General features: G+C 55.1%; 56 protein-coding genes and 2 tRNA genes (2 of these 58 only partly in view). 40 read left to right on the top strand and 18 right to left on the bottom strand.

What is annotated here, in order from left to right; all coding sequences use genetic code 11:
* The 5 genes from uvrC to ABNV41_RS05915 all read left to right on the top strand — a co-directional run.
* A protein-coding gene (gene uvrC, locus ABNV41_RS05935; RefSeq protein WP_349935063.1) for an excinuclease ABC subunit UvrC crosses the window boundary here: on the top strand, nt 1-1,091 show its 3' portion. The gene continues 823 nt to the left of window position 1, outside the view; only the last 1,091 of its 1,914 coding nucleotides appear in the window; its start codon lies off the left edge, out of view; the stop codon is at nt 1,089-1,091.
* Nucleotides 1,092-1,193: 102 nt separating this feature from the next.
* A complete protein-coding gene (pgsA, locus tag ABNV41_RS05930) occupies nt 1,194-1,763 on the top strand; it encodes a CDP-diacylglycerol--glycerol-3-phosphate 3-phosphatidyltransferase (RefSeq protein WP_050819661.1) in 570 nt (189 codons plus the stop codon).
* A 185-nt stretch (nt 1,764-1,948) separates the two neighbouring features.
* Nucleotides 1,949-2,476: a hypothetical protein gene (locus ABNV41_RS05925; RefSeq protein ID WP_050819662.1), complete on the top strand. Its 528-nt coding sequence runs from the start codon at nt 1,949-1,951 to the stop codon at nt 2,474-2,476.
* Nucleotides 2,477-2,539: 63 nt separating this feature from the next.
* Nucleotides 2,540-2,803, top strand: a complete 264-nt coding sequence (gene moaD / locus ABNV41_RS05920) for a molybdopterin converting factor subunit 1 (protein ID WP_050819663.1) — start codon at nt 2,540-2,542, stop codon at nt 2,801-2,803.
* Between the two features lie 5 nt (nt 2,804-2,808).
* The gene (locus tag ABNV41_RS05915) at nt 2,809-3,279 is read left to right on the top strand and encodes a molybdenum cofactor biosynthesis protein MoaE (protein ID WP_050819664.1); all 471 of its coding nucleotides are present in this window, start codon (nt 2,809-2,811) and stop codon (nt 3,277-3,279) included.
* A gap of 12 nt (nt 3,280-3,291) precedes the next feature.
* Here the strand turns inward: ABNV41_RS05915 and ABNV41_RS05910 are convergent, their stop codons facing one another.
* Nucleotides 3,292-4,575 carry an adenosylmethionine--8-amino-7-oxononanoate transaminase gene (locus tag ABNV41_RS05910; RefSeq protein WP_050819665.1) on the bottom strand — a complete coding sequence of 428 codons (1,284 nt, stop codon included), beginning with the start codon at nt 4,573-4,575 and terminating at the stop codon, nt 3,292-3,294.
* 56 nt (nt 4,576-4,631) lie between these two features.
* Between ABNV41_RS05910 and ABNV41_RS05905 the strand changes: the two genes are divergently transcribed.
* Genes ABNV41_RS05905 through bioD form a run of 3 tightly spaced genes read left to right on the top strand, consistent with a single transcriptional unit; the run spans nt 4,632 to nt 7,896 of the window.
* Nucleotides 4,632-5,813 carry an 8-amino-7-oxononanoate synthase gene (locus ABNV41_RS05905; RefSeq protein WP_050819666.1) on the top strand — a complete coding sequence of 394 codons (1,182 nt, stop codon included), beginning with the start codon at nt 4,632-4,634 and terminating at the stop codon, nt 5,811-5,813.
* Entirely contained in the window at nt 5,813-6,505 is a 693-nt protein-coding gene (locus tag ABNV41_RS05900; protein WP_050819667.1) for an alpha/beta fold hydrolase, read from the top strand. Before ABNV41_RS05905 ends, ABNV41_RS05900 begins: the two co-directional genes overlap by 1 nt.
* Complete coding sequence (gene bioD, locus ABNV41_RS05895; protein ID WP_050819668.1) at nt 6,502-7,896, top strand: dethiobiotin synthase; 1,395 nt, start codon at nt 6,502-6,504, stop codon at nt 7,894-7,896. The genes ABNV41_RS05900 and bioD overlap by 4 nt, the downstream gene beginning before the upstream one ends.
* Nucleotides 7,897-7,945: 49 nt before the next feature.
* Here the strand turns inward: bioD and lexA are convergent, their stop codons facing one another.
* Nucleotides 7,946-8,596 carry a transcriptional repressor LexA gene (lexA, locus tag ABNV41_RS05890; RefSeq protein WP_050819669.1) on the bottom strand — a complete coding sequence of 217 codons (651 nt, stop codon included), beginning with the start codon at nt 8,594-8,596 and terminating at the stop codon, nt 7,946-7,948.
* Between the two features lie 86 nt (nt 8,597-8,682).
* Nucleotides 8,683-9,957 carry a molybdopterin molybdotransferase MoeA gene (locus tag ABNV41_RS05885; protein WP_080986782.1) on the bottom strand — a complete coding sequence of 425 codons (1,275 nt, stop codon included), beginning with the start codon at nt 9,955-9,957 and terminating at the stop codon, nt 8,683-8,685.
* Between the two features lie 69 nt (nt 9,958-10,026).
* Here ABNV41_RS05885 and rpmG point away from each other — a divergent pair, with 69 nt between their 5' ends.
* On the top strand, nt 10,027-10,194 hold the full coding sequence (gene rpmG, locus ABNV41_RS05880; protein ID WP_003623017.1) for a 50S ribosomal protein L33: 168 nt from the start codon (nt 10,027-10,029) through the stop codon (nt 10,192-10,194).
* A 114-nt stretch (nt 10,195-10,308) separates the two neighbouring features.
* Here the strand turns inward: rpmG and ABNV41_RS05875 are convergent, their stop codons facing one another.
* Complete coding sequence (locus tag ABNV41_RS05875; RefSeq protein ID WP_006115173.1) at nt 10,309-10,638, bottom strand: septum formation initiator family protein; 330 nt, start codon at nt 10,636-10,638, stop codon at nt 10,309-10,311.
* A gap of 170 nt (nt 10,639-10,808) precedes the next feature.
* Nucleotides 10,809-12,089 (bottom strand): phosphopyruvate hydratase, encoded by a 1,281-nt coding sequence (eno, locus tag ABNV41_RS05870; RefSeq protein ID WP_050820385.1) that lies wholly within the window; start codon nt 12,087-12,089, stop codon nt 10,809-10,811.
* Between the two features lie 182 nt (nt 12,090-12,271).
* Here eno and ABNV41_RS05865 point away from each other — a divergent pair, with 182 nt between their 5' ends.
* From ABNV41_RS05865 to ABNV41_RS05845, 5 genes are all read left to right on the top strand, one after another.
* Nucleotides 12,272-12,748: a DUF3429 domain-containing protein gene (locus ABNV41_RS05865; RefSeq protein WP_050819670.1), complete on the top strand. Its 477-nt coding sequence runs from the start codon at nt 12,272-12,274 to the stop codon at nt 12,746-12,748.
* A gap of 101 nt (nt 12,749-12,849) precedes the next feature.
* On the top strand, nt 12,850-13,821 hold the full coding sequence (gene thiO / locus ABNV41_RS05860; RefSeq protein ID WP_050820386.1) for a glycine oxidase ThiO: 972 nt from the start codon (nt 12,850-12,852) through the stop codon (nt 13,819-13,821).
* A gap of 13 nt (nt 13,822-13,834) precedes the next feature.
* Nucleotides 13,835-14,032, top strand: coding sequence for a sulfur carrier protein ThiS (thiS, locus tag ABNV41_RS05855; RefSeq protein ID WP_003623426.1), 198 nt, complete (start codon nt 13,835-13,837; stop codon nt 14,030-14,032).
* 4 nt (nt 14,033-14,036) lie between these two features.
* On the top strand, nt 14,037-14,813 hold the full coding sequence (locus ABNV41_RS05850; protein WP_042786617.1) for a thiazole synthase: 777 nt from the start codon (nt 14,037-14,039) through the stop codon (nt 14,811-14,813).
* Nucleotides 14,810-15,415, top strand: a complete 606-nt coding sequence (locus ABNV41_RS05845) for a thiamine phosphate synthase (protein WP_003623431.1) — start codon at nt 14,810-14,812, stop codon at nt 15,413-15,415. The genes ABNV41_RS05850 and ABNV41_RS05845 overlap by 4 nt, the downstream gene beginning before the upstream one ends.
* A gap of 12 nt (nt 15,416-15,427) precedes the next feature.
* On the opposite strand, the gene recG is transcribed toward ABNV41_RS05845, so the two are convergent.
* A complete protein-coding gene (gene recG, locus ABNV41_RS05840) occupies nt 15,428-17,575 on the bottom strand; it encodes an ATP-dependent DNA helicase RecG (protein WP_087651366.1) in 2,148 nt (715 codons plus the stop codon).
* Nucleotides 17,576-17,644: 69 nt separating this feature from the next.
* On the opposite strand from recG, the gene ABNV41_RS05835 reads away from it, so the two are divergent.
* Both ABNV41_RS05835 and mfd read left to right on the top strand, forming a co-directional pair.
* Nucleotides 17,645-17,974 carry a succinate dehydrogenase assembly factor 2 gene (locus tag ABNV41_RS05835; protein ID WP_003623435.1) on the top strand — a complete coding sequence of 110 codons (330 nt, stop codon included), beginning with the start codon at nt 17,645-17,647 and terminating at the stop codon, nt 17,972-17,974.
* Nucleotides 17,975-18,052: 78 nt separating this feature from the next.
* Complete coding sequence (gene mfd / locus ABNV41_RS05830; RefSeq protein ID WP_349935061.1) at nt 18,053-21,529, top strand: transcription-repair coupling factor; 3,477 nt, start codon at nt 18,053-18,055, stop codon at nt 21,527-21,529.
* A 52-nt stretch (nt 21,530-21,581) separates the two neighbouring features.
* On the opposite strand, the gene ABNV41_RS05825 is transcribed toward mfd, so the two are convergent.
* The gene (locus ABNV41_RS05825) at nt 21,582-22,532 is read right to left on the bottom strand and encodes a DUF945 family protein (RefSeq protein WP_050819673.1); all 951 of its coding nucleotides are present in this window, start codon (nt 22,530-22,532) and stop codon (nt 21,582-21,584) included.
* A 36-nt stretch (nt 22,533-22,568) separates the two neighbouring features.
* On the opposite strand from ABNV41_RS05825, the gene ABNV41_RS05820 reads away from it, so the two are divergent.
* Nucleotides 22,569-23,564 (top strand): bile acid:sodium symporter family protein, encoded by a 996-nt coding sequence (locus tag ABNV41_RS05820; protein ID WP_012812847.1) that lies wholly within the window; start codon nt 22,569-22,571, stop codon nt 23,562-23,564.
* Between the two features lie 24 nt (nt 23,565-23,588).
* Entirely contained in the window at nt 23,589-25,034 is a 1,446-nt protein-coding gene (locus tag ABNV41_RS05815; protein WP_087652112.1) for a pyridoxal-dependent decarboxylase, read from the top strand.
* A gap of 30 nt (nt 25,035-25,064) precedes the next feature.
* On the opposite strand, the gene cobT is transcribed toward ABNV41_RS05815, so the two are convergent.
* From cobT to ABNV41_RS05800, 3 genes are all read right to left on the bottom strand, one after another.
* A complete protein-coding gene (cobT, locus tag ABNV41_RS05810) occupies nt 25,065-26,981 on the bottom strand; it encodes a cobaltochelatase subunit CobT (RefSeq protein ID WP_050819674.1) in 1,917 nt (638 codons plus the stop codon).
* Nucleotides 26,982-26,994: 13 nt separating this feature from the next.
* Nucleotides 26,995-28,002 (bottom strand): cobaltochelatase subunit CobS, encoded by a 1,008-nt coding sequence (gene cobS / locus ABNV41_RS05805; RefSeq protein WP_349935060.1) that lies wholly within the window; start codon nt 28,000-28,002, stop codon nt 26,995-26,997.
* An 88-nt stretch (nt 28,003-28,090) separates the two neighbouring features.
* A complete protein-coding gene (locus ABNV41_RS05800; protein ID WP_080986783.1) occupies nt 28,091-28,711 on the bottom strand; it encodes a J domain-containing protein in 621 nt (206 codons plus the stop codon).
* Between the two features lie 51 nt (nt 28,712-28,762).
* On the opposite strand from ABNV41_RS05800, the gene ABNV41_RS05795 reads away from it, so the two are divergent.
* On the top strand, nt 28,763-29,101 hold the full coding sequence (locus tag ABNV41_RS05795; RefSeq protein ID WP_050819676.1) for a BolA family transcriptional regulator: 339 nt from the start codon (nt 28,763-28,765) through the stop codon (nt 29,099-29,101).
* Nucleotides 29,101-29,673, top strand: coding sequence for an outer-membrane lipoprotein carrier protein LolA (locus ABNV41_RS05790; protein ID WP_087651361.1), 573 nt, complete (start codon nt 29,101-29,103; stop codon nt 29,671-29,673). Before ABNV41_RS05795 ends, ABNV41_RS05790 begins: the two co-directional genes overlap by 1 nt.
* Here the strand turns inward: ABNV41_RS05790 and lipB are convergent.
* Nucleotides 29,654-30,355: a lipoyl(octanoyl) transferase LipB gene (lipB, locus tag ABNV41_RS05785; protein WP_050819678.1), complete on the bottom strand. Its 702-nt coding sequence runs from the start codon at nt 30,353-30,355 to the stop codon at nt 29,654-29,656. The genes ABNV41_RS05790 and lipB overlap by 20 nt on opposite strands.
* 72 nt (nt 30,356-30,427) lie before the next feature.
* On the opposite strand from lipB, the gene ABNV41_RS05780 reads away from it, so the two are divergent.
* The 4 genes from ABNV41_RS05780 to moaA all read left to right on the top strand — a co-directional run bounded on the left by ABNV41_RS05780 (nt 30,428) and on the right by moaA (nt 34,306).
* Nucleotides 30,428-30,514 (top strand) — tRNA-Leu (locus ABNV41_RS05780).
* A 339-nt stretch (nt 30,515-30,853) separates the two neighbouring features.
* Nucleotides 30,854-31,744: a UTP--glucose-1-phosphate uridylyltransferase GalU gene (gene galU, locus ABNV41_RS05775; RefSeq protein ID WP_050819679.1), complete on the top strand. Its 891-nt coding sequence runs from the start codon at nt 30,854-30,856 to the stop codon at nt 31,742-31,744.
* A complete protein-coding gene (gene pgmG / locus ABNV41_RS05770; protein WP_050819680.1) occupies nt 31,744-33,153 on the top strand; it encodes a phosphoglucomutase/phosphomannomutase PgmG in 1,410 nt (469 codons plus the stop codon). Before galU ends, pgmG begins: the two co-directional genes overlap by 1 nt.
* Nucleotides 33,154-33,289: 136 nt before the next feature.
* Nucleotides 33,290-34,306, top strand: coding sequence for a GTP 3',8-cyclase MoaA (gene moaA, locus ABNV41_RS05765; protein WP_050819681.1), 1,017 nt, complete (start codon nt 33,290-33,292; stop codon nt 34,304-34,306).
* A 12-nt stretch (nt 34,307-34,318) separates the two neighbouring features.
* On the opposite strand, the gene ABNV41_RS05760 is transcribed toward moaA, so the two are convergent.
* A complete protein-coding gene (locus tag ABNV41_RS05760) occupies nt 34,319-35,194 on the bottom strand; it encodes a methyltransferase domain-containing protein (RefSeq protein ID WP_050819682.1) in 876 nt (291 codons plus the stop codon).
* A gap of 72 nt (nt 35,195-35,266) precedes the next feature.
* On the opposite strand from ABNV41_RS05760, the gene ABNV41_RS05755 reads away from it, so the two are divergent.
* The 5 genes from ABNV41_RS05755 to ABNV41_RS05735 all read left to right on the top strand — a co-directional run bounded on the left by ABNV41_RS05755 (nt 35,267) and on the right by ABNV41_RS05735 (nt 38,794).
* On the top strand, nt 35,267-36,034 hold the full coding sequence (locus ABNV41_RS05755) for a ComF family protein (RefSeq protein ID WP_050819683.1): 768 nt from the start codon (nt 35,267-35,269) through the stop codon (nt 36,032-36,034).
* Nucleotides 36,035-36,083: 49 nt separating this feature from the next.
* A complete protein-coding gene (grxC, locus tag ABNV41_RS05750; protein ID WP_050819684.1) occupies nt 36,084-36,350 on the top strand; it encodes a glutaredoxin 3 in 267 nt (88 codons plus the stop codon).
* A gap of 19 nt (nt 36,351-36,369) precedes the next feature.
* Complete coding sequence (locus tag ABNV41_RS05745; protein WP_050819685.1) at nt 36,370-36,855, top strand: DUF1178 family protein; 486 nt, start codon at nt 36,370-36,372, stop codon at nt 36,853-36,855.
* A gap of 132 nt (nt 36,856-36,987) precedes the next feature.
* Nucleotides 36,988-37,500, top strand: coding sequence for a DUF2147 domain-containing protein (locus tag ABNV41_RS05740; RefSeq protein ID WP_050819686.1), 513 nt, complete (start codon nt 36,988-36,990; stop codon nt 37,498-37,500).
* Between the two features lie 31 nt (nt 37,501-37,531).
* Nucleotides 37,532-38,794: a lactonase family protein gene (locus ABNV41_RS05735; RefSeq protein WP_050819687.1), complete on the top strand. Its 1,263-nt coding sequence runs from the start codon at nt 37,532-37,534 to the stop codon at nt 38,792-38,794.
* Between the two features lie 53 nt (nt 38,795-38,847).
* Here ABNV41_RS05735 and ubiG read toward each other — a convergent pair whose 3' ends face one another.
* Nucleotides 38,848-39,588 carry a bifunctional 2-polyprenyl-6-hydroxyphenol methylase/3-demethylubiquinol 3-O-methyltransferase UbiG gene (gene ubiG / locus ABNV41_RS05730; RefSeq protein ID WP_050819688.1) on the bottom strand — a complete coding sequence of 247 codons (741 nt, stop codon included), beginning with the start codon at nt 39,586-39,588 and terminating at the stop codon, nt 38,848-38,850.
* A gap of 172 nt (nt 39,589-39,760) precedes the next feature.
* On the opposite strand from ubiG, the gene ABNV41_RS05725 reads away from it, so the two are divergent.
* The 6 genes from ABNV41_RS05725 (at nt 39,761) to prfA (ending at nt 47,080) form a co-directional block, all read left to right on the top strand.
* On the top strand, nt 39,761-41,014 hold the full coding sequence (locus ABNV41_RS05725; RefSeq protein WP_035362166.1) for an aspartate kinase: 1,254 nt from the start codon (nt 39,761-39,763) through the stop codon (nt 41,012-41,014).
* Nucleotides 41,007-42,089, top strand: coding sequence for a nitronate monooxygenase family protein (locus ABNV41_RS05720; protein WP_196332637.1), 1,083 nt, complete (start codon nt 41,007-41,009; stop codon nt 42,087-42,089). Before ABNV41_RS05725 ends, ABNV41_RS05720 begins: the two co-directional genes overlap by 8 nt.
* Nucleotides 42,082-43,353, top strand: coding sequence for a RodZ domain-containing protein (locus tag ABNV41_RS05715; protein ID WP_196332545.1), 1,272 nt, complete (start codon nt 42,082-42,084; stop codon nt 43,351-43,353). Before ABNV41_RS05720 ends, ABNV41_RS05715 begins: the two co-directional genes overlap by 8 nt.
* Nucleotides 43,354-43,489: 136 nt before the next feature.
* Nucleotides 43,490-44,650 carry a flavodoxin-dependent (E)-4-hydroxy-3-methylbut-2-enyl-diphosphate synthase gene (ispG, locus tag ABNV41_RS05710; protein WP_050819690.1) on the top strand — a complete coding sequence of 387 codons (1,161 nt, stop codon included), beginning with the start codon at nt 43,490-43,492 and terminating at the stop codon, nt 44,648-44,650.
* Between the two features lie 124 nt (nt 44,651-44,774).
* Nucleotides 44,775-46,025: a histidine--tRNA ligase gene (gene hisS, locus ABNV41_RS05705; protein WP_050820390.1), complete on the top strand. Its 1,251-nt coding sequence runs from the start codon at nt 44,775-44,777 to the stop codon at nt 46,023-46,025.
* Nucleotides 46,022-47,080 (top strand): peptide chain release factor 1, encoded by a 1,059-nt coding sequence (gene prfA, locus ABNV41_RS05700; protein ID WP_003628752.1) that lies wholly within the window; start codon nt 46,022-46,024, stop codon nt 47,078-47,080. Before hisS ends, prfA begins: the two co-directional genes overlap by 4 nt.
* On the opposite strand, the gene ABNV41_RS05695 is transcribed toward prfA, so the two are convergent.
* Nucleotides 47,077-47,541, bottom strand: coding sequence for a hypothetical protein (locus ABNV41_RS05695; RefSeq protein WP_050819691.1), 465 nt, complete (start codon nt 47,539-47,541; stop codon nt 47,077-47,079). The genes prfA and ABNV41_RS05695 overlap by 4 nt on opposite strands.
* Before the next feature lie 37 nt (nt 47,542-47,578).
* On the opposite strand from ABNV41_RS05695, the gene prmC reads away from it, so the two are divergent.
* Nucleotides 47,579-48,457: a peptide chain release factor N(5)-glutamine methyltransferase gene (prmC, locus tag ABNV41_RS05690; RefSeq protein WP_050819692.1), complete on the top strand. Its 879-nt coding sequence runs from the start codon at nt 47,579-47,581 to the stop codon at nt 48,455-48,457.
* A gap of 258 nt (nt 48,458-48,715) precedes the next feature.
* Nucleotides 48,716-49,147 carry a DUF4167 domain-containing protein gene (locus tag ABNV41_RS05685; protein WP_050819693.1) on the top strand — a complete coding sequence of 144 codons (432 nt, stop codon included), beginning with the start codon at nt 48,716-48,718 and terminating at the stop codon, nt 49,145-49,147.
* 163 nt (nt 49,148-49,310) lie between these two features.
* Here ABNV41_RS05685 and ABNV41_RS05680 read toward each other — a convergent pair.
* Nucleotides 49,311-49,385 (bottom strand) — tRNA-Met (locus ABNV41_RS05680).
* Between the two features lie 100 nt (nt 49,386-49,485).
* Entirely contained in the window at nt 49,486-49,944 is a 459-nt protein-coding gene (locus ABNV41_RS05675; protein ID WP_050820391.1) for an MlaD family protein, read from the bottom strand.
* 123 nt (nt 49,945-50,067) lie between these two features.
* On the opposite strand from ABNV41_RS05675, the gene ABNV41_RS05670 reads away from it, so the two are divergent.
* Complete coding sequence (locus tag ABNV41_RS05670) at nt 50,068-50,916, top strand: undecaprenyl-diphosphate phosphatase (protein ID WP_050819694.1); 849 nt, start codon at nt 50,068-50,070, stop codon at nt 50,914-50,916.
* A 15-nt stretch (nt 50,917-50,931) separates the two neighbouring features.
* The gene (locus tag ABNV41_RS05665) at nt 50,932-52,458 is read left to right on the top strand and encodes an amino acid permease (protein WP_050819695.1); all 1,527 of its coding nucleotides are present in this window, start codon (nt 50,932-50,934) and stop codon (nt 52,456-52,458) included.
* On the opposite strand, the gene ABNV41_RS05660 is transcribed toward ABNV41_RS05665, so the two are convergent.
* Nucleotides 52,459-53,523, bottom strand: a complete 1,065-nt coding sequence (locus tag ABNV41_RS05660) for an ATP-grasp domain-containing protein (protein ID WP_003623499.1) — start codon at nt 53,521-53,523, stop codon at nt 52,459-52,461. It lies immediately after the preceding gene.
* Nucleotides 53,520-54,086, bottom strand: a complete 567-nt coding sequence (locus tag ABNV41_RS05655; protein ID WP_050819696.1) for a DedA family protein — start codon at nt 54,084-54,086, stop codon at nt 53,520-53,522. The genes ABNV41_RS05660 and ABNV41_RS05655 overlap by 4 nt, the downstream gene beginning before the upstream one ends.
* 228 nt (nt 54,087-54,314) lie before the next feature.
* On the opposite strand from ABNV41_RS05655, the gene ABNV41_RS05650 reads away from it, so the two are divergent.
* Nucleotides 54,315-55,041, top strand: the 5' portion of a protein-coding gene (locus ABNV41_RS05650; protein WP_050819697.1) for a lytic transglycosylase domain-containing protein. Its footprint extends 269 nt past the window's final position; only the first 727 of its 996 coding nucleotides appear in the window; it begins with the start codon at nt 54,315-54,317; its stop codon lies off the right edge, out of view.

The following is a 55,041-nucleotide window of genomic DNA, read 5'->3' as shown; positions in this document are numbered from 1 at the left end:
CAGATGTGCTGGCATTGTGGCAGGAGGCCGGACACGCCTGTATTCAGGTGTTTTTCATTCGCGGTGGTCGCAATAATGGCAGCCGCTCATTCTTTCCGGCCCATACGCAGGATGCCGCACCCGCAGATGTGCTTTCTGCCTTTATCGCGCAGTTTTATGATGACAAGCCATGCCCGGCCCAGATTTTGGTGAATTATGAACTGCCGGAATCTTTGCTGCTGACAGAGGCGCTTTCTCTCCGGCGTGGCCGCAAGGTAGAAATTCTGACACCACAGCGGGGTGAGAAAAAGCAGGTGCTTGATCATGCGGTAACCAACGCGCGAGATGCGTTAAGCCGCAAGCTGGCAGAAACCGCAGGGCAGGCCAAATTGCTGCAAGGCGTGGCAGATGTTCTGGGGCTGGATGCGCCGCCAGAACGCATAGAAGTGTATGATAACAGCCATATTCAGGGCTCGCACGCCTATGGTGTAATGATTGTGGGTGGGCCAGAGGGCTTTAACCGCAAGGCGTATCGCAAGTTCAAGATCAAAGGCCCCGTTACACCGGGGGATGACTTTGGCATGATGCGCGAAGTGCTGGAGCGCCGCTTTGGCCGCGCTTTGAAAGAAGCGGAAGAGGGGGATACTTCCAACTGGCCCGATGTGCTGCTGATTGATGGTGGTGCCGGGCAATATTCTGCCGTGCGCAGTGTGCTGGATGATCTGGGCGTAACAGGCGTAAAGCTTGTGGGCATTGCCAAGGGGCCAGACCGTGATGCCGGGAAGGAATGGTTCTATACAGAGGACAAGGAGCCGTTCCAGCTCGATTTGCGCGACCCTGTACTGTACTATCTACAGCGGCTGCGTGATGAGGCGCACCGGTTTGCCATTACCACCCATAGGTCTGGCAGATCCAAAACGTTGGTGAAATCCGAACTGGATGATGTGCCCGGTATTGGGCCGGCGCGTAAAAAGCTGCTGTTGAACACATTTGGTTCAGCACGTGCGATCAAACAGGCCGGTTTGGCAGAACTGGAAGCCGCACCCGGTATCAGCCGAGAAACTGCACGGGCCATTTACGGCCATTTTCACCTAGACTGGACACCAGAATGAGCATTGGCATATGAGCATTGCACAAGAATTCTGGGTGCCTGACACCTTTGCGATAGCATAAGCCATTCCAGCAGTGCAGGAAATAGGTTACTATATTCCGCAATGCTGACAGATCTGCCGAATGTCCTGACAATTTCGCGTATTGTAGCCATACCCATAGTGGTCACTCTGGCTGCATGGGGAAGCCCGCGTACAGATGCCTTGGCGTGTCTGCTGTTCATTCTGGCGGGAATAACCGATTATTTTGATGGCAAGCTGGCGCGTTCACGCCATCAGATGTCAGATTTCGGGCGCATGTTTGATTCCATTGCAGATAAACTGCTGGTTGGGGCATGCCTGATGGTGCTGGCTGGTTTTGCGCGTCTGCCTTATCAGGGGCTATGGCCAGCCATTATTATTCTGTGCCGTGAAATTCTGGTTTCCGGCATGCGGGAATATCTGGCAGAGCGGCATGCGCGCCTGCCCGTAACCCGTTTGGCAAAATGGAAAACCGGCTTCCAGATGACAGCCATTGGCTTTTTGCTGGCGGGTGATGGAACTGGCGCTTTACTGGGTATGCCGTGGCTGCCAGTTGCGCTTATTGGTGCTGTATTACTTTGGATTTCTGCGGTGCTTACATTGATAACCGGCTGGGATTATTTAACAACCGGTTTGCGCCATGTTGAAATGTAAAAAACTTCGTTACTATTTTAGTAATACGCTGCATCTATTCCAGAAAAATAACTTCATTTTGCCGCATCGCCTTGTGTCTGGTGGATAAACCGTTATTTAGCATGAGGTGCGGTTCTAAAGGGCCGCAATCGCAGGCAGGAAATGATTCGCCTGCTATTGAAAGATGATGATTGCGGAGTCAGGGCATGCGAAAAGCCGCTCTTCTAGGTTTATGTATGATCGTGAGCGGATGTGCAGGCTTTGACAAGTTTGTATCGGATACAGCAACGCTTCCGGGCGAAAACCCCAATGCCCCATCGGGGGAAGACCTTAATATGCGGCGGATCAGGGGGCAATCTGCTGTAGATATTCCCATTCTGCCAGAAGGTGGCAATATGTGGCCCGGCCCTCCAACGCCACTGCCTACGCTGGAAGATGTTGAAAAAGACCGCGCAGGTACTGTGCTGGGTGGAGAGGCGGCGAATGGCCCCCAGCTTCCTGATGGTGAGGAAATGAGCATTGGCGAAAAAGAAGATATTCGCCACGGTGTTATTGGGGGTGGTACAGCGGGTAAGCTGCCAGATGTAGAGCCGGATGTTTCCAGCAAATACGGGGCGCATCGTGGTGTAGGTGCACCCATCGAAATTCCGAATGATGACGGCACCATTACCTTGATCCAGCCAGATGGATCCGTTAGCACCATCAAGGATAATCGTTCCACCGTGCATCATTAACGCTTACGCTGTTTGAGCGTAGCGGATGAAGCGGCTGAAAACTCAAACCACGGCAGGCAGGCCATGACAGGCTCCGTAAATATTCTTTATTTTGCCGCCCTGCGTGAGCAATTGGGGCGTGAAAGCCAGCGGGTTACGCTGCCATCCAATACTATGCCTGTTGCGGCGTTGGTGCAGGAGTTGCGCCAGCATGATGCAAAGCTGGATGAGGTGTTTGCCGCCACACCGCGCATTCGTGTTGCCATCAACCAAAAGTTGGGTGGGTTTGATACCTGTGTGCAAGCTGGTGATGAGCTTGCGTTTTTCCCTCCCATGACAGGCGGCTGATACGCATGTCTGTTCGTGTTTTGGTGCAGCAGGCAGCTTTTGATACAGGGGCTGAAACCGCGCGCCTTTCCAGCCTTTCTGAACAAGTTGGCGGTATGGGCCTGTTTATAGGGCAGGTGCGTGGCGGAGATGGTTTGCTGAGCCTGACGCTGGAACATTATCCGGGCATGACAGAAACAATCCTTAACCAGCTTGCGCAGGAAGCCATGCAGCGCTTCAATCTGCTTGGATGTACGCTCATACACAGGGTTGGCAGGTTAGAAGTGGGTGCGCCTATTGTGCTGGTGGGCACTGCTGCAGCACATCGGGCTGCGGCACTTTCGGCCACATCGTTCTTGATCGATCGGCTTAAAACCGGCGCGCCGTTCTGGAAAAAAGAAGAATTCGCCAACGGCCATACGGCATGGGTGGATGCGCGGGAAGAAGATGAACACGCTGCAGCTGCATGGATGCACACAGCGCCTTCATCTTCCTGATCTTACGGTTTTTCAGGATAATACTTTGTAAATGGCATCTGTTAGTTTGCGTAAATCCTGTTTTTCAATGGTAAACGCAGGTGTTAGGTAAACAATATTGCGGAAGGGGCGTATCCATACGCCCTCGGCAATAAAACGCTGCCGCAATGCATCCGGGTTATTGATCTTTTCCAGTTCCACAACGCCAATAGCTCCAAGTGTGCGTACATCCTTTACGCCGGGCAGGGTGCGGCAGGGTTCCAGCGCCTCAGTCAGAAACGTGTTGATATCTTTTACTTGCTGAAGGCGGGGCTCGGTTTCAAACAGATCAAGCGAGGCATTGGCGCAGGCGCAAGCCAGCGGGTTGGCCATAAAGGTTGGCCCGTGCATCAGCGCGTGTTCGGGGTTATCAGAAAGGAAAGCCTCGAACACATGCCGCCGCGCTACTGTAGCGGCAAGAGCCATGGTGCCGCCTGTAAGCGCTTTGGAAAGCGTGATAATATCGGGCACAATACCAGCCTGTTCGCAGGCAAACATGGTGCCGGTGCGACCAAAGCCGGTAAAGATTTCATCTAAAATCAGCAGCACATCGTGGTCATCCGCAGCTTTGCGCAAAGTGCGCAGTGTTTGCGGGGCATGAAACAGCATGCCGCCAGCACCCTGAACCAAAGGCTCGGTTATAATGGCGGCAAGTTCGTGCGCATGTTTGGCCAGCAGATTTAGAAATACAGCGGTGCTGGCTTCATCGACTGGCAGCGGAGAGATCACGTGCTCCATCAGGGCAGAACCGTACAGATGGTGCATGCCTTCTTCCGGGTCACAAACAGACATCGTGGCCAGTGTGTCCCCATGATAGCCACCACGGAAGGCCAGCATCTTGGTGCGTTTGGTCTGCCCTTTGTTCAGGCGGTACTGAATGGCCATTTTCATGGCCACTTCTACGGAAACCGAGCCTGAATCCGTAAAAAACACTCGTTCCAGATCTCCCGGCAACATGGCGCATAATCTGCTGGCCAGCCGCAAAGCGGGTTCGTGCACCATGCCGCCAAACATCACGTGTGGCATGGTTTCCATCTGCTGGCATATAGCCTGGCGAATATGAGGGTGATTATAGCCGTGGCAGGCTGTCCACCACGCGGCCACGCCATCTACCAGTTCCCGGCCATCGGTTAGGGTAATGCGTGTGTTGTGCGTGCGTACGGCGGCAAGTGGCGCCGGGGCTGTTTTCATCTGGCTATAAGGTAGCCAGATATGGGGCAGGCCCTGCGTGTACCATTCCGGCATGGAAGATAGAGATGAGCCGGAAGCTTCTGTCATGGAATGTTCCCTGTAGATGATTGACCCGCCCTTCAGGCTGCGGCACCACATGTTACATGACGCGGTTTGATAATCTTTTCCAGAAGGGGCTGGCAGATCTGTCTGCTCAGGGGCGTTTGCGCACCTGTCAGCAATGGCAATATGCCGGGGGGGCGCTGCTCAAACGTTCAGATGGCGTTGTGGTCACAGATTTTTCGTCCAACGATTATCTGGGCCTGCGTATGCATCCCTTGTTGCGTGAGCGCGCGTGTTCTTGGGCACAGGCAGAAGGCAGCGGCAGCGGTGCCTCCCGGTTGGTAACGGGCACATCCTCGCAGGCTTGTATGCTGGAAAAACGTGTGGCGCGGCTAAAGCACATGCAGACGGCACGTTTGTTTTCTTCCGGCTGGCAGGCCAATGCCTCCCTAGTGCCAGCTTTGGCACGGCTTTCTGTGCAGATATGTGGGGCACCTGCCATTGTTCTGACGGATAAGCTTATCCATGCCAGCCTGTATCATGGTTGTGCAGCGGCTGGTATACGCCCGATTCGGTTCCGCCATAATGATGTGGCGCATCTTGAAAGCCTGCTTCAGAAAACCGAAGGCACCGGCCTACGTATTGTGCTGACAGAAAGCGTGTTCAGCATGGATGGCGATGTGGCGGATATTGCTGCGCTGCATGAGGTCACCCAAAAATATGACGCTCTGCTATGTGTGGATGAAGCCCACGCAACCGGCATATTGGGGCCAGAAGGTGCCGGGTTGGTAAATGGGCTAGCCGATGTGGTGATAGGCACCTTCAGCAAGGCCTTGGGCAGTATGGGGGCATTTATTGCTGCCTCCGAAGGGCTATGCAGATGGCTCGATAACGCAGCTTCTGGCTTTATCTATTCTACAGCGCCTTCTCCTTTGGTGTTGGGGGCTGTTGATGCCGCACTTGATTTGCTGCCGCAAATGGATGCCCAGCGCGCGCATGTTGCCGCACTTGCCGCCAGCTTTCGCCAGAAAATGCACGATGCGGGGCAGGATACAGGGCCATCCAGCACTCAGATTGTGCCCATTCTGGTAGGGCAGGAGCCACAGGCGCGCACTCTGGCGCAGAAGATGTTAGAGGCTGGTTTTCTGGCCGTGGCTATTCGTCCCCCCACGGTGCCACCAGGCGGCTGCCGTTTGCGGGTGGTTTTTCATGCCAACCATACATGGGCGCAAATGGAAGCGCTGGCTGATACGTTCATACATGCAAGCAAAGGTTTGGCGTAATGGCGCGGCTCTTACCTGTGTTTGTACACGGCTGGGCATTTGGGCCGGAGTTCTGGCAGCCCGTGCTTGCGCAACTGAACTGGGCAGATGCAGTAACGTTGGACCTCGGTTTTTTAAAGCCAGAGGCGAGCGGTGTTACAAAAGCGATTACGCTGGATGATATATGCCAAAAACAGCAGCCCATATTGGGGATTGGCCATTCCCTCGGGTTTATGTGGCTGATGATGCAACGTAGGCAGGGCGTTTTGCCAGCAGGGAGCCAGTTTGCAGGTATCAACACGTTTGCCTGTTTTGCCAGCCGAGAAGGTTTTTCTGAAGGTGTGGCGCCACGTATTGTGCAACGCATGATACGCGGCTTGGGGCGAGAACCTGCTGCGGTGGTAAATGATTTCCGCCAGCGCTGTGGAACATCGCCTGTTTCTGCCACACGCTGCCAGCCAGAAGAACTGGCGCATGGGCTGGATATTCTGCGCACAGAAGATGTGCGGGCAGATTTGCCATATGGCTCATTAGATGTGTTGGCAGGGCTGCAGGATGACATTGCCTCACCCAGTATGACTAAAGCCTCTTTTCCTGCTCCTGCACATATAAAATGGGTGGAAAACGGAGGGCATTTGTTGCCTCAAACGCACCCGGTCGAATGTGCCCGCTTTTTGGAAACGCTGCGCAACAGGATGGAACAACAGCCATGAAAACACCCACCCGCGCTGTGCGTATTTGCCAAAGTTTTGATGCCGCCGAAAAGTATGATCAAGCTGCCACGGTGCAACGTGTGGCAGCGCGTGAACTGTTCCAGCGCATACACACCAGCATGGATGGCAAAAAGCCCCTGCGTATTTTGGAAATTGGTTGCGGCACTGGGTTGCTAACCGAACATCTGCGCGCTTGCTGGCCTGATGCAGATATTCTGGCAACGGATTTTGCGCCAAATATGCTGGCGCGCGCACAAAGCCGGTTAGGGGAAAGTGTTTCCTACCATCAGATGGACGCGACCACGCCAGATGTGAACGGCCCATTTGATCTGATTTGCGGCAATCTGATTATGCAATGGTTGCCAGAACCCGCAAAGGTTTTGCGCACTCTTGCAGAGCTTCTGGCTTCGGGTGGTGTGCTTGCGGTTTCTACGTTGCTGGATGGCACTTTTGCTGAATGGCAGCAGGCCTGTGAGCAAGAAGGACAACAGGCGGCAACTCCGGTTTACCCAGAATTAGCCGCTGTACAAAGTTGGTGCCCGCCTGCGTTTTCTGGTGGTTGGGCAGAGCAGGATATTGTGCAGGCTTTTGCTGATGGGCTGGATTTTGTAAGGCATCTGAAGGCTACAGGTGCATCTGTCCCGCGCGATGGCGCTGTGCCGTTATCTTCTACATATTTGCGCCGCGTTGCTTTGCGGTTTCAGCAAACAGGATGCGCCATTACATGGCGTGTTGGATATGCCTGTTTCCGTAAGCCACCACGTAAAGGCGTATTTGTAACGGGCACCGATACTGGCATTGGCAAAACACTGGTTTCCGCCTGTTTGGTGCGGCGCTGGCAGGGGGCTTATTGGAAGCCCTTGCAAAGCGGTTTGGCGGATGAGGAAGGGGATACCCCTACAGTTAAGCACCTTGCCGGAGATCCGCCTTGCTTCACACCCGCTGGGGCTTTTCTTGCGCCCCTTTCTCCCGATGCTGCAGCGTGTGCAGAGGGTGTGCAGGTTGATCCCGCCCAACTGGCGCTGCCACAAGGTGAAGCAGATAAGCCGCTGGTTGTAGAAGGCGCAGGCGGCCTGATGGTGCCTGCAACGCCAGACCTGATGATGATTGATCTGGCCCAACGCTGGGGCTTGCCCGTAGTGCTGGTGGCGCGGAGTGGGCTTGGCACGCTTAACCATACTTTGTTGAGCTTGGAAGCTTTGCGTGCCCGGCACATTGCCGTGGCTGGTGTGGTGCTAAGTGGCCCACTGAATGCAGAAAACCGTGAGACAATCGCGCAAAAAGGCAGGGTGCGTATTCTGGCAGAAGTGCCGTTTTGTGCGGAAATTACACCAGATGTGGTGTCTGAACTGGCAAAGCTTTTCCCGCAATGGGAAGACATTTATCCATAATAGAAAAACAGATACCTGCAGGGTAAGTTTTGCCCCGCAGGTATTTGACTTAATATTGACGGATCAACCCAGCCAAGCAGCCCTGAATACGCAGCTTTTCAGCCGGAACAATACGGGTTTCGTAGCTGGAATTGGCAGGTTCTAGCGCAATCATGTTGCCCTTGCGGCGCAGGCGTTTGAGCGTAACTTCATGCTCATCAATCAGCGCCACCACAATCTGCCCATTTTCGGCTTGATCTGTGCGGCGGATAATGACGTTGTCACCATCCAGAATGCCAGCATCCACCATGGAATCTCCGGCTACTTCCAACGCGTAGTAATCACCGCTGCCCAGCATTTCGGCAGGAACCGTGAGCGCATGGGAGGTATCAGGCACGGCTTCTATGGGTAGGCCTGCGGCAATGCGCCCATAAAGCGGGATTCGTACTGTTTCGGCTTTGGGGCGCGTAAAGCTGGCACGCACCACGTTGGGTGGCAGTTCCTGCATTTCTGGCAGTTGAATAACTTCCAGCGCCCGCGCCCGATGGTGATGACGGCGCAAGAACCCGCGTTCTTCCAGCCCGGAAATAAGCCGGTGAATGCCAGATTTGGAGCGCAGGCCCATAGCCTCACGCATTTCATCAAAGGAAGGTGAGAAACCTGTTTGTTTGAGGTGCGAATCAATAAAAAGCAGGAGTTTGTGCTGTTTGCGCGTCAGCATATCGCACCTCAAAAAGCGGCTGTCGTAATGAAAAGAAAATCTTGCGATTGTTCTACATAAGTTCTCTTTTTATGTCAAGGGAGCGATCAGGGCAGGCGGATTATCTGGCAGGGTGTGCCTGCTTTTTGTGCCGGAGCAAAGGGGGCACGCATTACCAAAACCTGGCTTTGCTTGAGAATGTTCAGCTGTGCTGAATCCTGCCGGGAAAAAGGCGTGGCCACAGGTACAGCGCCTTGCGGGGAGGGCGCAAGTGTTGCGCGTAAAAAATCCTGCCGGGCATCGTTTTCTTTCACATCACAGCCCAGAATGGCGGGTTCTGTCTGGAGCTCATCGCCAACGGGTAGCCCCATAAGAGCGTGCAGGGCAGGTGTTACAAACACAATGGAGCACACCATGGCGGCCACGGGGTTACCGGGCAGGCCAATAATGGGCGTATTACCCAGCCGACCAGACATAAGCGGTTTGCCGGGGCGCATGGCAATTTTCCAGAAATCCTGCTTTAGCCCGATTTCGGCCAGAGCAGGGCGTACCAGATCGTAATCTCCCACGCTTGCACCACCAATGCTCACCAGCATATCCAGCGTGGCAGCTTGGCGGAACTGGGTTGTCAGGCTTTCCATATTGTCGCGCGCAATGGGGAGCATAATGGTTTCTGCGCCCTGCTGTTGCAGGAGGGCAGCCACCATGAAGGTGGCGGAATTGAAAATGCCATCCGCCGGGGCGGGGTCTCCGGGCAGGATAATTTCATCACCCGTGGCCAGAATACCTACGCGTGGGCGGCGCGAAACCGTAAGCCACACATGCCCGCTCGCAGCGGCCAGCCCGATATCTCGTGGGCCGAGTCTGCGCCCAGCTGGCAACAACTCATCGTTTTTCTGAAAATCCTGCCCCTGCTGGCGAATATACTGCCCTTGGCGTGCCGGGGCCGTCAGCTTGGCGTGATCACCTTCACGCTGCACGTTTTCCTGAATGATAATGGCATCTGCGCCAGCGGGAATTTGCGCGCCGGTAAACAGCCGCACACATTCCCCCTTCTGCACTGTAAGAGTGCATGGGTGGCCTGCGGGGGCTTCGCCCACAATGCGCAAAACCGCGCCTTCCAGCGCATCTTCCGCTTTTGCGGCATATCCATCCATTGCAGAAACAGAAACCGGTGGGTTGGCCGTGCGAGCATGAATGGGCTGGGCCAGCACGCGGCCACATGCCTGCGAAAGCGGCACAATTTCCTGCCCGCATGTTTTTAGGTTTTCAAGAATTCGGGCGCGCGCAACAGCCACATCCAGCATAAAAATTCCTCCTTTTTTGGCCTGTTGCACCGCTTTGATGCAAGAATACTTGACCTTTTGCACTTGTATGCGCATTTTGCCGGCACTTGAACACCGTCGGTGCCGTTTATGCGGCTCCGTACATCATGCTCTGCTGAGGAAGTCATGGCCAAGACCAACGTTATCAAGATCCGTCTCGTCTCCACGGCGGACACCGGTTACTTCTACGTGACCAAGAAAAATGCTCGTGCGCACACCGGTAAAATGGAACTGAAGAAGTACGACCCGGTTGCTCGTAAGCACGTCGTGTTCCGCGAAGCCAAGATCAAATAATCTGCATTCTTCGGAATGTGGATACGAAAAAACGGCGCTTTCGGGCGCCGTTTTTTTTATGCCTGATTGTGCCGGAAGAATACGTTATCCGGCACAGATATTAAGGGGAGGCGCTTAAAACAGCGGGTCTCGCCTATCGTAGGGTACAACAATATCATTCCGGTCTGCCATGTTCAGCATGGCGCGGGCGCGTTCATCCAGAATATCTGTATCCAGAGATTGTTCACGCAGGCCGTTTACGCGGCGGTGCCATGCGGCCTGCTCGGCAATGGCATCCTGTTTGGATTGTTTGGCCTGTTCCAGCAGCCCCAATTGCTGCTTGTAAGCCTGAATACCGTGATCACCCTGCGTTGCGTTCCAGCCAAAATAGCCTGCAATGCCAAGAAAAACCAAAGGAGGCACAACCGCCCGCACTGTGCGACGAATGAAACGACCGATCTGCACTCTGGCGCTGCCTTTTTTCTGGTTCTGTGCAGTTTAGCCTGCACCTCTGGGTCTGTCTTTCTGTCTAAACCATGAAGTGTGGCAGCGCCAAGGCATGAGCGCATGAAAAAAGCCGCCTCCGGGTAGGAGAGCGGCTTTTTTGCAACCTGTTGCGCCAAAATCGCTGTGGTTTATGCGGTTTTTAAAATGGTGCGGCCTGCATAGCGTGCAGCAGTTGCCAGTTCCTGCTCAATACGGATGAGCTGGTTGTATTTGGCTGTCCGATCGGAACGGGAAAGGGAGCCGGTTTTGATCTGCCCACAGTTTGTGGCCACAGCCAGATCAGCAATGGTGGAATCTTCTGTTTCACCAGAGCGATGGCTCATCACGGCGGTGTAGCCCGCGCGATGCGCCATTTCCACAGCCTGAAGTGTTTCTGTCAGCGTGCCAATCTGGTTGACCTTCACCAGCAGGGAGTTGGCAACACCAGCCTGAATGCCGCGGCGCAGGCGTTCCGGGTTGGTTACAAACAGATCATCCCCAACCAGCTGGATTTTTTTGCCCAGTTCCTGCGTCAGCAGGGCCCAGCCTTCCCAGTCATCTTCAGCCATGCCGTCTTCGATGGAAACAATCGGGTAACGGCTTACAAGGTCAGACAGGTAAGACACCATGCCAGCGGAATCGAATACCTTGCCTTCGCCCTTCAGGTTGTATTTGCCGTCCTTGAAGAACTCGGTGCTGGCGCAATCCAGCGCAAAGGTCACGTCTTCACCCGGGCGGTAGCCTGCGGCTTCCACGGCACGGGTGATAAAGCCCAGTGCTTCATCGGCAGATTTAAGGGCAGGGGCAAAGCCGCCTTCATCCCCAACATTGGTGTTGTAGCCAGCAGCGCTCAGGGCCTTTTTCAGCTGGGCAAAAATTTCCGAACCCCAGCGGATGGCATCGGCCACAGTAGGCGCACCCACCGGCTGCACCATGAATTCCTGAATATCAATGGGGTTATCTGCATGTTCACCACCGTTGACAATGTTCATCATCGGCACGGGCAGAACATGGGCAAACACGCCACCAATGTAGCGGTAGAGCGGCACATGCAGTTCGGCTGCCGTGGCTTTGGCAATGGCGAGGGACACACCCAGAATGGCGTTGGCACCCATGCGGCTTTTGTTGGGTGTGCCATCCAGATCAATCATGGCGTTGTCGATATCGATCTGATCTGCCGATTCGGCACCCTGTAGCGTGGGCAGAATTTCGTTTTCAATGTTCTCAACAGCTTTGAGAACACCCTTGCCACCAAACCGCTTGGGGTCACCATCGCGCAGTTCTACGGCTTCATGCGCACCGGTTGAGGCACCAGAAGGAACAGCCGCACGCCCTCTGGCGCCGGATGCCAGCTCCACATCTACTTCAACCGTTGGGTTGCCGCGGCTGTCCAGAATTTCACGTGCGATAATGTCAACAATGGCACTCATTGGTGTTTCCGTTCCTTTATTGTCTGGCCTCTGGCGGCAGAAGCCGGTGTTATTTTTTTTGGTTCCGGGCGGAACACGGTGGGCAGGGTAAACCTGCCTACGGTTGCTAGTGGCCGCCTGTTGGGCTTTTCTGTCAACCATATTGGGTATGAAATTATCAGGTAAGGGCCTGCTGCACGTTCATGAAAAAACTTCCATTTCTGGCTGTGGTGCTTATGGCAGCAGGGCTCTTGCCCTTTGTTGCCTGCACATGCGGCATTGTGTTTTTCGATTCCGGCGTGCCTGTGCCCAATCTGCTGATGGCGTTGGTGATTTACGGGGCAGTAAGCCTGTCTTTTATCGGGGCCGTGCATTGGGGGCTGGCGCTGGAGCTTGATCGCGCCATTCTGACAAGCGGGGCAGACAGGGCCGATAATCTGCGTTTGGTTTTGGGTGTGGTGCCCGCTTTTGCCGGGTGGATTGCAGCTTACCTGGCCTATGCGTGGGTGCCGCTTGCCGGGGTGATTATTCTGGCAGCGCTTTTTCCGCTGGTGGCATTGGCTGAACGTGGCGCATGGCAGCGTGGCTGGTTGCCGCCCGGCTATATGGGCATGCGCTGGATTGCCACGGCGGTAACGGAATGTTGCCTGCTCATGGTGCTGCTTGTGCGGGCATTCTAAACACTAAAGCGGCATAACCCCTTGCAGAAGCAGGGTTTGAGGCGTGTTATAACGCCCAGATGCAGCAGCACAGCGCCAGTAACGGAGGCAAGGTAGAAAGTATGAACGGCAAACCGCGCATTCTGGTAAAAGGGGCCGGTGTGGCGGGTATGACAGCCGCCGTAGCATTGGCTGAACGGGGAGGCGATGTCACCCTGTATGAAAGCGGAGGCCGCGTGGGGGCCGGGGCTTCATGGATGGCAGGTGGCATGCTTGCCCCGTGGTGCGAGGCCGAATCTGCGCCAGAGGAAGTCACCGCCCAATCTATCGATTCGGTAGAGTGGTGGGCCGAGCATGTGCCCGATGTTACGCGTGAAGGTAGCCTTGTGCTGGCACCTGCGCGAGATGTGGGGGAAATTGCCCGCTTTGGCCGTCGCACATCGCATTTTCAGACGGTAGGCACAGTAGAAATCACTCAGCTTGAGCCGGATCTGGCAGGCCGTTTCCATAAAGGGCTGTTCTTTCCCGATGAAGGGCATGTGGACCCGCGCAAGGCCTTGAAAGCCCTTCTGGCACGGTTGGAACAACTGGGTGGCCACGCCGAGTTTGGTGAAACCTGCCCGGATGAAGCCACGTTTGATTGGGTGGTGGAATGCACCGGCCTTGCTGCGCGTGAAAAGCTGGACAATCTGCGTGGCGTGCGGGGTGAAATGCTGCTGCTGCGCTGCCCGGATGTTACCTTGCATCGGCCTGTGCGTATGCTGCACCCGCGCATACCGGTTTACATTGTGCCAAGGGCTGACCATGTGTTCATGGTCGGGGCCACAATGATTGAAAGCGAAAATGCTGGCGGCATGACGGTGCGTTCCATGATGGAACTTCTGAACGCGGCATGGACCCTGCACCCCGGTTTTGCCGAGGCGGAAATTCTGGAAATGGGCACAGGTTTACGTCCGTCTTACCCAGATAACATGCCCCGCGTGGTGCAGGATGGAAAACGCATTTATATCAACGGTATGTACCGGCACGGTTTTCTGCTTTCTCCCGCTCGGGCGCGGGAGGCGGCAGACTTGATATTTGGCCCACAGGCCTAAGGAGCAACGCCCGATGAAAGTTGTGGTTAACGATACAGCGCACGAGGTTTCTGCCAAAACACTGGCGGCCCTGATAGATGAGCTTGGCTATAGCGGTGCACGTATTGCTACTGCGCTGAATGGTCGGTTTGTGCCCAAGGCAACGCGCAATGAAACGCCGCTGGAAGAAGGGGCGCAAATTGAAATTGTTGCCCCCATGCAAGGGGGCTGAGGGCATGGCTGTTTCATTTTATGGGCAGGATGTTGTTTCGCCACTCATGCTGGGTACGGCCCAGTATCCATCCCCCGAGATTTTGCGCGATGCCGTGCTGGCTGCTCAGCCGGGTGTTGTAACTGTTTCCCTCCGCCGCGAATCTGCGGGGGAGCGGGCCGGGCAGGCGTTCTGGTCTCTCATTCAGGAGCTCAAGGTGCCGGTGCTGCCAAATACGGCGGGTTGCCACACGGTTAAGGAAGCCGTCACCACTGCGCACATGGCGCGGGAAGTGTTCGGCACGGATTGGGTGAAGCTGGAAGTGATTGGGGAGCTGGATACGCTCCAGCCAGATGTATTCGGGCTTGTAGAGGCGGCGCGTATTCTTACCGAAGATGGCTTCAAGGTATTCCCCTACACCACGGAAGATTTGGTGGTGGCGGAAAAACTTCTGGCCGTGGGGTGCGAGGTGCTGATGCCATGGGGTGCGCCTATTGGTTCTGGCAAGGGTTTGAACAACGTGTTCGGCCTGCGGGCCATGCGGGCGCATTTTCCCGGTGTGCCATTGGTGGTGGATGCCGGTATTGGTGTGCCCTCCCACGCCGCGCAGGCTCTGGAGTTAGGTTATGATGCGGTGCTGATAAACACCGCCGTGGCCAAGGCAGGAGACCCCGTAAATATGGCCCGTGCGTTTCGTCTGGCTGTAGAGGCCGGGGAGCTGGCCCGTATTGCAGACCCAATGGAAGAGCGCGATATGGCTGTTCCTTCTACTCCCGTTGCAGGAAAGGCCATGCTGGCATGACAGCTCTGCCCCAAAAGATTTATCCCGTTGTTGATAGCGCCACATGGGTGGACAGGCTGGGCGGTGCAGGTGCACGCTTTATTCAGCTCCGCCTGAAGGACATGGAAGAAGACGCCCTGCGCGCAGAAATTCGCCAAGGCCATGCCTATGCCAAACAGCACGGCGTATGCCTTGTGTTGAACGATTACTGGCAGATCGCGCTAGATGAAGGCATAGATTACATTCATCTGGGGCAGGAAGATCTGGATACGGCAGATCTGGCCGCCATTCGCAAAGGCGGTATCCGCCTTGGCATTAGCACCCATTGCCATGAAGAGCTGGATCGCGCTCTAAGCTGCAATCCGGATTACGTGGCCCTTGGCCCTATATGGGAAACCAAGCTGAAAAAAATGGCGTTCGGGCCCCAAGGCCCACTGAAGCTGACAGAATGGCGCAAGCTGATTGGCAACCTGCCACTGGTTGCCATTGGCGGCATTACGCTGGAACGCGCCTGGGCGTGCATTGAGGCCGGGGCCGATAGTGTTTCTGCCGTATCTGCCTTTATTCGCCAACCAGACCCGGAAGGGCAGGTTAAGGCGTGGCTGGCAGCCGTAGAAGGCTAAAGCTGCAACCGTTTAGCCGCCGCTGAAAATGCGCGCGGCGTCGGTTTTGTTAAATAACGTCAGCAAAATGCGGGCTGCTACCGGCAGGTTCTTTTCTGGCGCGCTGGAGGGTGGGCCATCGGGGAGAATCTCCGTGGCTTCATCATGTGCTGTGTCTAACAGCATATCCACCAGCATTTCCGGCGCCATGCGGTAATCGGGCAGGCCAGATTGGCGACGGCCCGTTGCCTCACCTCCGCCACGGAGGCGAAAATCTTCATCCGCAATTAAAAAGCCGTCTTCCGTTTCCTTCAGGCAGGAAAGCCTGCGGCGTGCCGTTAGGCCCAAGCCTTCATCATGCAGCATAAGGCAGAAGGAGGCATCCGCCCCACGCCCCACACGGCCACGGAGCTGATGCAACTGCGCCAGCCCAAAGCGTTCTGCATGTTCTATCACCATAATTGTGGCGGAGGGCACATCTACGCCCACTTCAATTACGGTGGTGGCCACCAGCATGCGGGTTTTACCTTTGGCAAAGGCTTGCAGCACGTCCTCACGCACATTGGCATCCTGCTGCCCATGTGCCAGCCCGATTTTATCTCCAAACCGCTCAACCAAAGCCGCATGCCGGGCCTCGGCTGCTGCCAGATCCATGGCTTCGCTTTCAGAAACCAGCGGGCACACCCAAAAAATCTGCGCACCTTTGTCCAGCGCGCGGCCAATGCCTGCCAGCACATCTTCAAAATTGCCAAGGCTGTGCAGGGATGTGCGCACAGGCTTACGGCCAGCCGGTTTGCCTTCCAGCCGGCTGATCTGCATTTCACCAAAGCGGGTAAGCAGCAGCGTGCGGGGGATGGGGGTTGCCGTCATCACCAGCATATCGGCATCACGGCCTTTTTCCACCAATGCCAGACGTTGGTCGACCCCAAAGCGATGTTGCTCATCAATTACGGCCAGCCCCAGATCAGCAAATTTTACGCCGTCCTGCACAAGCGCATGGGTGCCTACCACCAGCTTGGCGGTGCCATCGGCAATATCCTGCAACGTTTGTTTGCGCGCCTTGCCTTTGACAGAGCTGGATAAAAACGCCACCGGCACGGGGGAAAGCCGGCGGAACGTAGCTGCGTGCTGGCGGGCTAGTATTTCAGTTGGGGCCATAAGGGCGGCTTGAGTGCCAGCTTCTACCGCACGCAGCATGGCCATAAGGGCCACAAGCGTTTTGCCTGCGCCTACATCGCCCTGCAAAAGGCGGCTCATGCAGTGCGGGGTGGCCATATCGGCTTCAATTTCACGCAGCACATGTTTTTGGCCGTAGGTCAGCTCATGCCCAAAGCTGGCGAGGGCCTGCTTTTGCAAGTGGCCATCACCATTCAGGCTACGGCCGGGCCGGGCGCGGGATGCCTGCTGGGCAATGCGCATGGCCAGTTGGTCTGCCAGCAGTTCATCGCATGCCAAACGTGCCTGTGCACGTGTGCGGTTTCCATGCCACGCATCCCCCTGTGCGCTATCGGGAATGGTGTCCGGAAAGTGCATCCAGTTCAGGGCCGTGGCAAAATCCGGCCAGTTTTTTTGTTTGATAAGGGCCTTGTCATGCCATTCGGGCAGGTTGGGCGGCAAAAGGCGGAGGGCGGCTGCCATGGCCATACGCACCTGCCCGGTAAACAGCCCAGCCGTAAGGGGCCAAACGGGGTCTAGCAGCGGAATGCGCTCTATCTGGTTTGCGGGCACCAGATAATCGGGGGATGTGATGGTCAGCTTATCGCCAAAGCGTTCTACCTTGCCGGAAAGGGCAATGCTTTCTCCCTTCACAACCTGTTTGGCCTGCCAGGGGGAAAAGAAGGCGACTTCCAGCACACCCGTGGCATCATCAATCATTACCCGCCACGGTTGGCGGGTGCGCGGTGCGGGGCTGCGAATATCCTGCACCACGCCTGTAACGGTTGCGATTGTATCGGGCCTGAGTTGCGCCAGTGTGGGGCGCAGCCTGCGGTCTGTAATGCTTTCGGGCAGGCAGAACAGCAGGTCCATTACCCTGCGTCCGCCTGCAATGCGGCCCAACAGCTTGGCGCGTGCGGTGCTGACGCCAGGCAGGCTTTCAAGCGGGGCCAGTAATGGGGCTAGGGCAGAATTGCCATCTTGCCCAGGAACCGAAGAGGATGTGAAGGAAAGGGGACTGGACACAAGCGATACACAAGCCTCTGTTTGGCAGGCTGACAGACAGGTTTAGCAACGGTATAGGATACCAGCGCCATGCAAGACAATTTTACAGCTTCTTCTCCCTCATCTTCCTCCAGCGCATCTGGCGTGGCGGAAGATAATCTGGCTGCCCGCAGGCGGCGGCTGAAGTTCCGTGCCAACCATCGGGGCACGTTTGAAACAGATATTCTGATTGGCGGCTTTGTAGAAGCCAATGCAGATACCATGACGGCAGAAGAACTGACGGACATGGAAAACATTCTGGAAATGCCAGATCCGGAGCTGACAGATTGGCTGTTTGGCCGCCTGCCATTGCCGGAAGAGAAAGCCACCCCCATGTTACGCCGTATGGTGGAAGATAGCCGTATCAGGCGCGGCGGTTAATAAAAACCCTTCAGGCTCTGGCACAGGTATGCTGGCAGCTTGCGGGGTTTACGTATTTAAGAACAGGCGGATACCGGGATGACAGCACAGACAGGCGCACAAAAGCGGATAGCAACCGTATGGGGCGTGCCAGAAGGGTATGATGCCCTTTTGCTGGCACGTCGTGCGCGGGATCATAAAGGCCCGGTGCTGCATATTGCGCGCAATGATGCCGCCATGGCCCGCCTGAATGATATGCTGGCCTTTGTGGCGCCTGATGTGGATGTATTGCGCTTTCCCGCATGGGATTGCCTGCCGTATGACAGGGTTTCTCCCAACCCTGCCATTGTGGCCGAGCGTGTTTCCACCCTTACGCGCCTGCTGGAACCCGCAAAAGGCCGCCCACGGCTTGTGCTGGCTACGGTTAACGCCGTGGTGCAGCGTGTGGCCCCGCGCAAAACGTTTGATGGGCAATCACTTTCCATCCGCACGGGGGAAAGTCTGGATCAGGGCTTTCTGATCGAGCTGCTGATTGCCAATGGTTACACCCGTACGGATACGGTGATGGAAGCCGGGGAATTTGCAACCCGCGGCGGTATTTTTGATCTGTACCCCGCCGGTGCAGGTGAACCCCTGCGGCTTGATCTGTTTGGGGATGAGGTTGAAAACATCCGTGCGTTTGATCCCGGTTCCCAACGCTCTACGGCCAAGCGCGATGGGCTGACACTTTGCCCCGTTTCTGAATTCTCGCTGGACAAGGAAAGCATTTCACGCTTCCGCACCAGCTGGCGTGATGCCTTTGGCCCTGCTGCCACGTCTGATCCGCTTTATGAGCATATTTCAGATGGGCGCAGGCATCCGGGTATCGAACACTGGCTGCCCTTGTTCCATGATCACTTGGAAACGTTGTTTGATTACCTGCCAGATGTTGCTGTTTCGCTGGAACATCAGGCTGAAGATGTGCTGAAATCCCGGTTGGAAATGATAGAAGATCACTATCAGGCCCGCCGTCAGCCTGTGCGGGAAGGGGAAATACCCTACCGCCCGCTGCCTCCGCATCTGCTCTATCTGGATGAAAAAGGATGGGATGCCTGCCTGTCCCGCGTGCCTGTGGTGGCGTTTAGCCCCTATGCGCAGCCCGATGGTGCCGGAGGGGTGGATGTAGGTGGCCGCCCCGGTAAGATGTTCTCCAAAATTGTGCCCGGTGCCCAGCGTGAGCAGGTGTTTACGCTATTGGGGGATCAGGTAAAGGAATGGGCGCAGGTAAAGCGCCGCGCCTTTGTGGCTGCATGGACCAAAGGTTCGCGCGAGCGCATTGCCACATTGCTGCGTGAACATGGTGTACCCACTCAGACATATGAAACATGGGAACAGGCCCATAAAGCCAAGCCCGGCCCGGTGGGTTTGCTTACCCTTGGTCTGGAACGCGGCTTTGTTGCAGATGATCTGGCATTTGTTTCCGAACAGGATCTGCTGGGTGAACGTATTGGCCGCCCACCGCGCCGCCGCCGCCGTGCAGATGAACTGATTGCCGAAGCCAGCGAACTTTCTGCTGGTGATCTGGTGGTGCATCAGGATTACGGAATAGGCCGTTATGATGGGCTGGAAACCGTAAGCGTAGGCGTGGCCCCGCATGATTGCCTGCGCCTGCTGTATGATGGCGGACAGAAACTTTACCTGCCGGTAGAAAATATTGAACTATTGAGCCGCTTCGGGTCAGACCAGGCAGGGGTTGCGCTGGATAAGCTGGGCGGCACGGCATGGCAGAACCGTAAATCGCAAATGAAAAAGCGCATCCGCGATATGGCGGGTGAGCTTATTAGAACTGCAGCAATGCGTGCCCTAAAGGAAGCGCCAGAACTGGTTCCGCCGGAGGGGCAGTGGGATGAGTTCTGTGCCCGCTTCCCATTTGTGGAAACGGATGATCAGGCACGCGCCATTGCCGATGTGCTGGAGGATATGTCCTCCGGCCGGCCAATGGATCGTCTGGTGTGTGGTGATGTGGGCTTTGGTAAAACTGAGGTAGCCTTACGCGCGGCCTTTGTGGCGGCTATGTCAGGCGGGCAGGTGGCTGTTGTGGTGCCTACTACGCTTCTGGCCCGGCAGCATTACCGTACCTTCGCTGCGCGGTTTGAGGGCTTTCCCATCAAGGTGGCGCAGCTTTCCCGTATGGTAACGGGTAAGGAAGCCACAGCAGTGCGCAAGGGCATTGCAGATGGTAGCGTAAACATTGTTATCGGCACGCACGCACTGCTGGCCAAAACGGTTCAGTTTGCCTCACTCGAATTGCTGATTATTGATGAAGAACAGCATTTTGGCGTGTCTCATAAGGAAAAGCTGAAAGCCCTGCGCGAAGATGTGCATGTGCTCACACTTTCCGCCACACCATTGCCCCGTACGCTCCAGCTTTCGCTTTCCGGCGTGCGTGAAATGAGCCTGATTGCCACCCCACCAACAGACAGGTTGGCAGTGCGCACCTTCATCATGCCGTTTGATAGCGTGGTGATAAGGGAAGCCATCCAGCGTGAACGCTTCCGTGGTGGGCAGATTTTCTGTGTGGCCCCGCGTATTGAGGATCTGGACAGGCTGGCTGAACGGCTGACCGCCATTGTGCCCGATGCCCGGCTGATACAGGCGCATGGTCGCCTTTCCGCCACCGAGCTGGAACGGGTGATGACCGAGTTTTCAGACGGCAAATACGATATTCTGCTCTCCACCAATATTGTGGAAAGCGGGCTGGATATGCCTGCGGTGAATACGCTTATTATCCATAGGGCAGATATGTTCGGCCTTGGGCAGCTTTATCAGCTGCGCGGGCGCGTGGGACGTGGCAAGCAGCGAGGCTACGCTTACCTGACATGGCCACAAACACATGTGCTTTCAGCTTCCGCAGAAAAGCGGCTGGAAGTGATGCAAACGCTGGATACGCTGGGCGCTGGCTTTACGCTGGCCTCGCACGATCTGGATTTGCGTGGTGCGGGTAATCTGCTGGGTGATCAGCAATCTGGCCATGTGCGCGAAGTGGGGATCGAACTTTACCAGCAGATGCTGGAAGATGCCGTGGCCGACCTTCGCTCAGATAAAAATCGCCGTGCCGCAGAGGATCGGGACTGGACGCCCAACATTGTTATGGGCCTGCCGGTGTTGATCCCGGATGAGTATGTGACAGATCTGCCCGTAAGGCTTGGGTTATACCGCCGTATCAGTGCACTGGCATCTGATGCGGAATTGGAAGCCATGGAAGCCGAGCTGATAGACCGCTTTGGCGCCCTGCCGCCGGAGGTTAAGAACCTTCTGGATATTGTGGAGCTTAAGCGCCTGTGCCGTCAGGCCGGGGTAGAGCGTGTTGAGGCTGGCCCCAAGGGCATGGTACTGCAATTCCGCAATAATACCTTCCGCAACCCGGCCGGGTTGGTGCAATGGATGGGTAAATGGAAGGATGGCACAGTGCGCCTCCGGCCAGACCACAAAATGGCAGTTGTGCGCGAACTCACCAACGTGCAGCGCATAGATCTGGCCCGGCGCGTACTGAAGGATCTGGCCAGTATGTGCGAGAAAGTGATGGAAATGGCCTGACAAGGCCCAGATGGCCGGAGGGGCTTAACAGCAATCCCTCCGGCCATTTTGTTTATTTTAGCGGGATGGGGAAGCCATTTACAGTCAGCACACCACTTTCCCACTTGGTGTCCCACGTATTCTGCTCACCATGTTTGTGGCTTACCAAACGGGCCACAACCATGCCTGCGGCCAGCTTCATCTGCTTGGCGGTGCGGGCTTTATCAATCAGGGTTTCCAGATTGGTAATTTCCAGATGACCAGAGGCAGATGTGTTGTTCACATTGCCTGTAAGGGTTGCCACGCCATTGCCGTGTAGGGAGGCATCACCCTGTATGGCATCAAAGCTGGAAATGGTAGCATGCACAGCCGGAGCACTGGCGCTGCGGCCCCCAATGGCGCTCATTAGGGCGGGCACTTCTGCCGCGGGGAGGGAGAACGTGGCATGAGCCGCTGTGGGCAGCAGATCCTGATTGGCAACGTTACGGAAACTTACCCCATCCATCCCCAGTGATGCCGAGGCCGTGGCACTGCCACCCTGCATCTGGTAGCGCGCGGTGTTGACAGTTACCTGTGCGGCACCATGCGTGAGCGTGGCGTTCTGCCATGTCAGATCATAGCTTTTGCCTGCCTGAAGGCCCGCCAGCACGCGCTTGCCCTGTGTGTTCAGCCAATCCGTGCACGCGGCATTGTGATGCCCCGTCATGGCGGACATCAGCAGCAGAGAGGCCGCATCTGCCAGATCATGCGTGGCTTCGGGCGTTTCTCCAGAACCATGCAGGGTAACGTGGCCTGCCTTAAAGGTGGTGCCCCCATCTGGGGTGCGTAACACCAGATTCTGGTAGGTAACACCTTGCGCCGTTTCCTGCCCAGAAGCGCGGGAAACCACCGCGCAGCCAGAAGGAGGGGCCGCAAAAGCCGGAGCCGCAGCAACTGTGGCATAAATGCTCACAGCACCGAGAACGGAGAGGGACAGGAAAGTATACTGTTTCATTTCAGTTAAAGGGTGCCGTAAGTAAAACATGCAGGCAACCAGAAAGAAGAACGAAAGGTCAGGCGCGTGCGGTTTTTGAAATTGGACCCCTTTTTAATGGGGCTGGTCAGCGCTGTGCTGCTGGCAACGTTCTTTCCCTGTCATGGGGCGGCTGTTCCGGTTTTTAGGTGGCTTTCCATTGGCCTGATTGCCCTGATGTTTTTTTTGCAGGGAGCAAGGCTTTCGCGCAAGGCGGTGGTGGATGGCTTGGTGGCATGGAAGCTGCACCTGCTTATTCTGTGCTGTACCTTTGTGTTGTTCCCGCTGCTGGGGCTGTTGGGCCACGCGCTTCTGCCTAATCTGATGCAGCCAGAAATCTGGATGGGCGTGCTGTTTTTGTGCTGCCTGCCTTCCACCGTGCAGTCTTCCATTGCGTTTACCTCCATTGGTGGGGGCAATGTGCCTGCGGCGGTATGTGCGGCCACGGCTTCTAACGTTTTGGGCATTTTTATTACGCCAGTGTTGGTGGGGCTTATTCTTAGCAAGCATGGTGGTGCGGCTGGTAACCCGCTGGATATTGTTTATCAGCTTTTGCTGCCCTTTATTTTGGGGCAGGTGTTGCAGCCTTGGCTTGGCCCGTGGGCGCACCGTAATAAAAAGCTGCTTTCTTTTTCAGACCGCGGGTCTGTGCTGGTGGTGGTGTATGCGGCGTTTAGTGATGCCGTGATGCAAGGGCTGTGGCACAAGCTGCCCGTGGCAGAAATGGGTGTGATTGCGCTGGTAGATGCCGTGTTGCTGTTTGTGGTGCTGGGCATTACCATTTTTGCTGGCCGCGCCTTTGGCCTGCCCCTTAAAGATGAAATTGCCGTGGTGTTCTGTGGCTCCAAAAAAACGTTGGCATCTGGTGTGCCTATGGCCAACGTGCTGTTCCCGCCCGCATCGGTGGGGATGATTGTTCTGCCACTTATGATGTATCACCAGATCCAGCTTTTTGTATGCGCCGTTCTGGCCCGCCGTTTTGCCCGCATGACACAGCAGGCAGAACAGCATGAGCAAACGCCAGAGATACGGCACGCATCCTGAATACGGATATTGGAGAAAACAGAAGTGGCCGGGTTAGATCCAGAAAACTGGGAAGAATTGCGCACTCTAGGCCACCGCATGTTGGATGACATGCTTGAGTCCATCAAAAACGTGGCAAAAGGCCCGGTATGGCAACCTATGCCGGATACGCTGCGGCAGAGCTTCAAACAGGCCCCTTTGCCTCAAGGCGCACAACCGCTTGATGGGCTGTATGACCAGTTTTCTCAGGCAGTGGCACCTTATGCTGTGGGCAATCGGCACCCGCGCTTTATGGGGTGGGTACATGGTGGTGGCACGGCACAGGGCATGTTGGCAGAAATGCTGGCCGCTGGCCTAAACGCCAATCTGGGTGGCCGTAACCATGCTCCGGTTGAAGTGGAGCGCATGGTTATCCGCTGGGCGGCGGAAATGTTCGGTTTTCCAGATACAGCAAGCGGTGTGCTGGTTACCGGTTCTTCCATGGCCAATTTTATTGCCATTCTGACAGCCAGCCGCGCAGTGCCCGATGGCACGGCTTTGCGTGAGCAAGGCGTGGCAGGCCGCAAACTGGTAGGATACGCAGCACAAACGGCGCACGGTTGTGTGGCCCGTGCATTTGATATGGCCGGGCTGGGCATGAAGGCCCTGCGCCGCGTGCCGGTGGATGCTGCCTTCCGTATGGATATGCAGGCGCTGCGCCGCATGGTGGCGCAGGACAGGGCGGATGGATACGAGCCTTTTCTGGTTGTTGGCACAGCAGGCACCGTGGATACTGGCAGCGTAGACCCGCTGGATGAACTGGCAGATTACGCAAAGGCTGAAAAGCTCTGGTTCCATGTTGATGGGGCTTTTGGCGCGTTGGCGCAGTTGGCACCAGATTACGCCCCATTGCTCAAGGGGCTGGAGCGGGCCGATAGCCTTGCCTTTGATTTTCATAAATGGGCGCAAGTGCCTTACGATGCAGGCTGCGTGCTGGTGCGGGAACAGGGGCGGCAGGCGGCAACGTTTGCGCAGTCCTTAGCCTATCTCTCGCGCGAGGATCGTGGATTGGCTGCGGATGCTCCGTGGTTTTGTGATTTTGGGCCAGATCTTTCGCGCGGGTTTCGGGCGCTTAAGGTGTGGTTCACGCTGGCGGGGTTTGGCACCGAAGGGTTGGGTAATGTGGTGGCGCAATCCTGTGCGGTGGCGCAATATCTGGCATCTCGCGTGGTTGCCACGCCCGGCCTTACGCTACTGGCTCCCGTAACGCTGAATATTGTGTGTTTTCGGGTGGACATGCCCGATGTGGGTGATCTGGATACGCTGAATGCGGAACTGGTGAAGGACCTTCAGGAAAGTGGCATTGCGGCCCCGTCCACCACGCGCATTCATGGCAGGCTGGCTATTCGTGCGGCTATCGTAAACCACCGCACCACCAAGGAAGATGCAGATATTATGCTGGCTGGCTTGGCTGATATGGTTCAAGCCCGCTTGGGCCGCCCGCTGGCTTAAATACAAGGTCAGCAGGCGGCGCTTTTGCGCTTAACGTGCGCGTTTGCGCGGGCGGCGTTTTTCTTCAAACAGAGCGGAGAGGGACTGGAGCATTGTGCCTCCCAGTTCCTCCGCATCTGTAATGGTAACGGCCTTTTGGTAATAGCGCGTCACGTCATGCCCGATACCAATGGCTGTTAATTCCACTGCGCTGCGGTTTTCGATCATATCAATTACAGCGCGCAGGTGGTCTTCCAGATAAGAAGCCGGGTTGACGGAAAGCGTACTGTCATCCACTGGGGCACCGTCTGAAATCACCATCAGAATCTTACGGGCTTCCTGCCGGTTTCTGATACGGTTCCATGCCCATAGCAGGGCTTCACCATCTATGTTTTCTTTCAGCAGGCCTTCACGCAGCATCAGGCCCAGATTGGTGCGGGCACGCCGCCACGGCATATCGGCTGATTTGTAAACAATGTGGCGCAAATCATTCAGGCGGCCCGGTTCTGGCGGCTTGCCGTTTTGCAGCCAGAGTTCCCGGCTTTGGCCGCCTTTCCATGCGCGAGTGGTAAAGCCCAGAATTTCCACCTTTACGCCGCAGCGCTCCAGCGTACGGGCCAGAATATCCCCGCAGGATGCCGCAACAGAAATGGGCCGCCCCCGCATGGAGCCAGAATTATCAATGAGCAGGGTAACAACCGTATCGCGGAATTCCGTATCCTTTTCCTGCTTATAGGAAAGGGAAAGCATGGGGTTGACCACAATGCGGGATAGGCGGCCCGCATCCAGAATACCTTCTTCCAGATCAAAAGACCAAGAACGCGTCTGCTGCGCCATCAAACGGCGCTGGAGCCGGTTGGCAAGCCGAGACACCACTCCGTGCAAGGTGGCCAATTGCAGATCAAGCTGATGCCGCAGGCGGGAGAGTTCTTCTGGGTCACACAGTTCTTCTGCGCGAATTTCTTCATCAAACCGGGTGGTATAGGGATGGTAGCCTTTGGCTGTCAGGTCAGGTTCATTTTCCGGCCGGCTGCCCGGGCCTGAGGCTTCCCCCGTGCCTTCACCCATGCTGGCATCATGTTCTTCTTCTGCAAATTCAGTAGAAGATTCGCTGCTGCCAGCCATGAGTTGAGGTTGAGAGATTTCCTCTTCCTGCTCATCCTGCTGGGGAGATGTGTTTTCTTCCTGATCCGGGGGCGGTGGGTTTGAATCGTCCTGCGAATCTGCTGCTTCGGAAGACTCATTATCGGCATCCATATCTTCGGATGCCGTGTCATCTTCTGTCAGGGCACAGGCAGCCATAAGCTGACGGCTGGCACGCGCATATGCGGCTTGATCCGTCTGGTGCTTGGCCATTTCATCCAGCGCACTCAGGGCCTCTGGTGAAAGGGTCTGCTTCCATTTTTCCAGAATGGCCTGAGCCGGTTCTGGCACTGGCTGGCCTGTCAGTTTCTCACGCGCCAGCAGTTCCAGCCCCACAACGGGGGAAAGCTGAGAGGCATCTTTCATCCGGTCCAGCCCAGATGCTCGGATATCCTGCTCAAGCCGGTGGCGCAGGTTGGCGGCCACGCCTTTCATGTGGCGTGCGCCTACAGATTCAATTCTGGCTTGTTCCAGTGCGTCATACACATCGCGCGCCTGCGTTTCAGCAGGTTGGCGGGCAGCGTGCAGGGCAAAGTCATGGTGCTTCAGGCGCAGGGCCTGCGCATCTGCCGCACCACGGATACGCTGCATTTCCTCCTCACTTAAATTGAGAGAAGGAGATTGCAGCCGGACTTTTTCCCCAAGGCTGATCGGGGCCAGAGGCATGTTGCCGCTGTGGAAGGAAACATCTGCCTCTTTCTGCCCGCCAATGGCGCGTAAAGCGGCAGATGTGGCCTGCTTGAAAGTGTCCGCCCGTTTTTCCGCCTGCTCCCGAGAGAAAGGTGGTGTGTTGGGGGAGGATGGACCTTTGGTGCGCTCAGCCATGAAAAAATCCGATTCAGGCAGTGCGGCCGGGCAGCGGGCTGGTGTTGAAGCAGCGCTGATAATACTCCGCCACCATGCTGCGTTCGGCTTCATCACACTTGTTCAGGAAGGTTACGCGGAAGGCAAAGGCCACATCCTTAAAGATGCGGTCATTCTCTGCCCAAGCAATAACCCCGCGGGGTGACATAACGGTAGAAAGATCTCCCGCCATAAAGCCGGAACGGGTAAGGGCCGCCAGCGCCACCATGTTATCAATTTTATCGCGCTCGGCCTTGTCATCTTCCGCAATGCCAAGGCGTGCGCACACAATGCCCACTTCCTGCTGATGCGGCAGATAGTTCAGGGAGGTTACGATATTCCACCGGTCCATCTGGGCCTGGTTGATCTGCTGCGTGCCGTGATACAGCCCGGTTGTATCACCCAGCCCAACGGTGTTGGCCGTGGCAAACAGGCGGAAGAACGGGTTGGGGGAGATCACACGGTTCTGGTCCAGAAGGGTGAGCTTGCCTTCCACTTCCAGCACGCGTTGGATCACAAACATCACATCCGCACGGCCTGCATCGTATTCATCAAACACCAGTGCGCAGGGGCGTTGCAGGCACCACGGCAGCAGGCCTTCCTGAAATTCGGTAATCTGCTGGCCGTCCTTCACCACAATGGCGTCCTTGCCAATCAGATCAATACGGGAAATGTGGCTATCCAGATTGATGCGGATGCACGGCCAGTTCAGGCGCGCGGCAATTTGTTCAATGTGGGAGGATTTGCCGGTGCCATGGAAACCCTGCACCATCACGCGGCGGTTGAAGGCAAAGCCTGCCAGAATGGCCAGCGTGGTGCCGTGGTCGAACAGATAAGCCTTATCCACTTCAGGCACATGTTCTGTGCGGATGGAAAAGGCAGGTACCTTCATGTCAGAATCAAGGCCGAACACATCACGCACGCTGACTTCCATATCTGGTACGGAAATGGCTGAAATGGGTGGGAGTTCGGAAGCGTTGGACTGGCTGGAAATATCCGTCATGGCTATATGTCTGCGCTCTTTGTCTGACAGGAAAGAAAAAAGGCAAAGCTACCGGAAATATATGATGCCCTGAATGCAGCATACATCATCACAGCGCTTTTTCGAGGCTTTCGGTTAAAAGATGGGTCTTCACAATCGTGAAGGCAACATTGATTTTTTTAAGCCGCTCTTCGGCATTCCGGTCTCCGTTATTGGTGTCCGGGTGGTGCTTGCGCGCCAGTGCCCGGTAACGGCTTTTGGCCTCTTCCATACTTACAGGCCAAGAAAGCCCCAGAATGGCCAAAGGTTCCCGCAACGCGGCAGGAGCCGATACACGTTCCTGATAAGCTTGCGCACGTGCGCGCTCTGCGCGAGAGCGGCGGTTCTGGCCCAGAATATCCAGCGGGTCCAGAATATCCTCTTCATTCGGTGTGGCGCGTTTTGCACCTTTGGCACTCTGGCCAAAGGCCCATGTAGGCCTGTCCCACCCGATATCTGCGCGTAGGTGCGCTTCAATCTGGCCGGGGCTCATGCCTTTGTAATAATCCCAACGCGCATTATATTCCCGAACATGGTTGAGGCAGAACCAGTAATACTGGTTCAGTGCATCGCGTGAGCGGGGCGCACGGTAACCGGCCGGCTCCTGACAGCTAGGCATGTCACAGCAACGTGCTGGCGCGTCAGGATCAGGATCGAACGCGCGGGGGCGGGTGTTCCTACGTTTAATCATTTAGCGTTATGTGCGGTGCAAAAGCATCTGTAGCAAGGGGTAAACAGGGATATGACCAGTCTTTCAGATTCTTCGGCTCTTTCCAAGGCAGAAGGTGTGCGTATGCAGCGGGTTCGTAATGTTCTTGAAAAAACATTCAACCCCATTGTGTTGGAAATTGAGGATGAAAGCCACCGCCACGCCCACCATAAAGCCATGGTGCGTGGGCCAGAAGCCGGCGCCACGGAAACGCATTTTCGGGTGCTTATGGTTTCCTCAGCTTTTGAAGGTGTGAACCGTGTAAACCGCTCCCGCATGGTGCATGACGCACTGGCGCCTGAATTTTCCAGTGGTTTGCATGCTCTGGCCCTTACCCTGCGCACACCGCAGGAAGCCGAGAAGGTGGCATAATGCGCAAAGGCCTGAAATTAAACCGTCGTGCATTTGCCGTGTTGGCACCACTGGCGTTGGCTGCCTGCGCGGGGCAGACCATGCAGGGCACATCCGGCGCAAAAAATGCAGATGTTGCCCGTGTGGAAAATTATTTCCGCACTGTGGATTTGGAGAACGCACCGTTTCTTCAAACATGGCCTAATGGCAGCCGGGGCGGTGGGTTAATTACCTACAAGCCCGGATCATTGTACATGCACTATACGGCACCGCATGAAATGGAGCTTCGGGCTTCTGGCCATCATGCCGTGTTTACAGATGCCCAGCAGGGTTCCCAAACCCGTATTGGTCTGGCGCATAACCCGCTGGGTTTGCTGTTGGATAACCCTGTTGTGCTGTCTGGCGCCGTTACTGTTACCAACGTGCAAAAGCAACCCGGCGTGTTGCAGCTTTCGCTCACACGCACGGATAATCCATCACAGGGGTTGGTCACGCTGGTTTTTCATGATGTGGCAAACAGGCTTGCGCTTTCTTCCATCCAGATTGTGGATGAACGCAGGCACGTTATCTCCATCAGTCTGGACCCTGTGTAACGGCCACTTCCTGTAAAGGAGAAGGCACGCTGCCAAATGTGTTGGCCCAGGATTGGGCCAGTGCCTGATCCAGTTCCTGCATGGTGGTGGAAAGCCCCAGCTTGCGAAAGCTGGTAACGCCGTATTCCCTAATTCCGCAGGGTACAATGCCTTCAAAATCCGCCATGTTGGGGTCTAGGTTGATGGCAACACCGTGCCAGCTCACCCAGCGGGAAACACGCACCCCAATGGCGGCAATTTTTTCCTCTTTCCCGGTTTTGGGGTCTGTTACCCATACCCCTACACGGCCTTCGCGCACTTCACCATGAATGCCAAAATGGGCCAAAGCACCAATCACCCACGATTCTAAAGCGTGCACATAAGCCCGCAGGTCTCTTCCCGGTACGGGGCCGTGGGCGCGTTGCAGGTCTAGCATCACGTAAGCGGTTCTTTGTCCCGGGCCATGATATGTCCACTGCCCACCGCGGCCTGCGTGATAGGTGGGGTAATGTGCAGGGTTAAAAAGATCTTCTGCCTTGGCGGATGTGCCTGAAGTATAAAGGGGTGGATGCTCCAGTAACCACACCCGTTCTGTAGCTTCATCTGCACGAATGCTGCGGGCCATGCTTTCCATGCGACTGAGTGCTTGAGGGTATGGAACCAGTTTTTTGCTGATTTCCCATAAAATTTGTTCTTTTGTCATTGCCGCACGTTCCTGCTTCGGCTATAGGGCTGTTCACCAACGGTATCGCTCTTCTGGTACCGATTGTCACGTGCGGCCGTGGCGGAATGGTAGACGCGCAAGCTTGAGGTGCTTGTGGGGGAATACCCCGTGGAAGTTCGAGTCTTCTCGGCCGCACCATATTTCTTCAAAAACAAAATAAAATCAGAGCAGTAAACAGCAGCAGAAGCTTCTGCCTGTTGGGTGCATATCTGTTCTGCCAGAGTATAATTCTGCATTTTTGTGCATGAATTGTCATATTCACGCCTCTCTTTTCCGGTTTTTAGAATAGGCGCATGGTTTTAGATGTGTAAAATAAAAGCCATGTAGAGTGTGGCCTAAAACACGCACACGCGTTTTTGCGCGTTGGGCGGGTTTTGTTGCATTCTTGATGGGCCGTGTTGTTGGCAGGGTGCTCTCTGCGGACAAGGTGGTTCTGATGGTTGAGGTTTAACCCGTTTTTTTTAAGGTGTTGTATTCGTGTCCAAACCCAAGCCTTTACGTAAAGCAGTCCTGCCTGTTGCGGGATTGGGAACGCGCTTTCTGCCCGCAACCAAGGCCATGCCAAAAGAAATGCTGCCTGTTGTTGACCGGCCGCTGATCCAGTATGCGATTGATGAAGCGCGTGAAGCCGGGATTGAAGAGTTCTGCCTGATTACAGGCCGCGGTAAGGACTCCCTTATTGATTACTTTGATATTGCTTATGAGCTGGAAGATACGCTCAGAGAACGTCACAAGCTTGATTGCCTGAAAGCACTGGAACCCAGCTCTATTGAAGCAGGTTCTCTTATTGCTGTGCGTCAGCAGGAACCGCTGGGTCTTGGGCACGCCATCTGGTGTGCGCGCTCCTTTATTGGGGATGATCCGTTCGCCATCCTGCTGCCCGATGATATTGTGAAAGCCGCACCCGGCAAGGGCTGTCTGAAGCAGCTGGCTGATGCGTATAACGAAACAGGCGGCAGCGTTGTAGCGGTGACAGAAGTGCCGCGTGAACAGACAAACCGCTACGGTATTCTGGACACAGGCAAGGATGATGGCCGCCTAGTGGAAGTAAAAGGCCTGGTTGAAAAGCCAAAGCCGGAAGATGCGCCTTCTAACCTGTCCATCATTGGCCGTTATGTGCTGACACCAGAAGTTATGCCGTATCTTTCCAAGCTGGAAAAAGGTGCAGGTGGTGAAGTGCAGCTTACAGATGCCATGGCAAAAACCATTGGTCAGGTGCCTTTCCACGGCTTGCGTTATGAAGGCACGCGCTATGATTGCGGCAACAAGCTTGGCTTCCTTGAAGCGCAGGTAGCCTTTGCTCTGGAACGGCCGGATCTTGCTGAAGGCGTGAAGGAATTTCTGAAAAAATACACAGATAAAATCTGATGTCTTTTGCGCATAGGTTTGAATCTACCAGCCTGCGCGAATACGATATTCGCGGCATTGTTGGTAAAACCCTTTCAACCGATGATGCGTTTGCCATAGGCCGCACCTTTGGTAGCCTTGTGCGCCGCAATGGCGGTAAAACGCTGGTTGTGGGCTATGATGGCCGCCTGTCTTCTCCTGCATTGGAGAAGGCATTGGTGCAAGGCGCCGTAGCGTGCGGGCTGGATGTCGTGCGTGTGGGGCGTGGCCCCACACCGTTGCTATATTATGGGTCTGTTATTCTTAAGGCTGATGGCGCCGTTATGGTGACAGGCAGCCATAACCCGCCAGATCACAACGGCTTTAAAATCACCTTGGCTGGCAAGCCTTTCTTCGGGGCCCAGATTCGGGAGCTGGGGGATCTATCTGCCAAGGGCGATGTGGTGCCAGAAGAAAAAGGCACCGTGCGCGATGTGGATATTCGTGAAGACTATGTAGCACGCCTTGTAAGGGATTACGTTGGCGGACAGCGCAAGCTGAAAGTTGTCTGGGACAACGGCAACAGTTCCGCCGGTGAAGTTCTGGAAATGTTGGTAAAAAAGCTGCCGGGCGAGCACATTGTGCTGAACGCCAAAATTGACGGCACTTTTCCCGTGCATCACCCAGACCCAACGGTTGCCAAAAATCTGGAACAGCTTATCGCCTCTGTGCGTGAGCATCAGGCTGATTTGGGTATTGCATTTGATGGTGATGCAGACCGCATTGGCGTGGTGGATAATACAGGCGGCATTCTGTGGGGTGATCAGCTTCTTATTCTGCTGGCGCGCGATGTGTTAAAATCCCATTCCGGGGCCACCATCATTGCGGATGCCAAGGCCAGTCAGGTGCTGTTTGATGAAGTAGCAAAAGCCGGTGGCAAGCCATTGATGTGGCGTACGGGCCATTCGCTTATCAAATCCAAAATGGCGGAAACGGGTTCACCTTTGGCAGGTGAAATGTCGGGCCATATCTTCTTTGCAGATAAATGGTACGGCTTTGATGATGCCCTGTACGCCGGTGTGCGCGTGCTGGATATTGTTGCCCGGATGGATGCACCGCTTTCTGCTTTTCGTGAAGCATTGCCCAAAACCGTATCCACCCCGGAATTACGTTTTGAGTGTGATGACCACCGCAAGTTCAAGGTCATTGAGGAAGTTGCAGTACGCCTGCGTAAGGAAGGTGCTGATGTTTCCGAAATTGATGGTGTGCGTGTGAATACGCCAGATGGCTGGTGGTTGCTGCGGGCTTCTAACACGCAGGCCGTTCTGGTTGCGCGTGCAGAAGGCCCGACAGAAGCGTGTCTGGAACGCTTGAAGGAAGCTTTGGCGAAGCAGCTTGAACTTTCTGGTCTGCCGCGGCCTGATTTTTCAGGTAACAGCTCTGGCCACTAAGTTTTTAGGTTGGGCTCATAGGTAAAGCGGACGGCTCTTCGGGGCTGTCCGCTTTGCTATCACAAGCAATGTGTTTTTCCGTTCCAACCTTCAAACTGTCGTTTTATGTGGGGTTGGTTTCTGATATAGAGAACCAATGTTGTCCTCTTTAACGGACCCTGCCGGGCGGCGGATTTCTTACCTGCGTGTATCGGTAACAGACCGGTGCGACATGCGGTGCACATACTGCATGGCCGAACGCATGACCTTTCTGCCGCGCTCAGATGTTCTGGATTATGATGAACTGCTGCGCCTATGCCGTGTGTTTGTGCAGCACGGTGTGCGCCGCCTGCGTATAACAGGCGGAGAGCCTTTGGTGCGTCGTGATATTGGCCCGTTTTTTCAGGAACTGGGCTCATGGCTCAAACATTCCGATAATCGCGGCCAGTTGGAAGAGCTCACCCTTACAACCAATGGCAGCCATTTGGCCCAGTATGCGCAAACCTTGTTTGATGCCGGTGTGCGCCGTGTGAATGTCAGCTTGGATACGCTGGATGAGGCACGCTTTGCCAAAATAACGCGCAGGGGCAAGCTGGCTGCCACGTTGGAGGGTATACGTGCCGCGCGGGATGTCGGGTTGGCACTGCGTATCAACACCGTTGCCATGGCCGGTGTGAATGATGATGAATTTGATACGCTGCTGGCATGGTGTGGAGAAATAGGCGCAGATTTGTGCCTGATTGAAACCATGCCAATGGGAGATACAGGGGAAGATCGCACATCCCGCTACCTACCATTGCTGGATGTAAAGGCTGATTTATCCAAGCGCTGGACACTTACGCCCATTCCAGATGTTACCGGTGGCCCAGCCCGATATTTGCGCGTAGGAGAAACCGGCAGAAGGTTGGGGCTGATTACCCCTATGAGCCATAATTTTTGCGCAACGTGTAATCGAGTGCGGTTATCTTGCACAGGGCGGCTTTATACCTGCTTGGGGCAGGAAGATGGGGCCGATTTGCGCAGTCTGATGCGGGCTGGCGCAGATGATGCCGCATTGGAAAGTGCTATTCAGGATGCCATTGCCCGCAAACCCAAAGGGCATGACTTCCTGCTGGGCGCATCAGAAGCCGATGTCTCTGGCCCGCAGCGGCATATGAGCGTCACGGGCGGCTAAAAAACCATTCACTTATTGTTTGGTTAAAGGGCGTGGCTGCTGTTGCAGCACATCATGTAGTGAGTGCGTAAATTGCCCCGGTGTAAGCGGTTGCGGCTGATTGCCAGAGGGAGACCACGCAGCAAGTATTGCCATATGTAATGGCATGCAGAAACTTCCTGCCTTTTCATCCTCCAGTTCATGCGCCGCCGCCGGGAACAGCAGGCGAGGAGGTATGGCACGAGAGCGCAAGGCGAGAGCGTTCGTTTCTCCCGCAGCGCGTAAATCTGCCATCAATGCCCGTAAGGAGCGGTAACGTAGTTCCAATGTTTCCGTATCAACCACAGGCAGCGCAAACCCGGCACGCTGAAGCAGGGAAACGCAGCTTTGCTGTGTGGGCAGTGGTGATACGCGGGGGGAAACACCATCGCTTAAAGCCAGTTCAGCCATTTCCAAGGCCTGTCGCAATGGTCTCAGCGTGGGCAAAATGGGAATGCTGGCCAAAAAAAGCCCATCAGGACGCAGGATAGAGCGGATTTGGTGGAATAGGCCTGGAAGATCATTCACCCAATGCAGGGAAAGGCTGGCAACCACCAGGTCAAAACTGCCGTGGGCAAAGGGCAGGCGCTCTTCATCTGCACATATGCTTGGGGTTGAGGCGCAACGGGCCTGTGCTTCAGAAAGGTCACACGCAATGGTTGGGATATTTCTATTTTTCAGCCCTTGGCAGATAATGCCCCGCCCGCCAATATCCAGTGCGCTAGAAAATGAACGCATGACATCATCCAGCCGATCTAACAAAATATCCGCTGCGGCTTCCAGTATAGGGGCAGTAGTGCGCTGGGTGCTGGCAGCACGCTCACGGTGCAGTCTTACAGCTTTGCGATCAAAAATTACGGGCACATCCATTTTGCAACATGTGCGTGCTTCCCTGTGGTTTGCCAAGAACAGAGGCCGGGAAATTTTGCGTGAACCCCAGAAATGCAGGTGAAGATACGCAAGCTGGGCACAGCTTTGATGGATATTTTGTATCCGCCAAGTTGCGTGTTGTGTGGGGCAGATGTGGCCCAGCATGGGCTTACCTGCGCATCCTGCTTTGGCCGCTTACAGCCTATCAGCCGTCCATTTTGCAATGCTTGTGCAACGCCTCAGCCTTCGCAGGAAAGTTTGGGGCATACGGGTTTGTGCGCTGCGTGTGAGCAACACCATCCCGTATGGCAACAGGCGCGGGCTGCTTTTGTTTATACAACAGCCGCCAGAGATCTGATTTTACAGCTTAAATATGCCGATAGAACAGAAAATGCCCGGTTTCTGGCGCAACGTATGGCACAGATTGGGCAGGATATTCTGCCCCCAGATGTGTTGTTAATTCCTGTGCCTGTGCATAGGTGGCGCTTGCTGAGGCGCCGTTATAATCAGGCGGCGTTGTTGGCGGCTGAAGTGGCGCGCATCAGGCATTTACAGGTCGCGCCAGATGCCCTTATGCGTACGCGCGCAACAACAAAATTAGCTGGATTTTCTCGCAAGGAACGGCAGCAGGAAATGCAAAGCGCCATTACATTCAGGCCCAAATGGCAGCAAAAATTGCAGGGGCGTTCTGTGGTATTGGTGGATGATATGCTCACAACGGGTGCCACTGCTACGGCCTGCGTACAGGCGTTAAAGCAAGCGGGGGTATGTCATGTTAGCCTTTTGGTTGCGGGGCTGGTGCCTGCGCGGCCAGAAGTTGATATAAACCTGCCAGAATAGATGCTCGGTGTCAGAACCGGGCTTTCAAACATGCACAAGGAATACGCTTATGCCTGAAATCGAAATTTACACACAACGTGGATGCCCTTTTTGCGTGCGAGCAGTTGCGCTGCTGGAAAGCAAAAAGGTGCCGTTTAAGGAAATTAACGCACCCCGCGGCACGCAGGAACGCGAAGATGCCATCCGCCGTTCTGGTGGCAGCACAACAGTGCCTCAGGTTTTTGTAGGGGATAAGTGCTTGGGTGGATGTGATGATCTGATGTCACTAGAGCGGCAAGGCAAGCTGGATGCCGCTTTGGGCTTGGGCGAAAACTGAAGGCGGGAGGTAAAAGCGGATGATCTGTTATCAGCTCTGTTGCGCAAACGGACATACGTTTGAAGGCTGGTACCGGGATAGCGCCGCTTTTGCACGCCTAAAGCAGGAAAATTTGCTCAGCTGCGCCATCTGTGGCTCGTCCAAAGTGGAACAGGCCCTTATGGCGCCCGCTATTGTAAAGGGGCGCTCGCGCCCGAAAAAAGTGGAAACTTCGCAGTCTGAAGCAACGCCTCAGCAACAACCGGCAGCGCCTGCAGCAATGCAACAGCCAGAACCTGTAACGCCAGATAATCTGATGAACGCTTTGCGCCAGATCAGGGCCGTGGTGGAAGAAAACTGCGAAAACGTAGGTTCCAATTTTGCGGATGAGGCCCTGCGTATTCATCATGGAGAAGCGCCAGAGCGCGGCATCTATGGGGATATGACGGCATCAGAGCGCGAAATGCTGGAAGATGAAGGGATTGATGTGCTGCCGCTTCCGTGGGTACGCAAGACCGACAGCTGATTTTTCGGGGTTGTCGGAACAGTGCCGGGGGTGGCAGGCAGTGCTTACGGTGCCCAAATTAACAGGGCAGGCCAGCCAGTTATGTAAAAAAGTGTATGTTGGAAACAGGGCTGGGCGAAGGAGAAAGAGAGCATGAAAAACTTCATGACGCGCGGCGTTCAAACTGGAATTAAGGCTTTTTTTCTTTCGTCTGTATTAGGCATATCTGCGGCGCTGCTTCCTGCACTTTCTCAGCCTGCCAAAGCGGATTCTGCTGCCATGGGTGGCGAAGATAGCCTGATGGGCTATTGGCTGAGCCAAGATCATGATGGCGTTTTTAAAATTGAAAAATGCGGGGAAACCGTTTGTGGCCGGCTAATTGGGCTGCGTTACGATGGTACGGATGTGCCTAAGGGGCATGACGGAAAAACCGAGTGCAACCTGTTGATGCTAACGGATTTCCGCCCCCTGAAAGATGAAAAGAACAAGTGGGAGGGGAATATTCTGGACCCCGATAGCGGCCATAAGTATGACGCGCGCATCTGGTCTCCCCAATCTGGTGTTCTAAAGCTGCGCGGCTATCTGGGCCTGCCCATTTTTGGTGAAACCCAGACATGGACACGTTATTCCGGGCCGCCTATGGGGCCTGTCTGCAAGATGCCCTGAGCATACGCGAACCAAGGAGAAAAACAGGATTATGAGCGGCTCGTTTTCGCGTCGTGCTTTCGGGCTGGGTAGTCTGGCGTGTGGTTTTTTAGGAAGCGCCTATGCACGGGCAGACGATAAGACGCCTGCGCCTGATAAGCAGGATGCCACAACGCCACCGCAGCCAGAGCGTATTTTATGTTATGTAGGCGGTTATACACAGCACGGGCCACCGGGCGGCAATGGAGATGGCATTACGGTTTTTGAAATGGACCGTAAAACAGGCTCTCTCAACCATCTGAATACATTTACAGATGTTGCCAGCCCGTCGTTCATTGCGTTTTCTCCAGATAAGCGTTTTCTTTACGCCGTTAACGAAATCAATGATTTTGAAGGAAAAAATACCGGTGCTGTCACGGCGTTTTCGGTAGATCATGGTACGGGCGCGTTAACAAAGCTGAATACCGTTTCTTCCGGTGGGGCAGATCCGGCGCATCTGAGCGTCCATCCCTCTGGCAAATACGTTATGGTTGCCAACTATACGGGGGGCAACTTTGCACTGCTGCGTTTGCAGAAAGATGGTTCCTTAGGGGGCATGACAACCCTGATCCATAATACTGGCCCACGCATGCCTGATAGGGCATCGGATAATCCGCCGGGCAATTTTGCCATAAGCGATCATTCAGGCTCTCACCCGCATATGATCCACACAGATCCTTCTGGCCGCTTTGTGGCGGTGGCAGATGCTGGTCTGGACAGAATGTATGTATATGGCATCAATTTGGATACGGGGCGTCTGTTCCCGGCCAAAAAGCCGTTTACCACCATGACAGCCGGTTCAGCCCCGCGGCATTTTCAGTTTTCTGCCGATGGCTTGCGCCTGTACATTCTGTGCGAGCAGGATTCCAAGGTGGTAGTAGCGAATTTTGATGCCAAAACAGGGGATATTGCCCCGCAACAGGCTGTAAGCAGCCTGACGGCTCATTTCCGGGGCAGCACGTTGGCTGCGGGCATTCTGTTCTCACCCGATGAGCATTTTCTTTATGTCTCCAACCGCCTGGGCGATTCCCTTGCGGTGTTTCAGGTGGCCAAAGATGGAGGCCTGACACTGGTGGACGAAATCTGGACTCATGCCGATTACGGGCGTGCGCTCAAATTTGATCCGTCTGGTAGCTATCTGTTTGTAGCCAACCAGCGGAGTGATTCCATCACATCTTTCCGGGTAGATAAAACCACAGGCAAGATTGGCTTTACGTGGGATTTTACCCCTATTGGAAGCCCAACCTGCTTTGAGTTTCTGACACTTCCTGCTTAACTTTGTGCATAAGGAAGTGCCAGAAACATGCTGATAATAAAGTAAATTATATATCAGTCTTTTTTGAAGGCTGCGATGTAGTTAATGCCCAAGTCCCGCGTTTCTTTCCAGCTACCAATGCCGGGTGCCATGCCAGAAATGGCGACCATCCGCAGGCCAGCGGCGCGGGCATAGCGGCCCAGTTCGGAAGGCTGGATAAACTTACGCCATTCATGCGTGCCCACAGGCAACAGGCGCAGCAGATATTCCGCCCCAATCTTGCCCACAGCCAAAGAGCGCAGGGTGCGGTTCATGGTAGAAACAATAACCGTGCCATTGGCATCTACAAGCTGAGCCAGCATGATCATAAATGCTTCAGGATCAGTGACATGCTCTATAATTTCTAAAGCCATAACGGCATCAAACTTGGCATGTTCGGCCACCAGTTCTTCTGCGCTGCCCTGACGATAGTGCAGTGTGCCAGAACCGGCAGGAAGCGGGTTGGCTTCCAGATGCGCCTGCGCGGCGGCAATGCCATTGGCCGATGCATCCAGCCCCAATACGTCATACCCGGCTTTTGCAAGGGCCTCACTGGCCAGTCCGGCACCGCAGCCAATATCCAGCACATGCGGCTTGCGTGATTTGCGGCCCCGCAGGGGCAGGTGGCGGCTGGCCCATTCAATCCGCAGGCCGTTCATGGCATGTAGGGGGCGCATGGGGCCTGTTGGATCCCACCACTTGTCTGCCAGAGCACTAAAGCGGGCAATTTCCTCGGAAGAAACAGAGGAAGGCGCTTCCTCTCGGGTGGCGTGCATACAACAAATTCCTTTCCTGCTGGTCTCCCCGCTGGACGAAAGGGGGCCGGGAGAGGTATGTGACGCGGCTTGTGAAGCAGCGCAACCGTTCCCATGCGTCTTTTCCGCTATGCAGGTGGCGGGAAGGGCTGGTGCAATGCGTTTTACGGCCTGTTTGGTGGAGAATAAAGCTATGTCCGGTTCCGCACCCCGGATTGTCATGAAATTCGGCGGGACATCCGTGGGGGATCTTGACCGTATCAGAGCCGTGGCCGAACGCGTCAAAAAACAGAAAGACGCAGGCTGCGATGTGCTGGTGGTTGTTTCAGCCATGGCAGGGGAAACCAACCGTCTGGTTGGGTTCTGTCAGTCTCTTTCTCCTTTGTATGATGCGCGCGAATACGATGCCGTTGTGGCAACGGGTGAGCAGGTTACCAGCGGTTTGCTGGCCATTGCCCTGCAAAAACTTGGCGTGCCCTCTCGCTCCTTTGCCGGGTGGCAGGTGCCCATTCTTACGGATTCCCTGCACGGCAAGGCCAGCCTCGATTCGATAGATGGCGCACGCCTGCTGGGCAGCATGGCCGAAGGCATGGTGCCTGTTGTGGCTGGCTTTCAGGGTGTGGGGCCAGATGGCCGCGTAACCACGCTGGGGCGTGGTGGCTCGGATACATCTGCTGTGGCGCTTGCTGCCGCCATTAAGGCAGATCGGTGCGATATCTACACAGATGTGGATGGTATTTACACCACAGACCCCAGAATCGTGCCCAAGGCGCGCAAGCTGGACAAAATTACGTATGAAGAAATGCTGGAGCTGGCATCTGTTGGCGCCAAGGTGCTGCAAACACGCAGTGTAGGCCTTGCGATGCGTGAGCGCGTGCGTGTGCAGGTGCTTTCCAGCTTTGAAGATGGCCCCGCAGTGATGGAAGGTCACCTTCCTGGCTCTATGGTGGTGGATGAGGACGAAATCGTGGAAAAGAAACTGGTCACCGGCATTGCCTACTCCCGTGATGAAGCCAAGCTGTCGGTTCGGCGCATTCCTGACCGTCCGGGCATTGCGGCGGCAATTTTTGGCCCGCTGAGCGAAGCCAACGTGAATGTGGACATGATTGTGCAGAGCACGGGTGCCGATGGCACCACGAACATGACCTTCACCACCAGCAAGACCGATCTGCCGCGCGCTATCAGCATTCTGGAAAGCGTGCGTGGCGCTGTGCAGTATGAAGAATTGCAAACAGACCCGGATATCGTGAAGGTGAGCGTAGTTGGCAGCGGCATGCGTTCTCACGCAGGTGTGGCCAGCACCATGTTCCGCACGTTGTCTGAACGCTCCATCAACATTCAGGCTATCTCCACCAGCGAAATCAAGGTTTCCGTGCTGGTGGCTGCAGAATATGCCGAACTGGCAGTGCGTGCGCTGCACACGGCCTATGGTCTTGATGATGTCTGATATTGCAAGCAGCCTGAACCCCGCGCCAACATCAGAAGAATGGCAACGCGCCCGCTCACGGCTGGATAAGCTGTGGCAGCGTGGAACGGATTTTCTGGGCACGCCTTATGCCATTCTGGCCGGGGCGATGTCTTGGGTGAGTGAACGCCACCTTGTATCCGCCATTTCCAACGCAGGCGGGTTTGGCGTGATTGCCTGTGGCGCAATGGAACCAGCCCGTCTGGCTGAGGAAATTGCCGCCACCCGTGCGCTGACAGACCGGCCTTTTGGTGTGAACCTGATTACCATGCACCCCAAGCTGGATGAGCTGGTGCAGGTGTGTCTGGATGCCAAGGTGGGCCACATTGTGCTGGCAGGTGGTATTCCGCCCAGCTCAGCCATTAAGGCTGCCAAGGATGGTGGCGCCAAGGTTATTGGTTTTGCCCCTGCATTGGTGTTGGCCAAGCGGCTGATCAAGATGGGTGTGGATGCGCTGGTGATTGAAGGCGCAGAAGCAGGCGGCCATATCGGCCCCGTTTCTCTGACTGTGCTGGCGCAGGAAATTCTGCCGCATATTCAGAACGTGCCGGTTTTTGTGGCTGGCGGCCTTGGCCGGGGTGATGCGCTGGTTTCCTATCTGGAGCAGGGTGCCGCTGGTGGTCAGTTCGGCACACGTTTTGCCGCGGCAGAGGAAAGCATTGCCCACGAAAACTTTAAAAAAGCTTTTTTGCGGGCCAATGCGCGAGATGCCACAACCTCGGTGCAGCTTGATGAACGCTTTCCGGTTATTCCGGTGCGGGCTATCAGCAATGAGGGCGGGCGCAAATTTGTGGCGCATCAGGCAGATGTTATCCGCCGCTTTCAGGCCGGTGATCTCACGCGGGAAGATGCTCAGCTGGAAATCGAACATTTCTGGGCTGGCGCTTTGCGGCGTGCGGTTATTGAAGGGGATGTGGAAGAAGGCTCTGTTATGGCCGGGCAATCTGTTGGCATGGTGAAATCTGTGCAGCCAGTGGCCCAGATTATTGCTGACCTGATAGATCAGGCCGTGATAGCGCTGATCCGTCAACAACGCCGTATGGATGCTGATGGCTGAAAACGCCCCAAGTTCTGAACAGGAGCAGCCGGCTGCTCTGCCTCCGCTCCCCGATGTTGGTACATACGGGGTAGGGGGCGCGCTGCGCAAACGCCGCGAACAGCTTGGCTGGTCCTTGGAGGATGTTGCCGCGTATCTGCGCATCCGTGATGCATATCTGGATGCGCTGGAAACCGGAAAAGCGGATGTGCTTCCGGCGGAAGTGTATACGCTTGGGTTTTTGCGGGCCTATGCGCAGGCTTTGGGGTTTGATCCAACCCCCATGGTGGAGCGTTACAGGCTGGAAACGCGCAACGCCATTCGGCAGCCAGAACTTGTGTTTCCAGATCCACCGCCGGATCGGCGTATTCCGCCGGCTGTGTCCATCTCTCTTGGGCTTGCGGTTATTCTGGCCAGCTATGTGGGCTGGTATTATTTTACGGGGCACACGCCCCCTGCACCTGAGCGCGTGCCGCCTGTGGCAAGCCTTCTGCCCGGTGAGCAGACGCATAATGCGCCTTCTCCGCAAGTGGCTTCCATTTTACCCGATAAAAGTGCCGTTCCGGCACCTTTGCCACCATCTGCGCAGCCTAAGCCGCCCAGTGCTGAACAGGCATTGAATGCACAAGGTGCGACAAGTGCTTCGCCTGAAAATGGTGTAGCGCCAGACACACACCAGCCGGGTGAGGATGTTGGCACGCCAGTTGCGCAAACTGCCCAGCAACCCAATGTGCAAACGCCACCTCCGGCAACGCCAGAAGTTCCTTCTGCTGCCGTTGCAGATAATCAGATCGTGCTGAAGGCCTTGGCCGCCAGTTGGGTGCAGGTGAAGGATGCCAACGGCAAGGTTGTGTATGACCACATTCTGCAACCCGATGAGGAATGGAATGTGCCGGTTGAGGGTGGGCCTTATAGCCTTACCGTAGGCAATGCCGGTGGTGTGGTTTTGCGTATGGGAGAACTGGTTACAGCACCTTTGGGGCGGAATGGTGCCGTACGCCGCAAAATGGTGCTCACGCCACAAGGTGTGCGTGATGGTACATTGGCCGCACCTGCTGCGCAAAATAATGTTGTCATACCGCCTGCGCATGCAGATGTTGCAGCCCCTGTGCCCAATGCGGTATCAGGAACAACAGATGCGCAGACAGATCTGGCAGCCTCGGAACAGGCGCTTAAGCCCAAGGAAACTGCACCCCGGCCACGCCGCCGGGCCGCCCCCGTGCAAGCCGAACCAAGCGCTGATGATTTGAATGCGCGCCAGCTTCAGGGCATGGGTTCGCACTAGAATGGCACCCTCGCGCGTATTATGTGTAGCCAAATGGTCCTGATTTTGGCAGGAAAACACCAAACGCAATGGAGAACGCCGTGTGGCCGAACACGGCAGCTTCCCTCAACTGTCGTTTTCGACAAAAGGATGTAAAATGAGCGGCTACCGGCCTTACCAGCATATCGAGCGTCGGAAATCTCGGCAGATCCATGTCGGCAAGGTAGCCGTCGGTGGTGATGCGCCGATTTCCGTTCAGACCATGACCAACACCCTCACCACCGATGCACAGGCCACAATCGAACAGATTCGCCGTGCAGAAATGGCAGGTGTGGATATTGTGCGTGTGTCCTGCCCGGATGAAGAAAGTACCAAAGCACTGGAAGAAATTGTAAAGGAAGTGAACGTGCCTATCGTGGCCGACATTCACTTCCACTACAAACGCGCTATTGAAGCTGCAAAAGCAGGTGCCGCCTGCCTGCGTATTAACCCCGGCAACATCGGCAGCGCCGAGCGTGTGCGTGAAGTGGTTAAGGCCGCCAAGGATTACGGCTGTTCCATCCGTATTGGTGTAAACGCCGGGTCACTGGAAAAGCATCTGCTTGAAAAATACGGTGAGCCAAACCCCGATGCGCTGGTAGAAAGCGCTCTGGAACACGCCAAAATTCTGGAAGACCATGACTTCCGTGAATTCAAGATTAGCGTGAAGGCATCGGACGTCTTCATGGCTGTGGCGGCTTATCAGCAGTTGGCAGAAGCCTGCGATTATCCGCTGCACATCGGTATTACAGAAGCAGGCAGCAAGCGTGCCGGCACTGTAAAATCCTCCATTGGTCTGGGCAATCTGCTGTGGGCCGGTGTGGGTGACACCATGCGTGTTTCTCTTTCCGCTGCACCCGAAGAAGAAGTGCTGGTGGGCTGGGATATTCTGAAGTCCCTCGGCCTGCGCCACCGTGGCGTTAAGATTATTTCCTGCCCATCCTGCGCACGTCAGGGCTTTAACGTGGTGGAAACAGTGCAGACGCTGGAAGACCGGCTGGCGCATATTAAAACCCCGCTTACCCTGTCCATCATCGGGTGCGTGGTGAACGGCCCGGGTGAAGCCCTGCTGACAGATCTGGGCGTAACCGGCGGTGGTTCTGGCCGCCATATGGTGTATGCCGGCGGCAAGCAGGATCATACCGTGCCTGCGGCTGACATGATCGAACATGTTGTAGAACTGGTAGAAGAGCGCGTTGCAGCTATTCAGGCAGAAGAAGCCAAGGAAAAGCAGGAAGGCAAGGCGCAGGAACTGCCAGACATGGCATCTGCCAACTAAGCATTCAACATTCTCCCCCTGCTTTGCGCCAAAAGGTGCGGGCAGGGGTAGACGTGCCATTTAAACAGCAAAAAACACCACGCCAGCCAAGGTGACGGGTGCCGTGGTGTGGGAATATGTATTCGTGAGCAGCATTCAGCCCGTAAGAGGAACGCACGACCTTATTGGAGAAGACCAGCGCCGCCACGCGCATGTGGTAGACACAGCGCGCCGGATTGCAGGTGTTTACGGGTTTGATGAATGGGCAACCCCGATTTTTGAAGATACGCGGGTTTTCTCCCGCTCTTTGGGGGATACGTCCGATGTTGTTTCCAAGGAAATGTATTCCTTCAGCGATCGGGATGGTGAAAGCCTGACATTGCGGCCAGAAGGCACGGCAGCCATTTGCCGCGCTTTGGTGACCAATGCACTTACGCAGTCTCTCCCACAAAAAGTGTTTTATGCTGGCCCCATGTTCCGGCATGAACGGCCCCAGAAAGGGCGGTATCGCCAGTTTCACCAAATTGGTGCAGAACTTCTGGGTGCAGCAGAACCTCTGGCAGATGCAGAAGCCATTGCCATGGGGTACGAAGTGCTCAAGGCACTCGGTATTGCAGATTACGTTACCCTTGAACTGAATACATTGGGTGATGCCGCCAGCCGTGATGCGTGGCGTGATGCTCTGGTGGCGTATTTTTCTGCTCGTAAAGACAAACTGTCCGAAGATAGCCTGACCCGCTTGGAAAAGAACCCGCTGCGTATTCTGGATAGCAAGGATGCGGGCGACAAGGTTCTGGTGGCGGATGCGCCCATGATGGCGGAATTCCTTACACCAGAAGCACGTGCGTTCTGGGATGATCTGCGCAACAAGCTGGATGTGTTTGGCATTGCCTACACCGTAAACCCCAGCATTGTGCGCGGGCTGGATTACTACAACCACACCACGTTTGAGTTCGTGACCAACCGCTTGGGGTCTCAGGGCACAGTGCTGGCTGGTGGCCGGTATGATGGCTTGGTAAAGCAGATGGGCGGCCCGGAAGTGCCAGCTATTGGTTGGGCTGCGGGTATTGAGCGCCTGTCCATGCTGCTGGAGCAAGTGCCCGCAGCACTGCGCTCGGTTGTGTTGGTGCCCGTTGGCACGCCGGATGAAAGCGCAGTTGTGCAGATTTTGCAGGGTTTGCGCGGGCAGGGCGTGAGAACAGAAATTGGCTATAAGGGCTCACTGCGCAAACGCATGGAGCGTGCGGGCAAGCAGAACGCCAGCCACGTGCTTTTCCTTGGTGAAGATGAGCTGGCTAAAGGTCTGTTCCGTGTGAAAAACATGGAAACAGGGGCGGAGCAGGAAGTCTCTCGCGATACGCTGCTTTCTAAAGCGCAAGACGTATTTGCGGCATGAAGTTTGACGAACGGTTAGACCAGATTGTTAGCCGCGCGCTTGAACTGGAAGCGCAGCTAGCAAGTGGGCTGAATGGTGAGGCCTTTACGCAGGCCTCACGCGAGTATGCTGAAATCGAACCCGTTGTGGCGCGTATCAACGCCCTGCGTGGGGTAGAAGACGGCATTCAGCAAGCCGAGCAGCTTTTGGCAGATCCAGAAATGAAGGAACTGGCAGAAGCTGAGCTGGCTGAACTGCGTGAGCAACTTCCGCAGTTGCAAAAAGATGTGCGCCTGTCTCTGCTGCCAAAAGATGTGGCAGATGCGCGCAGTGCTATTCTGGAAGTGCGCCCCGCAGCTGGGGGCGATGAAGCCGGCCTGTTCGCTGCCGAGTTGTTTGATATGTACCGCCGCTATGCCGATCTGAATGGCTGGCGCTTTACCGTTATGGATTATGACGAAAGTGAGCTGGGCGGTTTGCGTGAAGGCATTGCCGAAATTAACGGCAAAGGCGTGTTTGCGCGGTTGAAGTATGAATCCGGTGTGCACCGGGTACAGCGTGTGCCTGCTACGGAAAGCCAGGGCCGTATTCATACATCCACAGTTACGGTAGCCGTGTTGCCGGAAGCCGAAGAAGTGGATGTGGATATTAACGAAACAGACCTGCGGGTAGATGTGTTTCGGGCCTCTGGCGCGGGTGGGCAGCACGTGAATAAGACGGAAAGTGCCGTACGCCTTACCCATATGCCCAGTGGCATTGTGGTTTCCATGCAGGAAGAAAAAAGCCAGCATAAGAACCGCGCCAAGGCCATGAAAATTCTGCGGGCGCGTTTGTATGAGCGTGAAAGAGCACAGGCTCATGCCAACCGGGCGGCAGACAGGCGTTCTCAGGTCGGTACGGGTGATAGATCAGAGCGTATTCGTACCTATAACTTCCCGCAGGGGCGTGTCACAGACCATCGGATCAACCTGACACTTTATAAAATTGATCGTGTCATGTTGGGGGAACTGGATGAGTTTGTGGATGCCCTCACGCAGGAAGAACAGGCAGCATTGCTGGCGGCTGAAGGTTTTTAACTAATAGGTGCCGCACATACGCCAGAACGGCCGGGGTGATGCTCTGCCGCTTCTGGCGCATTGGGGTCTGTTAAAAAGAATTCGGTAAAATTGTCAGAACCCAAAGCATAAAAATGGTGGCCATCGGGGTTGTGGAGCGTGCCATCGCTATCCACCTCATGGGTTTCCACCCGCCCTTCGGGGGAGCGAATGGTGATCTCACCACATAAGGTATAGGTGTGGTCTAACCGGCCCATAGGGGTGGTGATTTTTACCGTTTTTTCCTGATTTTTGTCATTCAGCCGGATCACGCTGACAAGTTTGCCATCTAAATAAATGCGTGAAACTTCTGAAATTTCAGCATCAGCTTTGCCGTCTGTTACCGTAAACTCACCTGCATATGCGTAGGAAAATGGCAGCATTGCCAAAAGGGTGAGCAAGCAGGTGGTTGTGTGCTGGATGCGGCGGAAAAATTGGGGCATTGATGTCTAACCAGATCAATCCATCAAGGTTGCGTGCGTGAATACAGCAGAAAAAAAAGTTCCCTGCCAACCCATAGCGCAACTGTTGCGTGAGGGAACGCAGCTTCTGGCGCAAGCCGGTATTGAAGGCCCGCGGCGGGAAGCCCGATTACTGCTTATTCATGCGCTTTCTCTTACGCCAGAGCAACTTCTGGCACGCTCCCCAACAGAAAACGTGCCAAGTGAGCCTTTCTTTTCTTACGTAAAGCGCCGCGCAACACATGAGCCTTTTGCCTATATTACCGGCAGCAAAGGGTTCTGGAGTTTGGATTTGGCCGTATCGCCAGCAAGCCTTGTGCCGCGTGGAGATACAGAAACACTTATTACAAGCCTTCTGGAGTATCGCCCGGATCAGGCATCAGCGTTGAATATTCTGGATTTAGGCACAGGCACGGGCTGTTTGCTGCTGGCAGCTTTGGCCGAATACCCTAAGGCGCATGGAGTAGGGGTGGATATTAACCCGCAGGCTGCCATTTTAGCGCATGGCAATGCCCAACGTTGCGGTATGCAGGATCGCGCGTTGTTTATGGTGGCGGAGTGGGATGCTGCTTTGGCCCCAGGCATGCGTTTTGATGTGGTGCTGAGCAACCCACCGTATATTCCCACTTCGGATTTGGCCGACCTTATGCCGGAAGTGCGTGAGCATGAGCCCGTACGCGCGCTGGATGGTGGGGATGATGGGTTAACGGCATACCGCTATATTTGCAGCCGTCTGCCATTTTTGTTGGCAGATGGTGGGTTGGCTGTGCTGGAAATTGGCATAGGGCAGGAGGCCGATTTACGCACCTTGGCAAGCGCCAATGCCTTGCGCGTGGTGGATGTAAAAGCCGATCTGGCAGGCATTGCCCGCGCTGTGGTGCTGGAAAAACAGGCGTGAAAAATAACTTGGCTTTATGTGCCTGGGTTGCTACACTGCTCAAGCTTTCTTCTGTAGCAGATGTAAAAATCTAAAATCACTGCATCAGAAATTAAAGCAGCAAGGGGGCCTTTCATTTGGCAACACTTTATATGTTGCCTTACATAAAGCCCATTCCGAAAAAACAATTCGGCCTTCACTCAGGAAGCATACCTTTTTAATACAGGACTGTTTCTTTATGCCAAAGTGCCCTGAACAGGAAAGCGCTGTGATAAACCCATGAACGTAAAACGGATGCGGACAAGACACCATCGTTCCAACGGGAGCAATGGGAGTTCCCGACAACTGAATGGACAGATTCCGATGAACAGGAATCATGTTTTTGATAGTCATGGCCCGGATGTGCGCGTACGTGGCACAGCCCAGCAGCTTTTTGAAAAATACCTCCAGCTTGGCCGTGATTCTACAGGCAGCGGAGACCGCGTGGCAGCGGAAGGTTACTTCCAGCATGCTGAACATTACTTCCGTATCATGAATGCCATGGCGCAGGCTGCGCAGCAAAGCCAGCAAGAACGCGCCGAGCGCCTTGCCGCCCGCCAGCAGCGTGCTGCTGCACAGGCAAATGAGGAAGGTGAAGACCGGCAGGAACAGGATCCTCAGCCCGACGTTCGGGAAGAATCTGAACCTCAGCCTGAACTTTCCGAAGGCTAAAAATCTTCAGATCCCTTGCTGCCCTGCTTCCGGTATCTGGAGGCGGGGTAGGCGAGGTCTGGCTGTATGTGTTTGAAGGCTGTTTCAAGCCATCAACATTCTACACACAACACTGCAAGCCCTAGGCTTGGTGTTTGTTGAGTGTATTGTTTTTTAAGGGAATTGGTAGCGGCGGAAGGATTTGAACCTCCGACCAAGGGATTATGATTCCCCTGCTCTACCACTGAGCTACGCCGCCATACTGTGTTGGCGCTGATCTACCTGATTCTCCGTAATGTCGTCAACCCGGTTTGGCGTATTTTGTTATAAAAATAATCAGATTAAGAGAATATACGGGCTTACTGCCCCAGATTTCCGGCACCAAAAATGTAATTGCTCACCTGTTGCTCAAGGCTTGTGGGCTCCAGCGTATGTGTCAGCATTCCGTTGGGCGGCATTATGGTGGAGGATGAACCAGGTTCAATCATCAACGCGTTTTCAGATGAAAGCGTGGCGCTGCTGATTGTGAGGGTGCTGTCCTGCGGTAAATGCAGGGCACCATCCAGTGTAAAGTGCACAAAGGCCATCTGGGTGGCTGGGTCCAGCGTGATGGAAGATACGCGGCCGACTTTTACACCTGCAATATCTACATCCGCGCCACGTTCCAGCCCGTTGGCAGAAACAAAGCGGGCAGAGAGGGCGTAGCTATCTGTGCCCGGAGATTTCTGGGTGCCATGCGCATAAACGGCAAAACCCAGCGTGGCTGCCAGAACTGCTCCGCTAAAAAGACACGCGCCTGCACGGTTTTGCCTGCTCATGGGTGTGTTTTCATCCTGAATAATGATGTTGTGGTACAAGACTTAGCATGAATCCTTGCAGCATGGTGGCGCATGGTGCAAGGACAGGCAGCAAAGTTGTGCCAGCGTGGGTTGTAACTGCATATGTCGTTTCTTCAGGCTATCATTATCGCTCTTCTTCAGGGAGCAACAGAACTCTTTCCCGTAAGTAGCCTTGGACATGCTGTTATTCTGCCGGCGCTGTTCCATTGGTCGTACGATCCGCATGATCCGGCTTTTTTGCCGTTTCTGGTTATGCTGCATCTGGGCACCTCTGTGGCGTTGCTGGTTTTTTTCTGGAAAGACTGGCTGGCCATTTTTAAGGGGGCCAGTGGCAGTTGCGGGCAGCGCATGCAAATGGAAAGCCTGCATATTCTGTGGCTGCTGATTGTGGCCACCATTCCCGCTGTTGTGGTGGGCGGGTTGTTTGAGCACTTCCTGCGCAATCTGTTTGGCTCAGCTTCTTCCGCAGCCATCTTTCTGTTTTTGAACGGCCTGCTTTTGCTGGTGGTGGAACGGTTGCGCAGCAGTATGGTGCGTAAAAACGTGAACTCTGTTGCCAGCATGACATCGCGCGATGCGGTGATTATCGGCCTGTTTCAGTGCCTTGCATTTTTCCCGGGGCTTTCGCGCTCTGGCGCAACCATTTGCGGTGGCCTGCTGCGTGGTTTGCATCATGATACGGCAGCACGCTTTTCCTTTTTGATGGCCCAGCCGGTTATTTTGGCTGCCACGGTGCGTGAGGCCTTCAAGATGCGGCATCTGGACCTGCAACCGGGCCAGATGCGTATTGCCTTGGTGGCGGCCGTTGTTTCTGGCCTGACTGCACTGTTCAGCACCGCTTTTCTGATGCGGTATTTCCGTGATCACGACAGATGGGCGCTTTCCCCCTTTGCCTGGTACTGCATGGGCGTAGGCGGTATTGCGACCATTCTGTTCCATTTTATGCACTGATCCAGAAATAATCTGATGGGAGATCTTTCTGGTTCGTCACGGCGTAAATCCTTACAGCGTATTGAAAAGGAAAACAGTAACCAACGCCTAAGCAGAACATTGGGGCCCTTACAGCTCACCATGTTGGGTGTGGGTTCTACTATTGGTGCGGGCATTTATGTCATGACCGGCACGGCCGCTGCCAATTATGCCGGGCCTTCTATTCTTCTGTCCTTTATTGTGGCAGGGGTTGCCTGCCTTTTTACGGCTCTTTCCTATGGGGAGCTGGCATCCTCCATGCCGGTTTCTGGCTCTGCCTACACGTATGCCTATGTCTCCATGGGGGAACGCTGGGCATGGGCTGTGGGGTGGCTGCTTTTGCTGGAATATGGCATTTCCTGCGCAGGTGTGGCGGCTGGGTTTTCGGGGTACGCTGTCAGCCTTTTGCAGGACTTTGGCGTGCATGTGCCATCGGCACTTTCCACCACTACGCTGCAAGTTGCGTTTGAAGGGGCATCCCGCCACGTTGCTGCGGGCTGGCGCATGGATGCCGTAGGCGCATTTTCTATTCTGGCGGTTTCTCTGCTTCTGGTTTTAGGGGTGCGTGAATCCTTCAAAATCAATGCGCTGATTGTTTTTCTCAAAGTGGGTGTTCTGGCGCTGTTTGTGGCGCTGGGTGTGTGGGAGGTGCATCCCTCTTACTGGACGCCGTTTATTCCCAAATACGAAGGTGGTTTTCGGTTTGGCTTTCCCGGTATTTTCCGTGCCGCATCGGTTATCTTTTTTGCGTATGTAGGGTTTGAGGCTGTTTCCACTGCGGCTGGGGAGGCACGAAACCCCCGGCGCGATGTGCCAGTTGGCATTGTGCTTTCACTTATCATCTGCACGGTTGTGTACATGATTGTGGCTGCCGTGCTGATAGGCGTGGTGCCGTGGCAGACGCTGGATGTGGCAGACCCGCTGGCGATAGCCGTTAACGCCATGCATCAGCCGTGGCTGGCTTTGTTTGTAAAGCTGGGGGCCGTTATTGGCCTGTGTTCCGTGCTGATGGGGCTGTTATATGCCCAAAGCCGCATCTTTTTTGCCATGGCGGAAGATGGGTTGCTGATGCCAATGTTCAGCAAGTTGCATCCGCGTTTTCAAACCCCGTGGATCGGCAGTATTGTGCTGGGCCTTGGTGTGGCGCTGGCCACCGCTACGTTGCCGATTGATATTATTGGTGATCTGGTCAGCCTCGGTACAGCTGTGGCGTTTGGTATTGTGTGCTTTACCGTTATCTGGGTGCGCAACAAGGCGCCGGAAATTCCCCGTCGTTTCAGTGTGCCGTGGGGTGGCTTTACCGTGCGTGGAATCTGGTTGGGCTATGTGCCGCTTTTGGGGATTTTCTTCTGCGCAACCATGGTGGCGCCGCTTTGCGTGGATATGATGCTAGCCCTGTATAAGGGAGACCCTATCCCTTTGCTGTTGCTGCTTACTTATGCCGGGATAGGGTGGGCCAGCTATCGGTTTTATGGTCACGTCCATTCCCGCCTGGGGCGGGAACAGCGCGAAAAAGCCAAATAATCAGTCGTTCAACGGGTAGGAAGCCAAAAGTCGCTTTTGGCGCTGCCACAGGCGCACGCCTTCCCACAAATTGGTGGGAGACCAGCCAGCCTTCTTCTTTTTGGCGCCAATGCGGAAGCTTTCCCGGTAATGATGGAACTGGGCTGCATAGGCTTCACGCAGTGTGGTGCGAGAGTCCCAGATGTGGATGGCTTCTGAGCCTACGCCGTTGATTTCGATAATCTCAAAATCCTTGCCTTCACGTAGTGCTTCAGCAGAGCGGAACTTCACATCAATACGCCCGAAATGAAAATCGGGAATATCCTGCATAATGGCATCAATCTGGCGTGTGAGTTCTGGCGTAATGTCGGCTTTGCCGTTGCGGAAAATGGCCCCTTTACAGTGGTTACCCGCAAAAACCAGCTCTAGCTCATCACCATCTGGCAAAACTTCATGCAGGCAGTGGGTCAGGCGCGGTGTGTAGATGTGCAGCACTTTGCTGGTGCGGCTATCTTTTTGCAGCAATTGCAGCACCGTATCGCGCCCATTCCCGCGCAGGGCCGGAATATCCTTGTAGGTGAGGGATGAAATTTCCCCCATAGGGCTGTCAGGGTGACGAATATAAAACAGCCCGGCTTCGTGCTTCCACGGAATCAGCTTTTGTATCACCAGCCGGATCTTGCGCGGAAAGGCGGCAAGGGCTGCTTTCAGTTCTTCTTCCGTGCGCACCAGTTTTACGCCGGTGCCATTGCACCCAATATCGGGCTTCACCACGACAGGTAGCGTAAGCCCCTTGGCCTGCATGGCTGTGTGAGCGCGTGCAAGGTCATGCGTGCCTGTTGGGAGCGTGACATAAGGTGCAATCCAGCGTTTGGCATAATTACCGGCCATATCCAGAATGCTGCTTTTGCTTTCACCACACAGGCCGCCGGTTTCAATACGCGGGTTGGCGGCTGTGGGCAGGGTAACATCCCCATAGCGCAGGCCCAGCAGAATCCAGTATGCCACAACGGGGGTGTAAAAAACCCAACCAGGCCAGAATTCAAAAAGGGAGAGAGGAGAAGGCTGTTTTTCGGCCTGTGTCATGTCTTCTGTTTCTGTGCTCGGGCAATCAAACGGCCCATAAAGAAAATAACCAACACAAACCCGGCCAGCCCAGCCCAGCGCCATGCGCCAAGATGGTCCAGAATAAACCCACCAATATGGAGCGAAAGCGCAAATAATGCGGTTGTCCAGATAAGTGTGGCCAGAAATGTGGCGGCGGTAAATACAGGCAAACCCGCGTTAAAAAAACCGCTTGCCGTGTAAAGCGGCAACCGGGTGCCCGGAATAAAGCGGCTGACAAATACAACCCAGAACAGGTTTTTGGAAAGCCAGACTTTTTGGTTTTCCATTTGTGATGTGTTCACCCATCTTTGGGCGGGCTTCCAGCGTGCAGCCAGATAACCCAAGCCGTAAAGCCCCACATCACCAGTTACAATGCCAATATACAAAGCAATAAGTGCTGTAATGGGTGAGAGTGTGTGGAGGTTAACCTGAATGGCCGTAATAACCGTGGCCGCATCTTCCAGCACAAATGTAGCCAGAATAACGATAACAACCTGCGCAAAAGGGTAAGCGGCGGTAAGTTCCAGAAACTGATCCAGCAAAGAAGGGTATCTCTCTCCGGCCAGAACAGCACGGTCTTGAAGGTTTTAAGAGTATCAGCAGGGCTCCAACAGGCTCTTTTGTGACAGTATTGTCAAGAGGGCGTGGGGCCTATTGGTGTATGTGTTTGCGCCCAAAATAAGGGAATAAAGAAGATGGCCTGACAAAGGCCTTATTCCACTATATTCTATGGCAGTGAATGTTACACAGATCAGAAGCGTGAAGCCTTAATGCTACGAAGAAAACTTCTTGTTGGTGGGGCTTCTGCTCTGTTCGCCACACCTGTATTGGCCCGCACAACGGCGGCAACTCTCCCACACCCTGCAGCCTCATCCAGTTATGCCACCTTTCTGGCAGGCGTGCGGCGTGAAGCCATAGGGCAGGGTATTTCTGCCGCTGTGGTAGATCAGGCCCTTGCACTCACCACCCAGCCAAACGCCAAGGTGCTGAAGGCAGACCGGCATCAGCCAGAATTCACCCTGACATGGGCGCAATACAAAGATCGGGTTCTTACGGAAAAGAAAATTTCCGATGGGCTTGCGGCTGTGGGCCAACGTACAGCGCTGCTCAACCGTATCAGTTCCACATATGGTGTTGATAAAGGGGCCATTGCGGGGATCTGGGGGTTGGAATCTGCTTATGGTACACGCATGGGCACGTTCCATGTGATCGATGCCTTGGCGACTCTGGCCTATGATGGCCGGCGTTCGGCCTTTTTCCGTTCAGAACTCATGAAGGCGCTGAGCATTCTGGGGCAGGGTGATATCACACCCGCAGGTATGCTGGGCAGCTATGCAGGGGCCATGGGGCAGCCGCAGTTCATGCCCAGCGCCTATCTGCGTTACGCGGCCAGCTACCCGGATGGGGGGCGGCGCGATATCTGGCATAATGAAGCCGATGTTTTTGCCTCTATCGCCAATTATCTGGCCAAGTGCCATTGGCTGCCCGGCCAGCCTT

The sequence above is a fragment of the Acetobacter sp. A11-2 genome, assembly GCF_040208445.1.
In the GTDB taxonomy this organism is placed as follows: Bacteria; Pseudomonadota; Alphaproteobacteria; order Acetobacterales; family Acetobacteraceae; genus Acetobacter; species Acetobacter oryzoeni.
Note: the sequence above shows the minus strand (reverse complement) of the source record. Positions and strands in the feature narration are given on the sequence as shown.

Excerpts from the sequence above, each read along its gene's own strand:
- bioD (WP_050819668.1), top strand. The coding sequence starts at position 6,502 with ATGAAAACACCCACCCGCGCTGTGCGTATTTGCCAAAGTTTTGATGCC.
- ABNV41_RS05850 (WP_042786617.1), top strand. The coding sequence starts at position 14,037 with ATGGCTGTTTCATTTTATGGGCAGGATGTTGTTTCGCCACTCATGCTG.
- ABNV41_RS05905 (WP_050819666.1), top strand. The coding sequence starts at position 4,632 with ATGACGCGGTTTGATAATCTTTTCCAGAAGGGGCTGGCAGATCTGTCT.
- ABNV41_RS05910 (WP_050819665.1), bottom strand. The coding sequence starts at position 4,575 with ATGACAGAAGCTTCCGGCTCATCTCTATCTTCCATGCCGGAATGGTAC.
- ABNV41_RS05885 (WP_080986782.1), bottom strand. The coding sequence starts at position 9,957 with ATGCGCATACAAGTGCAAAAGGTCAAGTATTCTTGCATCAAAGCGGTG.
- ABNV41_RS05795 (WP_050819676.1), top strand. The coding sequence starts at position 28,763 with ATGACCAGTCTTTCAGATTCTTCGGCTCTTTCCAAGGCAGAAGGTGTG.
- ispG (WP_050819690.1), top strand. The coding sequence starts at position 43,490 with ATGAGCGGCTACCGGCCTTACCAGCATATCGAGCGTCGGAAATCTCGG.
- ubiG (WP_050819688.1), bottom strand. The coding sequence starts at position 39,588 with ATGCACGCCACCCGAGAGGAAGCGCCTTCCTCTGTTTCTTCCGAGGAA.
- grxC (WP_050819684.1), top strand. The coding sequence starts at position 36,084 with ATGCCTGAAATCGAAATTTACACACAACGTGGATGCCCTTTTTGCGTG.
- ABNV41_RS05915 (WP_050819664.1), top strand. The coding sequence starts at position 2,809 with ATGTCTGTTCGTGTTTTGGTGCAGCAGGCAGCTTTTGATACAGGGGCT.
- ABNV41_RS05865 (WP_050819670.1), top strand. The coding sequence starts at position 12,272 with ATGAAAAAACTTCCATTTCTGGCTGTGGTGCTTATGGCAGCAGGGCTC.
- ABNV41_RS05900 (WP_050819667.1), top strand. The coding sequence starts at position 5,813 with ATGGCGCGGCTCTTACCTGTGTTTGTACACGGCTGGGCATTTGGGCCG.
- ABNV41_RS05715 (WP_196332545.1), top strand. The coding sequence starts at position 42,082 with ATGGCTGAAAACGCCCCAAGTTCTGAACAGGAGCAGCCGGCTGCTCTG.
- cobS (WP_349935060.1), bottom strand. The coding sequence starts at position 28,002 with ATGACGGATATTTCCAGCCAGTCCAACGCTTCCGAACTCCCACCCATT.
- cobT (WP_050819674.1), bottom strand. The coding sequence starts at position 26,981 with ATGGCTGAGCGCACCAAAGGTCCATCCTCCCCCAACACACCACCTTTC.
- ABNV41_RS05760 (WP_050819682.1), bottom strand. The coding sequence starts at position 35,194 with ATGGATGTGCCCGTAATTTTTGATCGCAAAGCTGTAAGACTGCACCGT.
- thiO (WP_050820386.1), top strand. The coding sequence starts at position 12,850 with ATGAACGGCAAACCGCGCATTCTGGTAAAAGGGGCCGGTGTGGCGGGT.
- ABNV41_RS05740 (WP_050819686.1), top strand. The coding sequence starts at position 36,988 with ATGAAAAACTTCATGACGCGCGGCGTTCAAACTGGAATTAAGGCTTTT.
- ABNV41_RS05665 (WP_050819695.1), top strand. The coding sequence starts at position 50,932 with ATGGGAGATCTTTCTGGTTCGTCACGGCGTAAATCCTTACAGCGTATT.
- ABNV41_RS05800 (WP_080986783.1), bottom strand. The coding sequence starts at position 28,711 with ATGATTAAACGTAGGAACACCCGCCCCCGCGCGTTCGATCCTGATCCT.
- ABNV41_RS05745 (WP_050819685.1), top strand. The coding sequence starts at position 36,370 with ATGATCTGTTATCAGCTCTGTTGCGCAAACGGACATACGTTTGAAGGC.
- ABNV41_RS05675 (WP_050820391.1), bottom strand. The coding sequence starts at position 49,944 with ATGAGCAGGCAAAACCGTGCAGGCGCGTGTCTTTTTAGCGGAGCAGTT.
- eno (WP_050820385.1), bottom strand. The coding sequence starts at position 12,089 with ATGAGTGCCATTGTTGACATTATCGCACGTGAAATTCTGGACAGCCGC.
- moaD (WP_050819663.1), top strand. The coding sequence starts at position 2,540 with ATGACAGGCTCCGTAAATATTCTTTATTTTGCCGCCCTGCGTGAGCAA.
- thiS (WP_003623426.1), top strand. The coding sequence starts at position 13,835 with ATGAAAGTTGTGGTTAACGATACAGCGCACGAGGTTTCTGCCAAAACA.
- ABNV41_RS05685 (WP_050819693.1), top strand. The coding sequence starts at position 48,716 with ATGAACGTAAAACGGATGCGGACAAGACACCATCGTTCCAACGGGAGC.
- moaA (WP_050819681.1), top strand. The coding sequence starts at position 33,290 with ATGTTGTCCTCTTTAACGGACCCTGCCGGGCGGCGGATTTCTTACCTG.
- ABNV41_RS05660 (WP_003623499.1), bottom strand. The coding sequence starts at position 53,523 with ATGACACAGGCCGAAAAACAGCCTTCTCCTCTCTCCCTTTTTGAATTC.
- ABNV41_RS05720 (WP_196332637.1), top strand. The coding sequence starts at position 41,007 with ATGTCTGATATTGCAAGCAGCCTGAACCCCGCGCCAACATCAGAAGAA.
- ABNV41_RS05695 (WP_050819691.1), bottom strand. The coding sequence starts at position 47,541 with ATGCCCCAATTTTTCCGCCGCATCCAGCACACAACCACCTGCTTGCTC.
- ABNV41_RS05790 (WP_087651361.1), top strand. The coding sequence starts at position 29,101 with ATGCGCAAAGGCCTGAAATTAAACCGTCGTGCATTTGCCGTGTTGGCA.
- lipB (WP_050819678.1), bottom strand. The coding sequence starts at position 30,355 with ATGACAAAAGAACAAATTTTATGGGAAATCAGCAAAAAACTGGTTCCA.
- ABNV41_RS05835 (WP_003623435.1), top strand. The coding sequence starts at position 17,645 with ATGCAAGACAATTTTACAGCTTCTTCTCCCTCATCTTCCTCCAGCGCA.
- ABNV41_RS05925 (WP_050819662.1), top strand. The coding sequence starts at position 1,949 with ATGCGAAAAGCCGCTCTTCTAGGTTTATGTATGATCGTGAGCGGATGT.
- ABNV41_RS05755 (WP_050819683.1), top strand. The coding sequence starts at position 35,267 with ATGCAGGTGAAGATACGCAAGCTGGGCACAGCTTTGATGGATATTTTG.
- pgsA (WP_050819661.1), top strand. The coding sequence starts at position 1,194 with ATGCTGACAGATCTGCCGAATGTCCTGACAATTTCGCGTATTGTAGCC.
- ABNV41_RS05825 (WP_050819673.1), bottom strand. The coding sequence starts at position 22,532 with ATGTTTTACTTACGGCACCCTTTAACTGAAATGAAACAGTATACTTTC.
- mfd (WP_349935061.1), top strand. The coding sequence starts at position 18,053 with ATGACAGCACAGACAGGCGCACAAAAGCGGATAGCAACCGTATGGGGC.
- pgmG (WP_050819680.1), top strand. The coding sequence starts at position 31,744 with ATGTCTTTTGCGCATAGGTTTGAATCTACCAGCCTGCGCGAATACGAT.
- rpmG (WP_003623017.1), top strand. The coding sequence starts at position 10,027 with ATGGCCAAGACCAACGTTATCAAGATCCGTCTCGTCTCCACGGCGGAC.
- ABNV41_RS05725 (WP_035362166.1), top strand. The coding sequence starts at position 39,761 with ATGTCCGGTTCCGCACCCCGGATTGTCATGAAATTCGGCGGGACATCC.
- lexA (WP_050819669.1), bottom strand. The coding sequence starts at position 8,596 with ATGCTGACGCGCAAACAGCACAAACTCCTGCTTTTTATTGATTCGCAC.
- ABNV41_RS05670 (WP_050819694.1), top strand. The coding sequence starts at position 50,068 with ATGTCGTTTCTTCAGGCTATCATTATCGCTCTTCTTCAGGGAGCAACA.
- ABNV41_RS05845 (WP_003623431.1), top strand. The coding sequence starts at position 14,810 with ATGACAGCTCTGCCCCAAAAGATTTATCCCGTTGTTGATAGCGCCACA.
- ABNV41_RS05735 (WP_050819687.1), top strand. The coding sequence starts at position 37,532 with ATGAGCGGCTCGTTTTCGCGTCGTGCTTTCGGGCTGGGTAGTCTGGCG.
- prfA (WP_003628752.1), top strand. The coding sequence starts at position 46,022 with ATGAAGTTTGACGAACGGTTAGACCAGATTGTTAGCCGCGCGCTTGAA.